General features: G+C 39.4%; 59 protein-coding genes and 3 pseudogenes. 5 read left to right on the top strand and 57 right to left on the bottom strand.

The window, feature by feature from the left end; genetic code table 11:
* The 5 genes from DXC01_RS15670 to DXC01_RS15645 all read right to left on the bottom strand — a co-directional run.
* A partial coding sequence (locus DXC01_RS15670; RefSeq protein ID WP_147399637.1) for an RNA-guided endonuclease TnpB family protein occupies positions 1-872 on the bottom strand: 872 nt, incomplete at its 3' end.
* Complete coding sequence (locus tag DXC01_RS21510; protein ID WP_158583638.1) at positions 844-933, bottom strand: helix-turn-helix domain-containing protein; 90 nt, start codon at positions 931-933, stop codon at positions 844-846. The genes DXC01_RS15670 and DXC01_RS21510, both read right to left, overlap by 29 nt.
* Complete coding sequence (gene tnpA / locus DXC01_RS15660) at positions 930-1,337, bottom strand: IS200/IS605 family transposase (protein ID WP_118699265.1); 408 nt, start codon at positions 1,335-1,337, stop codon at positions 930-932. Before tnpA ends, DXC01_RS21510 begins: the two co-directional genes overlap by 4 nt.
* A 254-nt stretch (positions 1,338-1,591) precedes the next feature.
* On the bottom strand, positions 1,592-1,822 hold the full coding sequence (locus DXC01_RS15655) for a helix-turn-helix domain-containing protein (RefSeq protein WP_008728422.1): 231 nt from the start codon (positions 1,820-1,822) through the stop codon (positions 1,592-1,594).
* Positions 1,823-2,365: 543 nt separating this feature from the next.
* The gene (locus DXC01_RS15645; RefSeq protein WP_118254082.1) at positions 2,366-2,779 is read right to left on the bottom strand and encodes a sigma-70 family RNA polymerase sigma factor; all 414 of its coding nucleotides are present in this window, start codon (positions 2,777-2,779) and stop codon (positions 2,366-2,368) included.
* 218 nt (positions 2,780-2,997) lie between these two features.
* On the opposite strand from DXC01_RS15645, the gene DXC01_RS20370 reads away from it, so the two are divergent.
* Complete coding sequence (locus DXC01_RS20370) at positions 2,998-3,156, top strand: hypothetical protein (RefSeq protein WP_199705026.1); 159 nt, start codon at positions 2,998-3,000, stop codon at positions 3,154-3,156.
* A gap of 73 nt (positions 3,157-3,229) precedes the next feature.
* Here DXC01_RS20370 and DXC01_RS15635 read toward each other — a convergent pair whose 3' ends face one another.
* From DXC01_RS15635 to DXC01_RS15615, 5 genes are all read right to left on the bottom strand, one after another.
* Positions 3,230-5,563: an ABC transporter permease gene (locus DXC01_RS15635; protein WP_118699263.1), complete on the bottom strand. Its 2,334-nt coding sequence runs from the start codon at positions 5,561-5,563 to the stop codon at positions 3,230-3,232.
* Entirely contained in the window at positions 5,560-6,243 is a 684-nt protein-coding gene (locus tag DXC01_RS15630; protein ID WP_118699262.1) for an ABC transporter ATP-binding protein, read from the bottom strand. The genes DXC01_RS15635 and DXC01_RS15630 overlap by 4 nt, the downstream gene beginning before the upstream one ends.
* A 109-nt stretch (positions 6,244-6,352) precedes the next feature.
* On the bottom strand, positions 6,353-7,390 hold the full coding sequence (locus DXC01_RS15625) for a sensor histidine kinase (RefSeq protein WP_118699261.1): 1,038 nt from the start codon (positions 7,388-7,390) through the stop codon (positions 6,353-6,355).
* Positions 7,391-7,398: 8 nt separating this feature from the next.
* Entirely contained in the window at positions 7,399-8,085 is a 687-nt protein-coding gene (locus DXC01_RS15620; protein ID WP_118254091.1) for a response regulator transcription factor, read from the bottom strand.
* Complete coding sequence (locus DXC01_RS15615) at positions 8,078-8,266, bottom strand: helix-turn-helix domain-containing protein (protein ID WP_055066052.1); 189 nt, start codon at positions 8,264-8,266, stop codon at positions 8,078-8,080. The genes DXC01_RS15620 and DXC01_RS15615 overlap by 8 nt, the downstream gene beginning before the upstream one ends.
* 164 nt (positions 8,267-8,430) lie before the next feature.
* On the opposite strand from DXC01_RS15615, the gene DXC01_RS15610 reads away from it, so the two are divergent.
* The gene (locus tag DXC01_RS15610; protein WP_005337966.1) at positions 8,431-8,787 is read left to right on the top strand and encodes a helix-turn-helix domain-containing protein; all 357 of its coding nucleotides are present in this window, start codon (positions 8,431-8,433) and stop codon (positions 8,785-8,787) included.
* A 222-nt stretch (positions 8,788-9,009) separates the two neighbouring features.
* Here DXC01_RS15610 and DXC01_RS15600 read toward each other — a convergent pair.
* Together DXC01_RS15600 and DXC01_RS15595 are read right to left on the bottom strand one after the other, a co-directional pair.
* A pseudogene (locus DXC01_RS15600) lies at positions 9,010-9,393 on the bottom strand (relaxase/mobilization nuclease domain-containing protein); the annotation flags it as partial.
* Positions 9,339-9,545: a hypothetical protein gene (locus tag DXC01_RS15595; protein WP_118699259.1), complete on the bottom strand. Its 207-nt coding sequence runs from the start codon at positions 9,543-9,545 to the stop codon at positions 9,339-9,341. The gene DXC01_RS15595 and the pseudogene DXC01_RS15600, both read right to left, overlap by 55 nt.
* Positions 9,546-9,676: 131 nt before the next feature.
* Here DXC01_RS15595 and DXC01_RS15590 point away from each other — a divergent pair, with 131 nt between their 5' ends.
* Positions 9,677-11,089: an ATP-binding protein gene (locus DXC01_RS15590; protein ID WP_118699258.1), complete on the top strand. Its 1,413-nt coding sequence runs from the start codon at positions 9,677-9,679 to the stop codon at positions 11,087-11,089.
* A gap of 71 nt (positions 11,090-11,160) precedes the next feature.
* Here the strand turns inward: DXC01_RS15590 and DXC01_RS20695 are convergent, their stop codons facing one another.
* From DXC01_RS20695 to DXC01_RS15515, 16 genes and pseudogenes are all read right to left on the bottom strand, one after another.
* Positions 11,161-11,460: a CD1845 family protein gene (locus tag DXC01_RS20695; protein WP_227222901.1), complete on the bottom strand. Its 300-nt coding sequence runs from the start codon at positions 11,458-11,460 to the stop codon at positions 11,161-11,163.
* Positions 11,461-11,602: 142 nt separating this feature from the next.
* Positions 11,603-11,773 (bottom strand): annotated as a pseudogene (locus tag DXC01_RS20690) (helix-turn-helix transcriptional regulator); the annotation flags it as partial.
* 118 nt (positions 11,774-11,891) lie between these two features.
* Positions 11,892-13,268, bottom strand: coding sequence for a sensor histidine kinase (locus DXC01_RS15580; protein WP_118699256.1), 1,377 nt, complete (start codon positions 13,266-13,268; stop codon positions 11,892-11,894).
* Entirely contained in the window at positions 13,256-13,918 is a 663-nt protein-coding gene (locus tag DXC01_RS15575; RefSeq protein WP_072521435.1) for a response regulator transcription factor, read from the bottom strand. Before DXC01_RS15575 ends, DXC01_RS15580 begins: the two co-directional genes overlap by 13 nt.
* Before the next feature lie 14 nt (positions 13,919-13,932).
* A complete protein-coding gene (locus DXC01_RS15570) occupies positions 13,933-14,673 on the bottom strand; it encodes a lantibiotic immunity ABC transporter MutG family permease subunit (protein ID WP_005330844.1) in 741 nt (246 codons plus the stop codon).
* 1 nt (position 14,674) lies between these two features.
* Positions 14,675-15,406 carry a lantibiotic immunity ABC transporter MutE/EpiE family permease subunit gene (locus DXC01_RS15565; RefSeq protein WP_004853398.1) on the bottom strand — a complete coding sequence of 244 codons (732 nt, stop codon included), beginning with the start codon at positions 15,404-15,406 and terminating at the stop codon, positions 14,675-14,677.
* Positions 15,399-16,112: a lantibiotic protection ABC transporter ATP-binding protein gene (locus DXC01_RS15560; protein ID WP_118699269.1), complete on the bottom strand. Its 714-nt coding sequence runs from the start codon at positions 16,110-16,112 to the stop codon at positions 15,399-15,401. Before DXC01_RS15560 ends, DXC01_RS15565 begins: the two co-directional genes overlap by 8 nt.
* 82 nt (positions 16,113-16,194) lie before the next feature.
* The gene (locus DXC01_RS15555; RefSeq protein WP_243111635.1) at positions 16,195-16,953 is read right to left on the bottom strand and encodes a class I SAM-dependent methyltransferase; all 759 of its coding nucleotides are present in this window, start codon (positions 16,951-16,953) and stop codon (positions 16,195-16,197) included.
* A gap of 23 nt (positions 16,954-16,976) precedes the next feature.
* On the bottom strand, positions 16,977-17,534 hold the full coding sequence (locus DXC01_RS15550) for a GNAT family N-acetyltransferase (RefSeq protein WP_227222904.1): 558 nt from the start codon (positions 17,532-17,534) through the stop codon (positions 16,977-16,979).
* Positions 17,467-18,507 carry a ParB N-terminal domain-containing protein gene (locus tag DXC01_RS15545; RefSeq protein WP_227222905.1) on the bottom strand — a complete coding sequence of 347 codons (1,041 nt, stop codon included), beginning with the start codon at positions 18,505-18,507 and terminating at the stop codon, positions 17,467-17,469. The genes DXC01_RS15550 and DXC01_RS15545 overlap by 68 nt, the downstream gene beginning before the upstream one ends.
* Positions 18,497-19,282 (bottom strand): ParA family protein, encoded by a 786-nt coding sequence (locus DXC01_RS15540; RefSeq protein ID WP_118699254.1) that lies wholly within the window; start codon positions 19,280-19,282, stop codon positions 18,497-18,499. The genes DXC01_RS15545 and DXC01_RS15540 overlap by 11 nt, the downstream gene beginning before the upstream one ends.
* Positions 19,283-19,296: 14 nt before the next feature.
* Complete coding sequence (locus DXC01_RS15535) at positions 19,297-19,617, bottom strand: SymE family type I addiction module toxin (protein WP_118688389.1); 321 nt, start codon at positions 19,615-19,617, stop codon at positions 19,297-19,299.
* 159 nt (positions 19,618-19,776) lie between these two features.
* Complete coding sequence (locus DXC01_RS15530; protein ID WP_118699253.1) at positions 19,777-21,582, bottom strand: recombinase family protein; 1,806 nt, start codon at positions 21,580-21,582, stop codon at positions 19,777-19,779.
* 70 nt (positions 21,583-21,652) lie between these two features.
* Positions 21,653-21,802 carry an SHOCT domain-containing protein gene (locus tag DXC01_RS20685; protein WP_004613393.1) on the bottom strand — a complete coding sequence of 50 codons (150 nt, stop codon included), beginning with the start codon at positions 21,800-21,802 and terminating at the stop codon, positions 21,653-21,655.
* A 384-nt stretch (positions 21,803-22,186) separates the two neighbouring features.
* A complete protein-coding gene (locus DXC01_RS15520) occupies positions 22,187-22,423 on the bottom strand; it encodes a helix-turn-helix domain-containing protein (protein ID WP_038292684.1) in 237 nt (78 codons plus the stop codon).
* Positions 22,407-22,847 (bottom strand): sigma factor-like helix-turn-helix DNA-binding protein, encoded by a 441-nt coding sequence (locus DXC01_RS15515; protein WP_002594762.1) that lies wholly within the window; start codon positions 22,845-22,847, stop codon positions 22,407-22,409. Before DXC01_RS15515 ends, DXC01_RS15520 begins: the two co-directional genes overlap by 17 nt.
* Before the next feature lie 525 nt (positions 22,848-23,372).
* Between DXC01_RS15515 and DXC01_RS15510 the strand changes: the two genes are divergently transcribed.
* Positions 23,373-23,723 carry a helix-turn-helix domain-containing protein gene (locus DXC01_RS15510; protein ID WP_002594763.1) on the top strand — a complete coding sequence of 117 codons (351 nt, stop codon included), beginning with the start codon at positions 23,373-23,375 and terminating at the stop codon, positions 23,721-23,723.
* Positions 23,724-23,816: 93 nt separating this feature from the next.
* On the opposite strand, the gene DXC01_RS15505 is transcribed toward DXC01_RS15510, so the two are convergent.
* Complete coding sequence (locus tag DXC01_RS15505) at positions 23,817-24,152, bottom strand: hypothetical protein (protein WP_002594764.1); 336 nt, start codon at positions 24,150-24,152, stop codon at positions 23,817-23,819.
* A gap of 171 nt (positions 24,153-24,323) precedes the next feature.
* Between DXC01_RS15505 and DXC01_RS15500 the strand changes: the two genes are divergently transcribed.
* Complete coding sequence (locus tag DXC01_RS15500) at positions 24,324-24,581, top strand: helix-turn-helix domain-containing protein (protein ID WP_038292687.1); 258 nt, start codon at positions 24,324-24,326, stop codon at positions 24,579-24,581.
* Between the two features lie 19 nt (positions 24,582-24,600).
* On the opposite strand, the gene DXC01_RS15495 is transcribed toward DXC01_RS15500, so the two are convergent.
* From DXC01_RS15495 to DXC01_RS15360, 28 genes and pseudogenes are all read right to left on the bottom strand, one after another.
* Positions 24,601-25,023, bottom strand: a complete 423-nt coding sequence (locus DXC01_RS15495; RefSeq protein ID WP_118699252.1) for a winged helix-turn-helix domain-containing protein — start codon at positions 25,021-25,023, stop codon at positions 24,601-24,603.
* 102 nt (positions 25,024-25,125) lie between these two features.
* The gene (locus tag DXC01_RS15490; protein ID WP_110102444.1) at positions 25,126-25,587 is read right to left on the bottom strand and encodes a hypothetical protein; all 462 of its coding nucleotides are present in this window, start codon (positions 25,585-25,587) and stop codon (positions 25,126-25,128) included.
* 7 nt (positions 25,588-25,594) lie between these two features.
* Positions 25,595-26,374, bottom strand: coding sequence for an ABC transporter permease (locus tag DXC01_RS15485; protein ID WP_117844629.1), 780 nt, complete (start codon positions 26,372-26,374; stop codon positions 25,595-25,597).
* A 2-nt stretch (positions 26,375-26,376) separates the two neighbouring features.
* Positions 26,377-27,162 (bottom strand): ABC transporter permease, encoded by a 786-nt coding sequence (locus tag DXC01_RS15480; RefSeq protein WP_117844631.1) that lies wholly within the window; start codon positions 27,160-27,162, stop codon positions 26,377-26,379.
* On the bottom strand, positions 27,155-28,081 hold the full coding sequence (locus DXC01_RS15475) for an ABC transporter ATP-binding protein (RefSeq protein WP_015524607.1): 927 nt from the start codon (positions 28,079-28,081) through the stop codon (positions 27,155-27,157). Before DXC01_RS15475 ends, DXC01_RS15480 begins: the two co-directional genes overlap by 8 nt.
* A 135-nt stretch (positions 28,082-28,216) precedes the next feature.
* On the bottom strand, positions 28,217-29,134 hold the full coding sequence (locus tag DXC01_RS15470) for a sensor histidine kinase (RefSeq protein WP_002594770.1): 918 nt from the start codon (positions 29,132-29,134) through the stop codon (positions 28,217-28,219).
* A 5-nt stretch (positions 29,135-29,139) separates the two neighbouring features.
* Positions 29,140-29,832, bottom strand: coding sequence for a response regulator transcription factor (locus DXC01_RS15465; protein ID WP_002594771.1), 693 nt, complete (start codon positions 29,830-29,832; stop codon positions 29,140-29,142).
* Positions 29,833-29,875: 43 nt separating this feature from the next.
* Positions 29,876-30,012 (bottom strand): annotated as a pseudogene (locus DXC01_RS15460) (DNA-binding protein).
* 332 nt (positions 30,013-30,344) lie between these two features.
* Complete coding sequence (locus DXC01_RS15455) at positions 30,345-30,683, bottom strand: winged helix-turn-helix domain-containing protein (protein ID WP_080633535.1); 339 nt, start codon at positions 30,681-30,683, stop codon at positions 30,345-30,347.
* 223 nt (positions 30,684-30,906) lie between these two features.
* A complete protein-coding gene (locus tag DXC01_RS15450) occupies positions 30,907-31,611 on the bottom strand; it encodes a M15 family metallopeptidase (RefSeq protein ID WP_118699251.1) in 705 nt (234 codons plus the stop codon).
* Positions 31,612-32,823 carry an ABC transporter permease gene (locus DXC01_RS15445; protein WP_118699250.1) on the bottom strand — a complete coding sequence of 404 codons (1,212 nt, stop codon included), beginning with the start codon at positions 32,821-32,823 and terminating at the stop codon, positions 31,612-31,614. It abuts the gene before it with no gap.
* The gene (locus tag DXC01_RS15440; RefSeq protein WP_002594774.1) at positions 32,810-33,697 is read right to left on the bottom strand and encodes an ABC transporter ATP-binding protein; all 888 of its coding nucleotides are present in this window, start codon (positions 33,695-33,697) and stop codon (positions 32,810-32,812) included. Before DXC01_RS15440 ends, DXC01_RS15445 begins: the two co-directional genes overlap by 14 nt.
* Complete coding sequence (locus DXC01_RS15435; protein WP_118699249.1) at positions 33,681-34,442, bottom strand: hypothetical protein; 762 nt, start codon at positions 34,440-34,442, stop codon at positions 33,681-33,683. The genes DXC01_RS15440 and DXC01_RS15435 overlap by 17 nt, the downstream gene beginning before the upstream one ends.
* Complete coding sequence (locus tag DXC01_RS15430) at positions 34,411-34,956, bottom strand: RNA polymerase sigma factor (protein WP_002594776.1); 546 nt, start codon at positions 34,954-34,956, stop codon at positions 34,411-34,413. The genes DXC01_RS15435 and DXC01_RS15430 overlap by 32 nt, the downstream gene beginning before the upstream one ends.
* Before the next feature lie 283 nt (positions 34,957-35,239).
* Positions 35,240-35,410 (bottom strand): winged helix-turn-helix domain-containing protein, encoded by a 171-nt coding sequence (locus DXC01_RS21085; protein ID WP_330422673.1) that lies wholly within the window; start codon positions 35,408-35,410, stop codon positions 35,240-35,242.
* Positions 35,411-35,653, bottom strand: a complete 243-nt coding sequence (locus DXC01_RS21080; protein ID WP_330422669.1) for a hypothetical protein — start codon at positions 35,651-35,653, stop codon at positions 35,411-35,413. It lies immediately after the preceding gene.
* A gap of 144 nt (positions 35,654-35,797) precedes the next feature.
* The gene (locus tag DXC01_RS15420; RefSeq protein WP_330427686.1) at positions 35,798-38,251 is read right to left on the bottom strand and encodes an ABC transporter permease; all 2,454 of its coding nucleotides are present in this window, start codon (positions 38,249-38,251) and stop codon (positions 35,798-35,800) included.
* Entirely contained in the window at positions 38,226-38,891 is a 666-nt protein-coding gene (locus DXC01_RS15415; RefSeq protein WP_118699247.1) for an ABC transporter ATP-binding protein, read from the bottom strand. Before DXC01_RS15415 ends, DXC01_RS15420 begins: the two co-directional genes overlap by 26 nt.
* 105 nt (positions 38,892-38,996) lie before the next feature.
* Entirely contained in the window at positions 38,997-40,028 is a 1,032-nt protein-coding gene (locus DXC01_RS15410) for a sensor histidine kinase (protein ID WP_118699246.1), read from the bottom strand.
* The gene (locus DXC01_RS15405) at positions 40,025-40,717 is read right to left on the bottom strand and encodes a response regulator transcription factor (RefSeq protein WP_118699245.1); all 693 of its coding nucleotides are present in this window, start codon (positions 40,715-40,717) and stop codon (positions 40,025-40,027) included. Before DXC01_RS15405 ends, DXC01_RS15410 begins: the two co-directional genes overlap by 4 nt.
* 346 nt (positions 40,718-41,063) lie before the next feature.
* On the bottom strand, positions 41,064-41,486 hold the full coding sequence (locus tag DXC01_RS15400; protein WP_118699244.1) for a DUF2000 domain-containing protein: 423 nt from the start codon (positions 41,484-41,486) through the stop codon (positions 41,064-41,066).
* Positions 41,470-42,384 carry a DMT family transporter gene (locus DXC01_RS15395; RefSeq protein ID WP_118699243.1) on the bottom strand — a complete coding sequence of 305 codons (915 nt, stop codon included), beginning with the start codon at positions 42,382-42,384 and terminating at the stop codon, positions 41,470-41,472. The genes DXC01_RS15400 and DXC01_RS15395 overlap by 17 nt, the downstream gene beginning before the upstream one ends.
* Positions 42,374-43,219: a helix-turn-helix domain-containing protein gene (locus tag DXC01_RS15390; RefSeq protein WP_118699242.1), complete on the bottom strand. Its 846-nt coding sequence runs from the start codon at positions 43,217-43,219 to the stop codon at positions 42,374-42,376. Before DXC01_RS15390 ends, DXC01_RS15395 begins: the two co-directional genes overlap by 11 nt.
* Positions 43,220-43,329: 110 nt before the next feature.
* Positions 43,330-43,620, bottom strand: coding sequence for a hypothetical protein (locus DXC01_RS15385; RefSeq protein ID WP_118699241.1), 291 nt, complete (start codon positions 43,618-43,620; stop codon positions 43,330-43,332).
* A gap of 471 nt (positions 43,621-44,091) precedes the next feature.
* Positions 44,092-44,505: a winged helix-turn-helix domain-containing protein gene (locus tag DXC01_RS15375; RefSeq protein ID WP_330427685.1), complete on the bottom strand. Its 414-nt coding sequence runs from the start codon at positions 44,503-44,505 to the stop codon at positions 44,092-44,094.
* Between the two features lie 75 nt (positions 44,506-44,580).
* Positions 44,581-45,480, bottom strand: coding sequence for a sensor histidine kinase (locus DXC01_RS15370; RefSeq protein ID WP_118699240.1), 900 nt, complete (start codon positions 45,478-45,480; stop codon positions 44,581-44,583).
* A gap of 11 nt (positions 45,481-45,491) precedes the next feature.
* The gene (locus DXC01_RS15365; protein WP_118699239.1) at positions 45,492-46,229 is read right to left on the bottom strand and encodes an ABC transporter permease; all 738 of its coding nucleotides are present in this window, start codon (positions 46,227-46,229) and stop codon (positions 45,492-45,494) included.
* 15 nt (positions 46,230-46,244) lie between these two features.
* Positions 46,245-46,940 (bottom strand): ABC transporter permease subunit, encoded by a 696-nt coding sequence (locus DXC01_RS15360; protein ID WP_118699238.1) that lies wholly within the window; start codon positions 46,938-46,940, stop codon positions 46,245-46,247.
* Between the last annotated feature and the right edge of the window lie 65 nt (positions 46,941-47,005).

Raw genomic sequence — 47,005 nt, 5'->3', positions numbered from 1 at the left:
CTTTCGGATAATTTCAGCTCTTTTTTTATCTTTCCGCATTTACTGCATTTTTTGCTTGACGGGAAAAAGCGGTCTACCTTTACTAATTCTTTTCCCTTCCAGGCAAGCTTATAATCCAGCATATTCCGGAACATCCCGTATCCATTATCCTGTATACTTTTCCCAAAATGCAGGCACTGGCTCATCGCTTTCATATCAATATCTTCCACCGCAACTATATCGTACTGGTCTGTGATCCTGCGGCTCAGTTTATGCAGATAATCTCTTCTCTGGCTGCGTATTTTTTCATGGCACCTGGCAACTTTCTTTTTCTGTCGCACATAATTACGGCTTCCTTTTACACATCTCGACAGTTTACGCTGCTCCCTTGCCAGCCTTTTTTCATTTTTTCTGAAGAATCCTGCTTCTTCCATCTCAATCTCTTCTGAAAACACAGCCATCCCCTGCATCGCATAATCAATCCCAAGTATTTTAGCACTACTGTAATCCTTATCTGCTGCTTGGTTTTCGCAGCTGTATCCTTCATACAGCAGACTTGCAAAATACTTTCCGGACGGCTCCATACTGACTGTCACTGATTTCAGACGGCAGTTTTCTGCAGGCTCCCTGTGTTTTTTCATGGAGATCCATTTTAATTTCGGAAGCCGGATCCGGTTATTTTCTACCAGAATATTTCCGTTGACTACATTTGTTGTATAGCTGTTTTTGGAGTGATGTTTTGACTTGAAACGTGGAAATCCAACCTTAGGATCACGAAAAAAATTCTTATATGCTTTTTCCAGATGGAGCTGAACATTTGCCAGCGCCAGCGAATCAACTTCTTTCAGAAATGGATACACCTTTTTATACATGGCTGGTGTATTCTTTAACATCTTCAAGGAGTATCTTCTGTTCTTCTGTTGGATAAATCCGGAAACGATATGCTATGTTCAATTCTTTTTCTCTCCCTGGGTTTCGATGTATTGACGGATCACTTCTACTGGTGCCCCTCCTGCCGTCAAAAGACAGAAACTCTGACTCCAGAACGCTTCTTTCCAAAGTTTTTCCCGGATTTCCGGATACTCTTTTTTCAGCAGCCTGCTGCTGGCACTTTTATAAGCATTGATAAATTTGCTGAGTTCTGTTTTAGGCTGTGCACGAAACATTACATGCACATGGTCAATATCATGATTCCATTCCTCCAAAACAATTCCATACCGTGGGGCAATATATCCCCATATTTCCTTTGCTCTTTCTGAAATCGGATCATTGATAACTTTTCTTCGATATTTCACCACCATAATCAGGTGATAATACATCAAGTACACTGAATGTGCATTATGATCCATATTTTTCATAAAACCAGTCCTTTTTTTGAATAATTATCTTATCGACTGATTCTATTATACCATGGATCTCGCTACCAAACAAGCGTTCTTTTTATTTTTTGCAATTCATCTCCCACCTGTAGAGGAAGGAGAATTCTTGCTATATATTATGTTAAAATTATAAAGGTAGTCAATGAAATCAAAGAAAGCATATCCTGTATTAAACCAGCGCTGTATCTATGTTTTATCAGACCATTATGATTTCGACAAGGATACGGACCGGCTCACACTCCAGCTCTGCGAGGTTTACGATAAGTTGCGTTCTTTTCTGCTGGCTTTGCTCTGTGGGTGCATTTTGCGATATACTCCTGAAGGCCCGCTGAAGTAAAGTACACACAGCCATTCTGCACATATTGCACATAAGAAATAAGACCATTGTTACGGGCCGCGTCCAGCGTTGCAATGCTGATACCTAAAATTTCTGCTGCTTCTTTTCGTGTAATAAGTTTTTCCATAAAGCATATTTCCTCCAATCTGTCAAGTTTGTCATCGTGTTTGTTCAAAGCCACATGAATACGCTGGCAGCCGAAACTGCCAGCGCATGGTATCTGATTTTGAACAGGAAGCTGCAAACGCTTCCTATTCCTATTTATATAACTCAGCTTTCATCACATTTGCCACGCCCCCTGACGATGGGAACACAACAGGTCTCCGCTGGCGCGGCTGTCATAACTCCGCAGCACCGTTCGTATCGTGTGCCGCAGGGTTCCCCCCAAGTCTTTGGCGGGCCGTGAGGAAGTATCTTTAAGCCCCCATGCAGTCATCGCGCCGAATCTGCCACAATCCGTTTTATGAAATCGTAGATCGCTCCGAAGAAGTCTTTTCATCACCTCCCTGACTGCTCCATCTTCGCGGCGTTTCATATTCGCTCGTACATGGGTTATGTACCTGTTATACTGTCTATTCGATTGTCAATGTACTGATGAAGGAGGAAAACTTGTCCTTCTTATTAACACTGACAAAAAAGGCAAAAAACAGGTGCATCAAATGAAATTTTATCAAAAATATTTTACAAGCTGCTTTAATCCACGGCGGATACTGTCTCGGACACGGCTTGGGTCTACACCTTCTACTTCGGCAATTTCATTTACCGTCATTCCCAGATAGTATCGGGCATAAATTCGCTTTGCCTGTTTCTCCGGCAGCTTCATCACAGTAGCATAGACCTGCTCCTGGAACTGTTTTTCCTCAAAGATGTCCTCCGGGGTTGCCGTGCGGAACACAGCGGCTTTCTCAATACCATTTCCGCAGTCCAGGGAATAGTGGGCCTTGTGTCGGTACATACGGCGCTCATAAGCCGCTTCCAGCCGCTGGGCTGTCTGGATAACATCCAACACTTCCTCGGTCACATTTACAAAAAAGTCTGTTGTATAAACATCAGGATAAAGTTCCCGAAGGTTAATTTTCTTCATTATGTACCTCCATTTCGATTCACGGGTGATTGACGGGTGAATAGAATGGAGGCGGAGACCGACACCGGCAGACAACCGGATCATCTCCGAAAAAACGGCAACAAAAAACGCCAGATTTCCGTGATGGAAAACTGGCGCGCCAAAAACAGCCACTATTGTACTGAATTACATGGAACAATAATGCCGATGCAATGTTATACTTGCCCGGAGGAGGAGCAATGCTTTTTTTAACTGATGTAGATCATGTGAACTTTGAAAAAGCAAACGAGACACGGCAAAATAACCTCCAATCGGCTACCGTGTCCCTGCAAGTCGTCATGGGATTGTGTAAACGCAAAGAAACGGCGGCTCTGAAAATCAAAGCCGCCGTTTCATAAGGCGCGTGAAAATATGTCTGCTGTACGACGGCTTTTTTTCTTTTGCCGTCGTCCGGCAGATTAACATATGAAACTATAATTCATTGATGGTTGCAGTAATCGACATATTGCGAATTCTCTTTGCAGGAGCATAAACGGACACAATAGCAGATATGAAGATAAAGGCAACGACAATTCCAAACCACAGGATAGGAAATCTCCACTCAATTCCAAAATAATGTGTAATTAGACGATTATATAAAAATCGACTAAGCGGGAGTCCAATGCCACATCCAACTATCAAACCAGAAATTGCATAGGTGTACGCCTCCGCAGAAATCATTCGTTTAAGCTGCCTATTATCCATACCAACAGCTCGCATTGCACCATACTGCTTAATTCGTGCAGATACACTCATAGAGATACTATTGACGATATTAAACAACGAAATAACTCCGATAATAGCTAAGAAGCCATAACAAACAATTCGTGCAGCCCAATATGTAGCATTATTTTGTTTATTGCCTTCACGCTGATCTGTAATGATAATATCATCGTTTTCAAGACTTCTAATTTCTGCTATTGTTTCTTCAGTAGCGTTTGAATCTAACTGAATTCCAATAAGCCCATACTTTGTACCGCCCATGATACGGTCAAATGTTTCCTGTGAGCAAATAATAATCAAATCATCTCCGAATAACCCTTGTGATAGAGTGCAAGTAATCTCAACTTCTTCGCCTGCAAACTGGATGGTATCACCGATGTGCAAGGAATTGTTTCTATTAAATACGGTTGCCACTTTGTTACTGTTCCCGTAAACTGTATCTAATGATCCCTGAGCAATACTACCTTTTGAGTAATCCAGAAGTGTATCATCATAAGAAACAATATTGATATGGTCTATTCCTGCTCTTGAAGATGTTGCAGGAATGTTTTCTACATAGCTACTTCCATAAGCATTTGCAACCCCATCTATTTTTTTGATTTCATCGACCAGGCTGCGCTCAATATCCATTTTGTTTGCATAACTGGATAATGCTATATCGGCTGATGTGACACTCAACGATGGAACAAGTTGCTTTGCAAAATCTAAAATTACAGAAAAAGAAAAAACCAGCATAATAGTTAGTGCAAATGAAGCCGTCATCAGAAACCAGTTTTTCTTTTTTTCAACCGCATGATGTATGCCAAGTGAATTATCAATTTTTCCTAAGCTAAACTTGATAGCGTGTTTAACAGAAGATTTATTAGCTACATTGCCAGAAACCGCAGATATGGGTGAAACTTTAGCAGCCCGCTTTGCTGGGGATTGTGCTGCTAAAAATACTGTTACCACTCCAACAACTACGCCACTGATAAGTCCAACAGGGCTGATCTGAAAGACTGGCGTTGTAGAAAATTCTCCACCAATTCCATAATGAAGTGTGGCACAAATAATCCAACTAATTATTGTTCCAAAAACCACTCCAATAGGTACCGCGGTTTTACACCAGTTCAATGCCTCCAAACGGACAAAGCGGATAATTTGTTGACGACTTGCACCAATGCAACGCAACATTCCAAAAAATTGAGTTCGTTGCGCAATGATGCTATTCATACTGCCAGAAATCATCAATATTCCTGCCAACAACACTAAAACAAATAGAATTGCTGCCAATCCGTACATACTCTGCATCGCTGTATTGTTGCTTTGCCCAGCCATGCCCATGACGCCGGTATTTTCAGAAATGCTCCCATCGGATAATTGGTACTGTGTCTGTAGTTCTGTTATTGCATTTGCCGCTTTCGCTGCACTTTCAAACTGCACATAATAAGTCAACTCATTGTTTATTACTCCGTTTTGTGCCATAACAGAAGTAAATGCACTTTGTGTCAGATAAGAGCCTATCAAATAAGTCTGATTGTTATAATAGCTTTCATCATCTGTGCCAAAGCCAGAGATTGTAAATGTCCGATCTCCAGCAGGGGTATGTAAGGTTACACTATCCCCAAGCTGTACTCCTAAAGCAGTTACAGAATTAGGTGTAAGCATAACTTCCTCATCATTTGCCGGAAATGTTCCTTCTACAATTCCATTTGAAATCTGAGTAATATAGACTTCATTGGTGCCATACAAAACAGTTCGTTTTTCGTTGACTCGGTACGGTTGTTCTCCTTCAAAATTAAATTGAGAAGCTACACCAACTGCTGTAACATCTGAACGATTACTGATTTCATCCGCATTGTTCTGTGAAATATTTTTTATTGCAATGTGCCAGTTTCCATGGTTACTTATCATAAAATCGCTTTCTGTTCGTATCATCATGTCAGCAACACTGAAAATAGCTGTGACAAGAAACACCGAAATGATAATACACAAGACAGTCATACGATTTTGCCGCTTGCGCACCTTTGCGGAGATGGGAATGAGACTAAGATAGCTTTTCATTCACGGCACCTCCCAAAATCAGTCAAAGTGCCATCCGATACCTGTAATACCCGGTCTGCCGTTTGCGCAATACTGCGGTTGTGGGTAATCATAATGATGGTCTGCTCGTATTTTTTCGATGTTTCTTTGAGCAATGCTATGACCTCACTGCTGTTTTGTGAGTCCAAATTTCCTGTTGGCTCGTCTGCCAGAATCAGAGAAGGACGGGTAATCAATGCGCGGCCAATCGCCACTCTCTGCTGTTGACCGCCGGAAAGCTGACTGGGTAAATGATTACGACGATCTTTCAAATTCAAAACCGTCAGCAGTTCCTCCAAATATCTCTTGTCCGGCCTTTGATAATCCAGCAACAGCGGAAAAATCATATTTTGTTCCACCGTCAACTCCGGGATAAGGTTAAACGCCTGAAAGATAAAGCCGATATTCCTGCGGCGAAATACCGTCAGTTTTCGGTCATTCATGGAAAAAATGTCCTTACCATCAATCAGCACCTTTCCCGAAGTTGGCATATCCAGCGCACCGATCATATTCAGCAGTGTGCTTTTACCCGAACCAGATTCTCCGACGATTGCCACATATTCTCCCTTAGGAACAGAAAAGCTAACATTCCTAAGCGCTTTTACAGCAGTTTCACCGCTGCCATAGGTCTTACAAATATTCTTGACCTCTAATAAATTCATAGTGCAAACACCTCTTTCTTATGTTCTTGCGATGTAGACAGGTAAGCTTCATTTCCTGTCTACGATTGAAAGAATAGCACCCTAATATTACTGTAGCCCTACAACCAGCCTACAATTTTGTAGGAATTGGGAAGTTCATTATAAAACTCGTTCCAATTCCTAATTCACTTTCCACTTCTATTAGGCCCCCATGAGCTTCGATAATCGCTTTTGCCAACGGCAGGCCAAGCCCGATCCCCTGTGTATCCTTTGAAAAACGGCTGCGATAAAACCGCTTGAAGATGTGATGTATATCCTCTGGGTGGATGCCGCATCCATTATCCGTTATCACAATTTGGACACCAGACGGCAACTCCTTCCACGCAACACGAATTGTTGCACCACTTTCTGTATGGTCAAACGCATTTTTCACAATATTGTCGATTGCCTCATTCAACCAATCACGATCACAAAAAAGAGAAAGATGATCCGAGCCAGACAGAATGATTTCTTTCTTTTCCTGTCTGGCTCTATATGCAAAATGCAGTTCAATATCCCGCATCATATCTGCAACATTTTCTGCGTTCTTTTCCAAGACAATGGCTCCGGCATCCAATCTTGTAATCTTGAGCAAGTTTTGCACCAGCGTTTCAATGCGGTCAAGTTCCTGTTCGGATAAATCAGCAAATTCTTTTACAGCACTTAATTCCATATCCCCGTCTTGAAGCAGACCATTATAAATATTCAAAGCAGCCAGCGGTGTTTTCAGTTGATGGGAAATATCAGAGATTGTATTTTTCAAAAATTCCTTTTCCCGGAGTTCGTTATCTGCGTGAGCATTTACGACAGCCGCCAGAGAATTGACGGTATGAAACAACCGATATAGTTCGCCCTCATCATCACATTCAATACGGGCATTGTGATTGCCGTCAAGATACGCATTGATCTGTGATACCGCCTGTTCCATGACTTGATTTTGCTTTTTGAAATAAGAACAACCCACCGCCAATATCGCTCCTCCTGACAATACGAAAACAAGCAATAGGAACAAAGAAAACCGCTGATAGCACAACCATAAGAACCCTTGTGTCAACAGAAGGGAGGCTACCCAAATAACGGATACTGCAAGAAACAATTTTTTGATTTCTTTGTTTGCAAATATTTTCATAGACCACCTCACCCAATCACATTCCATTTGTATCCCATTCCCCGAACTGTCAGGAGCATTTGCGGTTCACTCGGATTATCCTCAATCTTTATACGCAGCCGCCTCATATATACGGTAAGGGTACTGCTGTCAATATAATTCCCATCGCAGTCCCATAGCTTATCTAAAATCTGTTCTTTGGTAAGTACCATGTTCGGGTTTTTCATAAATAGACACAGCAACTTATATTCTGCGGCAGTCAAATCCAATAGCTTTCCATTCTTAAACGCCTGCCCTTGCAGCAAAAGCACTTTCATTCCGTTGGATTCCAGTTGTGTATCTGCGGAGCTGAAATCTTTTGCCCGACGAAGCAGTGCATTTACTCTGGATACTAACACTCCCAGCTTAAACGGTTTTGTAATATAATCATCTCCACCAATGTCCAAACCCATGATAATGTTCATTTCTTCATCTGCCGCCGTCAAAAAAATGATGGGGACTTTGGAAACTTGCCGCACCTTTTTGCAAAATTCAAATCCGGTGCCATCCGGCAGGGATACATCAAGCACCAGCAAATCATATTTTCCATCCACCCACAAACTATCTGCTTCTTTGAGGGTTCTGGCAACAACTAATTCAAATCCTTGTTTTTTGAACGCAAAAGAAAGCCCGTTAATCAGGCTCAAATCATCTTCAAGAAGTAATATATTACTCATGCTTTTGCTCCTTTCCTTGTTTTGTCCGGCCATCAATCGGCTTTTCCGCAGTTTTAGGGATCAGCCAAACACCGGCCATTTTCACAGCGCCGGGGATACGCCCACCAGCACAATAATAATTTACCCTACGAGGTGTCACGCCCCACTTTTCGGCGGCCTCTTTCAATGTCATATAGTCCATTTCGCACCTCCACAGAGTACATTATAGTTCTTTGCCTCGAACAATACAAGCTTATCACCAATCGCAGCTTTATAAAATCGGCATAATCGTACAGTTTTCCAGGCATAATAAGGTCATTCCATCATATAAACCGGAACGATACAATATTATTGAGGTGAACGATTATGCCGATTGATGATTTAACTGCTTTAGGGCAAAAAATGCGGGAAGCCCGAAAGAATAAAGAACTGACACAACAGGAACTTTCTGATCTGAGCCATGTTTCTGTAAAGCAAATCGCCAATATCGAAAAAGGGAAAATGAATCCTTCCTATTTGATTTTGAGAGCATTGGCAAAGGTCCTGCACATCTCTTTAGATACACTTATAAATCCAGATGTTTCTCTGGAGGATGAGGGTGTCAATCAGATGAAAATGCTTTATTCCAGCTGTCCGCCAGAAATGCGTGACACCCTGCTGCATCACACCCAGGAAACGGTGAAAGAACTGACAGAGTTGTCCGAAAAATTTGAAACGAATTGAGCCAGTGAGTGAAATTTAACGATTCTCTCACTGGTTCTTTTCAATTTCGGAGAAAAGAGGCAAGCAATGCCTGTGTTAATACACACAGGCCCGCAGGGAAGAAAATCCCTTTGTGATTTTCCTCTCCGCTTGCTTGTTGAGGGCAGCGCCCCCAAGCCCCTTTGAACACAGAATATCATTCTGTGGCTGCGCGTTCTGCGAACGCTTTTGACCAGGACCAGCTTACCGCTGGCCGTGGTCTTTTTCTTTTTCAACATCCTGTTCTACCTCCATTTTCAGCACCCGATCTACATTGGCCTTTGCCGTTAAAAGTTCTCGCATTTCCTCACGGGAATGCCGATACTCGGCATAGGTCTTTTTCTTTTCTTCCAGCAATTTCGCGTACTCCGTCTGCAACTCTTTGACCTTGGGCAGCTTCTTGACGCCCATCTCATCAAAGGCATTCTTAGCAGCCTGGTGGAGCAGAATTTCTTCCTCGTGTTCCTCCCGGAATTTCTTAGAGTAGCCCGCCTTGCGGTATGCCACATAGACCTCACGGGTCTTGGCATAATTTACGATGTGAGTACGCAGAACAGCGATCTCTGCCATGCGCTTTTCAGCCGCTTTGCCAGAAGGAACTCTGCATCCGCAGTCCGGCTGTCACACGCATAACTGGTAATGAGTTTGCCGTTATCTGTTTTCTGTGGATTTGCTACATAGTCGATGATGTCACTGATCGCCCGACTTTCTGTGCGGCCTTTGCCGACATGAAGCGGCATGATTCTTTAGTTGCCATAAAAAGCCCTCCTCTCAAAATATTTTCTCTGAACTCTTTGTGCCTATCGTTGAAATAAACTCTCCTTATGGGTATAATATAAAGAAACTACCAATACCTCAAAGGAGGGATTTTATGATAGAACAGCTCATTGCTGAAGCAACCGAATGTGATTTCAAAGTTGCACTTGAAATAAAGAAACCCAAAAGCTGGTTAAAAAGTGTCAGTTCCTTTTCTAATGGAATCGGCGGAACTCTGTTTTTCGGAATCTCTGATGACCGGAAACCTATTGGCTTGTCCGATGTTCAAAAGGATGCTGAGGCGATCAGCCGCTTAATCAAAGAACGAATCACACCATTACCTCAGTTTATCTTAAAACCATTACAGGAAGATGGTAAAAATCTATTAGCTCTGGAGGTTTCTCCCGGCCGCAGCACCCCATATTATTACAAGGCAGACGGCGTGATGGAAGCATATATCCGTGTTGGAAATGAAAGCGTAATTGCCCCTGATTACATTGTGAATGAACTAATCTTAAAGGGAACCAATCAGTCCTTTGATACCCTAACAACAGACGCGGTAAAAAAGGATTACAGCTTTACACTTTTGGAAGCAACCTATCTGGAACGGACCGGTCTCCGCTTTGAGCCATCCGATTATGTTTCCTTTGGTTTGACTGATAAAAATGGACTCCTGACCAATGCCGGAAAACTCATGACCGATCAGTACACGGTTTATAACTCCCGTATGTTCTGTACCCGGTGGAATGGCTTGGAAAAAGGCTCTATCTTTGATGATGCGCTGGACGATAAAGAATACGAGGGAAATTTGATTTATTTACTGAACAGCGGCAGTGAATTTATTCGCAATAATTCCAAAGTCCGTTTTGTCAAAAAGGCACAGTATCGTGTAGACAAACCGGATTATGCTGAACGAGCTGTGACAGAGGCTCTTGTTAATGCGCTTATCCATCGTGATTATATTGTGCTTGGCAGCGAAATCCATATTGATATGTTTGATGATCGGGTGGAAATCACATCTCCGGGCGGTATGTTTGGCGGCGGCTCAATTCAGGAATACGATATTTACAGTATCCGTTCCATGCGACGAAACCCTGTGATTGCTGACCTGTTCCACCGCATGAAGTACATGGAACGCCGTGGAAGTGGCCTACGCAAAATCGTCAGTGAAACTGAAAAGCTGCCTGGATACACAGCGGCATATAAGCCTGAATTTTCCTCAACAGCGACAGATTTCAGAGTCATCTTGAAAAATGTAAACTACATCATGTGCGGTGCTTCCGCACATGATACAGCACATGATGCCGCACATGATACATCTGTGATCAGCAAACAAAACTTGCTATTGAAATTTTGTGCAGACCCTAAAAGTCGAGATGAAATGCAAGCATATATTAATGTTTCCAGCCGTTCTCACTTCAGCAAATATTACCTCAAGCCTTTATTATCTTCTGGTAAACTTGAAATGATGTTTCCAGACAAACCCAAAAGCAAAAACCAGAAATACACTACCGTTCATTCCAAATAACCAAGAAGCAGGGCACTGGGTCTCATCTCCCATTGTCCTGCTTCTTTTCATTCCAAATTTATTCACATCATTTACCCATACATCCAATCCTGGATCGCAAATTTCAAATCCTGCACCTTACCCAACAGCCAGATCGCCGCAAGCGGCAATCCCATCGGGCTAATCAAAAAAGCTATAACCAACAAAATCACACCATTCTGCGGGGAATAGGTAATAATCACAGCCGCGCCAAGCAGAGCAATTACCGTGCTTAGTAGACCAAGCACCAGACTGGATATGTAGATCAGCCCCGTGCAGAGCCAAACAAAAAGCGTCAACACCAAAATGACTGGTGCAGTTATGACCAAAATGACTGGTGCAGTTATGATCATCAGCAGACATTTCAAAAGGTATACTAATCAGCCCTAAAATACCAATAGTTAAAAATACAATACTATAATTTCTATCTTTTTTGAAAGGAGTTTTATTGTTATCAATTTTTTCAACAACGTCTCCTGACTTTAACATTTCATCAACTGGAATATCAAATTTCTCACTTATTAGAATAAGTGTATTAATATTTGGAACAGAGACTCCCATTTCCCAGTTAGAAATAGTCTGCCTGGAAACATTGAGGTCTTCAGCAACCTGTTCCTGTGTAAGTTTCTTTATAGTACGAGCATTTTTAATTTTATCAGCTATCATAATTCTGTATACCTCCTTTCTTCCATGAGATTACAGCAAACGTAGTAGTAACGTCTATCAAAAGGCTTTTAGATAAAAGCATGTAAAATTTCTTTTACATAGCTTAATTGCAGTCTATTTAGCTTGTTTCTTGACTACTCAGGAAAAATATTTCTACCCTCGCCCCACCTGTATTTTCAGAATTTGAAAGTTTAATACCTCCACCATATTTTTCAGCCACAGTTTTTGCAAAAAATAGTCCCATCCCATAATGGGCTTCGCCATTTCTACTTGTGTCATCCATAAAAAACTGCTCTGTGCCATGCAATAATGCTTCTTTTGTAAATCCTGATCCACTATCTTCCACAATGAATGTCAGCTGACCATCCTGCTCCTTTGCACCAATATAGATGATTTCCTTTTCTTTCGTATGCTCCACTGCATTCTGAATCACATTCATTACAGCCCGAAACATTGGATCATAAGCAATCGTTACCTTTTTATCACTTTGCTGTGCCTTCCAGTTTATTTTCTGATGGCAGATTTCTGCCAGCCCGAGTGCCTGTTCCTTTATATCTGCGAAAAAATCTTCTAACCTCACCGTTGTATAGGTAACATCACTGCAATTCCATGATTTTGTGACATCTATCAACTGTTTTACATAACTTTGTATCTGTGTTGTGCCGTTCAAAACATAAGTGATATTATTCTTCTGTTCTGTGGTCAGTTCAGTCTCTGAAAGTAGTTCTGCATTTCCCCGTACAATCGTAAGAGGTGTTTTAATATCATGCGCCAAAGCAGACATCTGTTGTTTCTTTTCCTGCTCTGTTTTCCACTGCTTTTCTAAAGATTCTCGCAATGCATCTCGCATATCATCGATTGCCGATAAACAGTCATCAAACTCTTTGATACCGGAACAGGATGTCTCATATTCCAGATTTTGATCCTTTATTTGTCTGATTGCGTCTAATACAGGCTGCATCTGCTTTTTGATTCTTTTTCCAAAACGTATGGACGGAATGATGATAATCGCTACCGCTCCAATCACTGACATAATACTCATCACATTCTGTGGTCCTATAAAATGCTCCCTCAAAAAAGCTGAATGATATTGAGGTGTCAGGCGATATTGCAATACAACATATTCATTTTCCCTTACAATTACTTTATAAAAATATTTCCCGGATGCGTTTCCGTACTTTGCAACATTCCATGCTATCTGTTCGTATTGTTCTGACAGATCTCCACCTATTTTCTCTCCATTCTCTGAAAAGATTACATAATCACAAAGTGCAGGAATCATCTCAGCAGTTACTTTATCCGCACGTAAAATCGTATCATATGCTTCATTAATCTTTTGCTCTGCATAATTCGCCGGATAGATACAGCCCACACTAATCAAAAGGTACAGCAGCAGCCAAGCAACAATCACCAAACCTACTAATGATCCAAGCATGACCAGTACATATCTCATAAAAATCCAGCTGAGTGCATTGCTTCTCTTTACTCTTCCCATTTATATCCAATCCCCCAGACTGTTTTTATCGGTGTATAATCATAATCCGCAAATTTTGCTCTTATATTTTTGATATGCGTGATAATGGTACTGTCATTACTCTCACTGTCAAAACCAAAGACCTCTTCTAAAATCTGTTCTTTCGAGAAAACCTGTCCCCTGTTTTTAGCCAGGAATTCACAAATTTCGTACTCCGCTTTCGTAAGAGGAAGTTCTTTATCATCAACCAATAGTTTCTTTTGAGATATTTGAATACAGACCCTCCCCAAAACCATCCGGACAGAATGTTCCCTGTGCTCTCTTCTAAGATGTGCATGAATCCTTGCCCGAAGTTCCATCACTCCAAATGGCTTTGAAATATAATCATCTGCTCCCAACGAAAGTCCGTTCACCAGACTTTTTTCCTCCGTTTTTGCGGTAAGAAACAAAATCGGACAATCCACAAGTGCCCTGATTCTTTTGCATAATTCAAAGCCGTCCATTCCAGGCATCATAATGTCAAGTAAAATCAGGTCATAACGATGTAATTCTTCCATATTAAGTTTCAGCGGATTACTTACTTTGGTAACCAGATGTCCATCCTTATTCAAAATGCTTTCTATCATTTCCAAAATTGCCGGTTCATCATCAACTGCCAGTATTTTTGCCATAGTTTCCCTCGATTCTATTCCGATATTCTGTTTCCTTCCCAGTGGTTTACCCACCAAAAATAGTATACCATACTAATCCCTGTAAATATTAAGCAACCTGGTATGAATGACAACCATTCACCTACACTAGTTTCTCCCAATACAGATTGCAGATAAGTATATGGTACTCTACCCGTCCAGCAGACAAATACATATTTCCACACATAATCTCCAAGTCCGGTAAGCATCAATGCACTAATTAGTCCTGATATAATCCCTGCTCCAATGGATACCCCTTTTCCAAACTGAAAAGCCAGAATCAGCTGCCACAGATAAAGTGGAACACTGCTTCCCCACAGCAGCAATGCTGCAAATATGCATCCTTTCATGATTTCGATATCGCTTGATGCGATTCTTCCAAATCCAATTCCGAATATGATTGCTGTCAATAGGATAGAGCACAGACACAAAACCAGTAGCATCAACAGTTTCGATAAAAATGCTGCAGGTTTATCCGGTAAAGACAACAGATTTTGAAAATCACCTGCATTTTGTTCCTGTTCCATCACACTTGCTGTAAAAATTCCAATAAGTACCGGAAGTCCTGCTCCTATTGCCTGATAAAATGCAATCACTTTCATATTTTCATTCCATGGTGAAAAAAAGTAATATATTAAAAATATAACGCTGGTTATAATCGGAATCAGTAAGTGTGCCAGAATCACAGATGTTCCTTTCATCTTTCGCAAGTCTGCATTAAGAGATCTTCCAATCATCTTATTTCACCTCTCTTCTCTCAAACCATTTCAAAAACAGAACCGTTACAAAAACAAACCAGATGATTGAGAGACACATTCCCGGAACAATGACTCCCGTATCCAAAAGAGGATTCCCTGCTTCTGCGGCAAGTCCATTTGGTAAAACATGAAGCAACGGACACATCATTCGCATAGGGATTGCAGAAACAAGTACATACCAGATTCTGGTTTGTGATATTACCACACCGCTAACGGTAATAAATAGGCAGACGAACAGGTTTACAATCATTCCAAATCGTTCACTTAAAAATAAAGCTACCGGAATCTCCCATAACTCAGAAACCGTCAGAAACAATACTGCAATCAACGCTCCTCCAACTGGAACATGTGTCGTTAGAAGAAAGCCTCCAAGCGTTGCTCCTGCAAACACAATCACATTAGAAAACAAAATCATGTACCCAATATAAATAATTTTCCCCAGCAACAATTTTCTTCTGTCTGTGGGAATAGTCATTAAATGATAGTATTTTATCTTTTTCTCCTGCGCCACAGAAAGATAACAAAATAGAGCAATCATCCCCGGCAGCAAAAGTGTATACCACCAGTTCCAAACACTTTCTGCATAAGCATTTGTCATCCCAAGAGTAAATATAAATGCCATGACAAATGTAAGAAGAGGAAATCCCCAGATAAACTTTTTTCGCATGGTTCTTTTGGCTTTTTGATGTTCTGCTTTTATAATATTAACCATGGATTTCACCTGCTTTCTGGTTTTTTCTCACCACATTCATAAACAAATCTTCAAGATTATCTCCCTGCTTTAATGCTCCTTCGTATCCTAAGATTCCACCTGAAATAATCCCGACTTTATCTGCAAGTAACTGTACCTCTGAGAGAATATGACTGGAGAGAATTACAGTGATTCCCTGTTCCGGAAAAGACCGGATCAGCTCTCGTAATTCCTCGATTCCTATTGGATCTAATCCATTCGTAGGTTCATCCAATATCAAAAGTTCCGGTTCTCCAAGCAATGCCATTGCAATGCCTAGTCTTTGCTTCATTCCCAAAGAAAACTGTCCTGCTTTCTTCTTTCCGGTGTTTGTAAGTGATACAATCTGCAAGACCTCATCAATTCTGTTTTCATCTGTACCAAGCAATAATTGTCTTACCTTCAAATTCTCTCTGGCGGAAAGATTTTCATAAATAGGCGGATTTTCAATTAACGCTCCTATTTTTGATAAATCTTTCCTATCCAAAAGTTTTCCATCAAAGTAAATCTTGCCTGCAGTTGGTTTCATCATACCGGTCAGCATTTTCAATATGGTAGATTTACCAGCACCATTCGGTCCAAGCAGTCCATAAATCTGTCCCTTTTCTATATTAAGTGAAACATTATTTACCGCTTTCTGTTTTCTAAAATATTTACATAGATTTTGTGTCTGCAACATCATTTTCATCTTTACCATTCATCCTTCCTTCTATATTTCATTTCTTACTGAAATATAATCTATCAGGAAAAAATAAAGATTTGATGAAGATTTATTCTCGTATGGAATAAACCATCAATTGAATATCATTATCAGAACTCGGCTTTCCACTGAAATCAGCAAAACTGTTACAAATACGAAGTCCCAGTTTACCGAATATCTCCGTGATTTCATGCAAACTATATAACCTTATAGGATTTCCTTCTTTTATTTCAGGCTTATAAAATGCTTCTCCATACATATAGTCTACCTGCCCATATATCAGTGTTTTTCTTTCCTTCTCCCATTCAAAAGCAGATAATGTAAGTCCCTTTTCTCCTGCATCCCATAACTTACACGGGAAATGTGTTTCTGCATAGCTTCCATTCATGATATCCATAAAGTGCTTTCCACCTTTTTTTAATGCTTTCGCAATGACAGAAAAAATCTTATGATTTTCCCCATCGTCTTCAAGATATCCTATTGCTCCATCCGCCATATTCAGCACAACATCAAATTCCTTATCAAATGTGATCGTGCGAATGTCCTGACAAATGAACTTTGCATTCAAATTTTCTTTTTTTGCCTGCTCGTTTGCATAATCTATGTACGCCGGTGTAATATCAATACCGGTAACATCATACCCACGTCTGGCAAACTCCAGTGAGTGCCGACCAAATCCACATGCAAGATCAAGTATTTTTTCCGTTCCTTTTAAATGTAACTGCTTGATTAGAAAATCTACTTGTCTGTTGGTGTCTCCTACCCATGACATATTCTGAATATCCAGCGTCCAATTTTTCTGATACCAGTCTTTTTCCATTGCTTTCATCTAAATTTACCTCCTGCTTTTCATCATTCAAAAATCTGTCCCGGAAGTTTTTTCTTCTCCATATACGGGAGCTCTCTATCAAATGCCTCTGCTTCCTTTTCATTTACCAGATAACCTGCTGGTGTTGCATATTCACCTGTTATGCCATCCAGATAACCCGAAATCAGTTCTTTACATAAAAAGAATGAAGCATTATCCCTTTCTTCCAGACCATGGTAACGAATACCAAATTCACTTGCCTGTTTAAATCCGCTTTTCCCATAAAAATCAATATTTCCTTCAAAGCATACTGCTCCGCATCCAAGCTCTTTTGCTTTTTCTAAAGAATAATCCAGTAAAATCTTTCCATACCCTTTCCTTTTAAGCTCCGGTGCAATACAGATCGGTCCCATAGTCATAATGGGAATACTTCTGCCATCATCGGCTACAATCACAGCCTTCATAAACATATTCTGTCCAATCAGATGTCCATCTAATGTCATAACAAAATCCAACTCTGAAACAAATGCCGGATCATTGCGAAGCTGATGGAGTACATAATGTTCCAGGCAGTCTGGTCGATACCCCTGCCTCCTTCCCAAAATACCCTTCCAATGCCTTCTCCATAATCTCCTGCACTGCTCCGGCATCCATCTGCCCAAAATACCTCTCATACAATTCCACCGGCAGCTTCACAGACACACTCTGCGGCTTCTTCTGTTCTTTACCCGCCAGCACACTCTCAATTCCTTCTTTTGTAATCTCCTTTCCCATCTTTCGCAGTTCCACTGCCTGCTTCGGTTTCAGTTTCTTTCCCTCAGCCTCTGCTACCTGCTGGATCAGCTTCTGCATCTTCACATTCAGATAAGACAGATCCACAGCAGCTACCATTGCCAGCGTCCCCTTATCCACAGCATCTTTAAACTCCGGAATCAGCCGGTCCAGCCGCATGTATCTGGCAATATTCCTTCCAGTCATTCCATATTCCTCACCAAGCCCATCACGGCTTTTCTGTGACTTGTGGACATCATGTCCACAGGTTCTCTTTCTGGACTTGTGGACATCGTGTCCACAGGTTTCTTCCAGAGCCTCAATCTCCTGCCGGATATCATTCCGTTTCCCCTGACTGCTTATCTTCTCGTAACGTGCCACCAGCACTGCTGCCTTCTCTGACGGAAGCAGTTCCGCAAAAGATCTCTGCAACAGGTTTGTCTCGATTACATATACGTAGGCATCCTCATCAGACAGATCTGTCTTCACTATCGCCGGCACTTCTGTCAATCCTGCTATCTTTGCCGCATTGGTTCTGTTATGCCCTGCAAGCATTTCATAACCCCTTGCAGCCTTCCTCACGATCACCGGATTCAGCACACCATGATCCTTGATGCTCTGTACCATATCTTCCAGGCGGTCTCCCTCATACAGCCGGAATGGATGATCATGAAACGGATGGATTTCCTCAACAGGAATAGAAACAATCCCGTTCACAGGCACTGGCGTATCCTTCACCGGATCCTCAGCAAGAAGATCCAGTGCGTCCTGAAATACTTTTCTTTTTGGCGCATTAGCTTTCATCCCCAGTCACCTCCTCTGCCAGATTCCGATATGCTTTACAAGCCTTATTCTCCGGTGCATACTCCAGAAGCGGCTCACTGTAATAAATTGATTCTCCCACCTTTACTGTATTCGGTATGATGCTCTTGAAAATCCGGATCTGTCCATCAAAAGTTTCCGTCAGCTGTTCTGTGATTACCTTACAGAGATTTGTTCTGGCATCACACATAGTCAGCAGGATCCCTGCAATCTGCAGGCGGTCATTCAGTCTGCTTCTGACTTTCTTCACTGTCCGGATAAAATCCTGCAATCCCATCATTGCCAGAAGCTGCGGATTGACGGCAATAATCACCTCATCAGCCGCCGTCAGTGCGTTAATCGTCAATGTTCCGAGTGATGGACAGGTATCTACAATAATATAGTCATACAGCCCTCTCAGCGGCTCCAGAATGCCGGCCAGCATCTTCTCTGAACCCATTTCCATCCGCAGCTTACTGTCCACTGCTGAAAGCATCATGGATGATGGAATAAAGTCCACACCATTTCTGCTCTGAATAAACTCTGACGGATCCGGCATTTCCTCATCTTCCAGCCGATTCATCATCAGATGTCCAATCGTCACCGGCACAGCCGCAGAATCTTCTATTCCGAAGCAGGTTGTCAGATTTGCCTGGCTGTCAAAATCAACAGCCAGAACCCTTTTTCCCATCTCAGCCAGTGAATAAGCCAGGTTCCAGGAGCTGGCAGTCTTGCCAACTCCCCCTTTAAATGATCCGCACATAATAATCCTTTCCATACATACTCCCCCTCTCATGCTTTCTTTCCATAACAGCCGGCACTCTGCTCCGCCACATATTTTGCAGTAATTTCTTCTTTTTCATTCTGGTATCTGATTTTCAGTTTCTTAATCTCTTCATCCATAAATGCTGTTTTTGCTTCCTGCTCCTGTGCTTTATTCACATCCGGTGTGATAATCAGCTGACCATTTTCACATTTCACCTGCACATAATCCCCAAGATGAAATCCCAGTTCCTCCAGCCACTTTCCTTTTAATGTAATTGCCGGAACCGTCTCATATTTATAACCGCTCTGTCCACAAACCTTCATGTTTCTTACATTTTTCTTTGCCATAGAATTGACTCCTTTCAGACTTGACTAATAGATTTTTAGATAAAAAGAAAAAGCCGCTGACACGTTATCTTCTAACGCATCAACAGCTTCTGTCTTGCTTTGTTTCAGTGTATTATTCGGTTTTATTTAGGCTCTTTACCATCTTTAATACGGTAATAATCATCCATATCCACGCTGAGTTTTACCGTGGTATCTGGTTTTCGGTTGCTCAAGAGGCACACAGTCTCGACGTGTGTTGTCACTAACATAGGAACACACATCCTTTACCTCGTCTACGATATGGGAACACATTTCTTTCGCTTTTTCTACTGCTTTTGATTTCTTCCCAAATCGTTCTTTTGCGTTTCCAATTTCATTTTTGAATCCTGTTTTATATACGAAAATGATTTTATAGGGATCTTTCTCTCCATTTTCATCGTAACCACCGACAATAACTTTTTCGATGATACTTTCAAATATTCCTCTGTCAAATTCTTCTAAAATCTGATTTTTTGACAATGCTTTTCTAAAATCTGCCAGTCTTCTTTGCAAGCTGCCTTCATTGTCATATTGTTGTTCCAACATACTTAACTGTGTTTTTGCTTCAGACAATTTCTTTTCATACCCCACATCTGTTTCCTCATAAATGTCTTTAGCCACAACACCCTCTAAATAGTTTTCCAGCAACTTTTTTCTCTTATATTGAATATTATAAACACTTCTATTGAGTTTTTCAATTTTATCTTCTATCGAGTCCTCTGATAAAGTTTTCTCGACTCTCTTAATAAATTCTTCCAACACATCTTTATGATCTGTACATAACATACGGTAAGATTCAATAAAAGCATCTTCTATAACCTGCTCTGGAATTCCTTTACTATCTGGACAAAACCTTTTACCATGTTTTGTTGATTCTACACATTGCCAAATAGTTTTTGTATATTTCGAACTGCTATGCCACCTTCTCCTTGATAAATTCGCACCGCAAAATCCACATTCAAGCATACAACTAAAAGCATATTGTCTACTGAATTTTTCTCGTTTTCCAGGTGCTACTCCCTTTTTGCGTCCTCCATTACGGCGTTCCCGTATCTCCTGAGCTCTTGCAAATTTTTCTTCTGATATAATCGGTTCATGATGATTTTTGATATAAAACCGATCTTCTTCTCCAAGATTTTCCAGCCTTCTTTTTGATATCGGATCTACGGTAAAGGTTTTTCCTAATAAAATATCACCTTTGTATTTTTCATTATTAATAATTCCCATTACACTGGAAGAAGTCCACGGATTCCCTTTAATAGTTGGAATCCCCTGTTCATTCAGTTCCCTTGCAATCATCGTACTTCCAGCACCTGCAACATATCTGTCAAATATGTATCTGACCGTTTCCGCACCTTCTTCGTTAATAGACAGCGACTTTGTTACTACATCGTAATCATATCCAAGGCATCCCTGAAAACCAACAAGTTCTCCACGTTTCATCTTCATTTTCAAACCTTTTTTTACATATGCAGATGTATTTTCCACTTCCTGCTGTGCAACAGAACTTAAAATAGTCAGTAAAAATTCTCCATCTTTTAAGGTATTAATTTTTTCGACTTCAAAATATACCGCTATATTTCTCTCTCTTAACATTCTTACATATTTTAATGTATCTAATGTATTTCGTGCAAATCTAGGAATACTTTTGGCAATCACTAAATCAATATTACCAGAAAGGCATTCCTGAATCAGTAATTGGAATTCTTCTCTTTTATCTGTTTTCGTGCCTGTAATTGCTTTATCAGCAAAAACTCCTGCAAAAACCCATTGCTTATTACTCTTTATCAAGTCCGTGTAATATCTGACCATTGAATTATAACTTTTAATCTGATCTTCATCATCAGTACTAACACGACAATATGCGGCAACTCTTAATCTATCAATCTTTCTTCCCGTAGAAGTATCCTCACCAGCACCCTTCGCCTTAATGATTTCAACTTCCATTTCACCGCCCCTTTCTTTTTGTGTTCCTACCGTAGTGTTGATATAATCTTACAACGCAACACTCCGATAGTCAAGCGGTAATATTAGAAATAACACCATAATCTTTTTTTAACTTTTTCTCTACCAGCTGATACTCTGCTTCACTTATAAGTTTTAACGAGCGTAATTGTTTCAACATTGACAGCTGCATACTGTATCTCAACAATTTTGCACTATTCATTTTCCCTCTCTATTCTTTCTCATCTACTTTTATTCAAAAATCCTGCAGTAGCTGTCGGGTAACAGCCTCATTGGTATTTCACCATCTTCTCAGACCGGGCAGCTTTCCCGGAAGTATCATTAACAAAAACAGTATCTTCGCTACAAAAATCCCACTTTCTGATCACAGTCAAATATTTATCGCTCATGCCTTTGCTTCCATATCATTTTGATACCATTTCCACTTTGCGTCACGATGTCGCAAAGCAATAATGCAGACAGTCCTGGCGTATCTACTGTATAGCTCCTCTGTTTCATTCGTCCTGCAGGATAAATATGAAATTTTCAAGGTACAATGATTGCTCTTTTTATATCAATTTACGAAAGGGAGTCGTTCAGATAAAAATTATGCAATCTTAAATTTCAGTATTTTAGTAATCAATTTTGTTTCAAGTCTGCGTCTCAATGTTTCATCCACACAATAATGTAAATTTCCGTATTCATCATATAATTTTCTGGTTGATAACACTGCAATATAACCTTCATAATGTTTCAAAATCCTGTTAATTGCTTCCACATCTCCGGACGCTGCCGACACAATAATATGATACGGTAGTAACTTTGTATTATTTCTTTTTTCCAGTCCTGATCTCCTCCATAATCTTTTTTAAAGCTATAAGGGAACTTGTACGATGATGATGAATGGTACTTCTTACAAGATTCATATATTTTGCAATTTCTGTATCTGTCATATCCAGAAAAAAAGATAATAAAATTACATTTCGCTTCTTTTCCGGCAAAGACTTTAATGCTTCACCAATCAACTCATCTTTTACTTCTATGTCATAATCAAAGACATGGAACATTTCTGATTCAACTATGTAATCATCCATGATTTCCAGTTGTCGTAGTTCCTTCTGCGTTAATTCCGAAAAAGAAATTTCATATTTTAAACGATAATTTCTTTCTCTCTCATAATCTATCATTTCATTCTTCAACAGGGTTTTGCAGAAACTGTCAAACTGTTTCCTTATTCTTGACTGCTGTTCGGAAGAAGATTTCTTCATAAGAGATCACCTCCTTCCGTAACCACCTGAAGCAGAGTGAAATATCTCCCTTTCACTCCATAGCACGAATGGATATATATCCAGCGTCGAACACCCGACACTGTTTTTAAAAAATATTTTTTTATATAAAAAACGCCCTTACAGGCCGATACCCATAGGACGTTGTTTATATCTGATATTAAATTTTCCCCACATGTCTCGAGTGGGTATAATGCACTCTCAACTGCATAACTATTTACATTACTTAAAATGCAACTTATTTATCTGCCTTTCCACGCATTACGCAGGATTGGCTTTGATTAGCACCAAAAAATCCTTTCAACAGTTCAGAATACATAGCTCTCCCAAACATGTTCAAAGGATAAAAACACGAAAAAAAGCCTTTGAACATTGCGTTTTTTTATATGCAATATCCAAAGTTTCTTACCTTTTCTAAAAGTGCATGATACCCCTCTAATATAGTGATTTATTAGTGCATTTTCTTTCTCTAAAGTGAAATATACACTATACATGGAGGTGTATGATATGGCTAAATCTAAGAAAATTGATAAAGACATGGGTTTTCGCCTGAAGAAAGCCAGATTAGACCAAAAGCTGACTTATGATGAGCTATCCGAAAAATCCGGTGTTTCATCAAGATATATTAAAGAGATTGAAAATCATGGCAATGTTCCAAGTCTTGAAAAACTCGGACAGCTCATTCGTGCTTTACACATCTCTGCCGATCCATTTTTTTATCCAGCGGCTCTGAACGATAATCTGGATTACCAAAGGCTGTTGATCTATCTTTCAGAATGTACTCCCGATCAGATAACCACCATCCTTGCACTTGTGGAAGCCTATCTTCGTACATATAAAACCCATGAAACAGAATAGCAGAAAGATTTCTATTTTTTCTGGATTATTTCTGAATAATTCTGGATAAAACAGGGTGGTCAGCTTGTCTGTAAGCCTTCCACCCCGTTTGAACTATTTTTCAGTATGCATAAGCAGTTCTTTTACTTTATTTCTTTTTTTCAAAATTCCCAATCCTTCAAATATCTGTATCGTATCTATCATTCCCTGATAATACGCTCTTTGTTCTTCTTGAAAATGGGCATGATCCACAATATCCATATATTTTTCCAAAAGCTCCCTCTGTTCTCCTGAAATCTCTGCCAGCAACTTCTCATATTCCTGATTTGCCTTTTTTAATTCTTTAGCTGCATTTTTCGCTTCTTTCGTACAAACGGAATACTCACGCTCTCCTGCTTCGCTACGAAGCTCCTCCAATACCTCTGCCACCATTTCAAATACTTCGTTCATTTTTGTATCCACCTTTCCATATAAGTATTGCATTTTGCAGGCAGTATTATCAGTCCTTGCATTATTTTCAACAACTTTATTCTCTTATACTTCATCTTTAGAAGTATATTATCAATAATATTCCGTAAAATCAATCATGTAACACTTCATCTTTAGAAAGTTGGTGTTTGAATGAAGATTTACTGGAATCAGGAAAGTAATTCCAAGAACCTTATCGGACAACGTGTAAAAGCCCTACGAATCGAAAAACATATGTCGCAAAAAGCATTAGCCGAACAACTACAACTGGCCGGATATGAATTCAGTGACCTTACCGTACTTCGTATCGAACAAGGAACACGTTTTGTACCGGATTATGAAGTCGTTGCTCTTGCAGAATTTTTTCATGTATCTTGTGAATATCTCTTGGGTGTTAAAAAGGAAAAATAAGCAGTGATCTGGAATATTTTCACAGACCACTGCTTAAATTTTTGTTAAAGCGATACCCAACTCCCCATACTGTTTGTATGTAAATCGGTTTACTTGGGTTATCTTCTATTTTCTCACGTAGATTACGGATATGGCTCATGACGATGTTATAATCGCCGGAATAGGATTCCTTCCAGACAATATCATAAATCTGCTCCTTGCTAAACACTCTACCTAGATTGTTGGCTAACAGATAGAGGATTTCAAATTCTGTAAATGTCAAATCTATTTCCTGTTTCTGCTTTCTTGCCAAACGATTTATATTATCTATTTCTAATCCATTAAAACTCAAATTTGTTTTTGCATTTTCAATTACTTGAAATGCTCTTGCTCCCGTATTGACACAGGATATTATATGATTCAGGATTTCTTCCTCACTATCTTCAAATGTCAGTATTAACATTTTCCCATGTAATCACCTACTTTATTTTTTATGCATAAACTTTTAACTAAAACAAATCTGCCGTACTGTGACATTTTTCTTTTACCATCACACAGCTAAAGATTATTCAATATTCAATTCAATGTTTCCAGTAAATTCCTCACACTCAATGCCGACATAATTTCCACCATCAGGAAGCGTAATTGTGTCACTATAAGTTCCGGTTGTTTCAAGCAAAGTGACTACTTCATCAGCTCCAGAAATCCAAAATACTTTTGCAGTTCCCTCCGCAACCTCCAAAGTGCAATCAATAGACAAATCCTTACCAGCTTCTCGCTTTATAGAAGTTCCTCCAAACAAATACTCTGAATCTGAAAAATTCTCATAATCAGCCGTATAAGTTCCCGTATAATCATCAATCCCTTTTTCTTTTGTTCCTTCCAAAGATAACTTTCCTGTAAGCTCTATGACTCCAGCCGACTGAACGATATTATTATAATGATTGAGAATTTCATCTTTTGAACAGCCAGAAATCATAAAACTTCCCAAAAGGACAAATGCCAATGCTAAAACTATTTTCTTAATAAAATCATCACCAGCCTTTCTTTGGTGCTACCTTTTTGGCCTTTTTCTTTGTTTGGGTTGCTTCTCGCTCTTTCATGCACAAAATCAAGATGGCAGAAATAACGACAGCAAGCACAAGACTGCAAGAACAGCTTCCGATATTCCAGTTGACTGCAGTATCATAGCTGCGGTAGCCTACCATTCCAAGACTTGCGGTAATCGGATAAAGGTTTGCTAATGTCATATTTCCTGCGGCAAACATCCCTCCATATCCATAGACAAAAGCAATGATTACACCGACTAAAAAGCTACCTGTCCTCCGACAAGTAAGAGCGATAATCGGCAGAACCGCAAGATATAAAAAGAAATTAACCGCAGTAATCTGCAAGGCTGCTTTTAGAGCTAAGGAAATCTCAAAGCCTGGAAATCCCACAATCATTTCCGCTATGATTGTAAACAAGCTGCATATCAGCCCGAAAGTAATAGACAATACGCCGCACACAATCAATTTTCCGGTCAGCAGCTTCTTAAAAGAAATCGGCACAGTCAGAATATTTTTCAGTGTGTCATCCGTCTGCTCACGAGAAATCATATATCCAGCAATTAGGCTGATACACATCGGAAAAATCATGGACATATTGTTTTTGATGACCTGTTCTGTAAGATAGGCGAAATCCCAAACGGAACCATCATTCGCCATAGAGGTAAACAAGGTCAGCAGGACGGATAGGAGCATGAGTGCAACGCCCGCCCAAAGGATATGATACCTTTTCAATTTATAAAATTCTGTTTTTACAATGCGAACCATGTTTATTCCCCCCTCTGCTTATATAATCTGTCAATCAGTAAGAACGAAACGAATGCCATGATTCCAAGAATGAATACAACTTGAAATGTTGAAGGAATTAGCCCTGTCATTTGCTCCAAGTCCATTTTTATTCCATGAGCCGCCATATCTCCCGCACTCCAAAATGTAGTCAGTGGCGTGGGCAGAAGCCATAACATGGTTTTAGGCAGTGTGTCAAACAATGCCGTAGCACTCATGTTCAGAACGCTGTAAAAGACACACAGCAAAATGGAAAAAACATAGGTCTTACTGAAAAAGACAACAAGGACAATCAACGGGAGTGTTCCTGCTGTAATGAAGATCCCCGTTTCAACCGCCAAAAACAGCTTATAACCAATTCCATAAACTTCTAATGTTCCAATTCCGCAAAGAATTGTTGCAATAGTAGAAGCCACGCAAAAAACAATTCCAAAGATAAAAAGGACAATGATCTTTGCAAGTACCATTTGCGTGCTGGTTACTGGAATTGTACGCAAATTTTTGAATGTATCGTTGTCGCGTTCCATAAAAAACAGGATGGCGGCAATCACTCCGATAATGCAGGGCAGTAAAAACTGGATACCATATCCCAACACCATGTTAAATAGTCCATCGAAAGCATCTGCCCGATCCGTATATCGCTCCATCATAGAGGGCGTTATCATCAGATAAGTCAGCGGGATTGGAAACAGGAACGCAGCCAGAATAATCAGCGGAATAAATTTCTTCCGTTTCAATTTCAAAAATTCGCATTTGATTAGTTTAAGCAATTCCTTCGCCCCCTGTCACACGCTTGAAGTAATCTTCAAGACTTTCTTCACAGGTATGTGCTTCTGATACCTCCAATCCGTTTTCTACAAAAGCAGTTACAATTTTCCCCACAGGCAGCTCCATATTGTGTAGACGCAGATTGTGGTCGTCTTGTATGGAAAAATGGGTTTCATGGAAATTGCGTTCCAAAATTCTTGCCGCCTGTGCAGTATCAGAGATCGTAAACCGGATATGTTTACTGCTTTTTTGCTCCAACTCAGCAAGGCTTTCTTCTTCCAGCAGTGCACCGTGGTCAATAATTCCAATATCGTCAGCCAGCAAGGAAATCTCCGAAAGAATGTGACTGGAGATTAAAATGGTTTTTCCTCTTGCGTCACAAAGCTCACGGATAAAAGAGCGTACTTCTGCAATACCGATAGGGTCAAGCCCGTTGATAGGCTCGTCCAAAATTAAAAGTTCCGGATCGTGCATGACTGCAAGGGCAATCGCCAACCGCTGCTTCATACCAAGAGAGTATTGCGAAAACAGCTTTTTATCCTTGTAAGGAAGTCCGACTAAATCCAGAGCGTCTTTGATGGCATGGTTGTTTGGTACTCCACGCAGGGTAGCAAAGATACGCAGATTCTCCGTACCGGTCAGATTGGGATAAAAACCAGGGGACTCAATCAAACTTCCAATGCGGGGCAGCAATTTCTTTTCATTTCCCTGCAAAGACTTTCCCCAGATTTTGACCTCACCGGAAGTCGGCTTCGTTAGCCCCAACAGCATTTTCATGGTTGTGGTTTTTCCGGCTCCGTTTCTACCCAACAGACCATAAATTCTCCCACGCTTGACATGGATATTTAAGTCCGCCACACTCTTTTGTGAGCCGTATTGCTTTGTCAGATTTTTTGTTTCAATAATATAATTTGAATCCATATTCAAAACCTCCTGTTCTGTAAGGTATTCTATCACGCCAACCTTGCATTAACCTTGCCACAACCTTGCATTAACCTTGCAATTTGAAATCCGACAAAATAAACAAAAGTTCCCGTCACAAGGACGGGAACCCGCTTAAATCTCCAAGGGAAAACGCAAAGAAAATTCAGTTCCTTTTCCCGGTATACTTTCAACAGCTATGCTTCCGCCCATTTTTTCTACAAGTTGATGGACAATGGAAAGACCAAGACCGCTACCTTTCTCAGACCGACCTTTATCGCACTTATAAAGCCGTTCAAAAATGTGTTTCAAATCTTCTTTCTCAATTCCAACTCCATTATCTGCCAGCAGCAACTCCATGCTGTTTTCCTTCTTCGATAGGGAGATTTTAATTTTGTCCGCATGGCTATGAGCGATGACATTTTGAATGAGATTATTGATGATTCTCATATAGCTGTCTATATCCAATCTTACCCGGACAGGCTGTTCGGAAATATCAATGTCATAATCAACCTGTTTATCCTCAAAAATCGGTATCCAGTCAATCAGGATATTCCTTGTAAACTCTGCGGCCTCAATGCTCTGGATTTCCAAAGCAAACTCGTTGGAATTTAACTTGAACCAGTCAAAAAGCACATCAATATATTCTTTCAGATCGTGGGCTTTCCGGCGAGCAGTTTCAATATAATCATCCCGGTCTTTTCCCGTGACAATACCTTTGTGTGCAGCATCAAGATACCCGATCAGAGTGGTAAGAGGCGTCCGAACATCGTGAGAAAGGCTCGTCATAAGCTGGCGGTTGGTTTCTTCCGTCTGTCGCACAGCAGAAAGCCTGCTTTCATAAGCCACAACGATCTCATTGATTTCATAGGCAAGAGGGGCTGTTAGTTCATTTGTTGCAGACAAAATACGCCGATTGCCATTTCCATTTTTCACATCAACCAATGCATCGGTCATTTCTGCTATTTGTTTTTTTATACGCCGAACGAGAACGATGGAAGTCAATACAGCCACAACAGCAATCACAATGGACAAGAATACGATGATTTCCATGCTGACTACACCTCCTTGTTAAAGCGATAACCGATCCCTTTGACAGTTTGGATGTACTTTGGATTGGAGGGGTTGACTTCTAATTTTTTACGAAGCCGACTGATAATCGCCATAATGTTACTGTCATCATAGAAATATTCTTCACCCCATACTTCTTCATAAATCTGCTGCTTTGTTAAAATCCTTCCTTGATTTTTTACACAATAGAGCAGCAAATCAAATTCCTTTGGTGGAAGTTCAAAAGTGCCGTTTCCCGTAGTAACGGAACGATTTTCAAGGTCAATTTGTAATCCATCAAAATTCAGCTTTTGCACCGTTCCGGCTTGCTGATTAAAGCGAGTGTAACGGCGAATGAGGGACACAATACGGGCAATCAGCTCATCCATATCAAACGGCTTTGTCAGATAATCGTCCGCTCCGGCCCGTAACCCCCGCACCTTAGAAATGCTGTCATTTTTGGATGTGAACATTAAAATTGGCAAACTATGCTCTTTACGGATTTCTTCCAGTGTTTCAAACCCATCCATACCGGGCATCATCACATCCAGTATTACAAGCTGATATTCCTGCTCTTTTAATTTCTGCAAGCCCTCTTTTCCGGTATTACAAAAATCGGCTGCTATATTTTCCGTTTGTACGCTGCGCTTAATTAAGGCACACAGTTCTCTGTCATCATCTATAATCAAAATTCTATTCATGGTACAATTCTCTCCCTTGTTTTGTCCGACCATCCACAGGTTTTTATGCTGATTTTGGTATCAGCCAAACCATTCCCATCTTTACAGGTCCTGGAATACGTCCACCAGAGCAAAATAATTTATCCAACGAGGTGTTACTCCCCATTTTGCACTAGCTTCTTTTAATATCATATAATCCATATCAATTCCTCCGAATATTATTATAATTCGTTCTTTCGAATAATACAATCATATGCCTTCTACATTGGCACATCCTTCGGGAGTGCATGAAAGGATACTTAGCAAACACTTCCTATGTCATGACACAGACGAAATTTCCCACACTTTCCTAACATCTGTACGATTAAATTTCCATAGGAAAGTCTTCCTGCATTCTTCTGATTTTCTTCAATTTTCCGCTAGAATATCTTGACTTTTCACGCCGTCTGTATCATTAGTTAAATTTTTTCATGTATCTTGTGAATATCTCTTGGGTGTTAAAAAGGAAAAATAAGCAGTGATCTGGAATATTTTCACAGATCACTGCTTAAATTTTTATTAAAGCGATACCCAACTCCCCACACTGTCTGTATGTACATTGGTTTACTTGGATCATCTTCAATCTTTTTTCTAATATTTCTAATGTGGCTCATAACAATATTGTGATCGCCGGAATAAGGCTCTTTCCACACAATGTCATATATCTGTTCCTTACTAAATACTCTGCCCGGATTTCTTGCTAATAAATGCAGAATTTGAAACTCTACACTCGTAACTTTAACTTCTTTTTTTCCTCGATATAGTATTCGTCTTGAAACATCTATTTCCATTCCTTCAAAAACTAATTTTGTGCAAAAATTTTCTTTTATCATCTGCGTTTTATTTTCAAAACCATCTAAAACTGAAATAACTGCATTTAATAGTTCGTCCTCATTTTCCTCAAGAGAAAGTAATAATAACTTAGCTATAATCTGCCCTCCTTCGTCAATTACTTATAATATTCTTCTATGTATATTCCCCCGTCCATCTTTTCGTTTTTTAGTTTGGATTTTATTTTTGGAAATAGGTCAATATACCCATTCCATATAAGAAATTCTATTCCAGCGTTTCTATATATTCTTCCAAACAAATTCCTTGAGAGTATATTGCCGACGCAGCTTCTTTCCCGACGTATCTGTAATGCCAAGGTTCATTTATAACACCTGTTATATCCGTCTTATTTGAAGGATAACGCTTTATAAAACCATATGTATGAGCATTTTCCTCAAGCCAGTTATAAACATCATCTCTTGAACTTTTTGTAGTATCTGCGTTTATATCGACTGCAATACCAAGCTGATGTTCACTTGTTCCAGGAATTGCCACCCATTGCTCTGCAAGTTTTTTCGCTTCGGACTTCGATTTTCCCTCATTTTCATGTGCTTCTATTTTTTCGTTCATTAGTTGCTGCTGTTCTTCCTGTGTCCTATATCCCTCTCTAACAAACAAACCATATCCCTGCGCCCTTGCAGCATTAAACATTTCCTGCAACTCCGGGTAAATTCTGGAATCAACCTTTTTTCCATTTGATAATTCTGTAAGCTGTACTTCATAATCAGCAGGAATATAATTCTCACGATTTACAAGAATCAGATTCCAGCCATGATCTTCACTGGCCATATGGTGTGTTATATTTCCAAGAAAAGGCGTTGTTAAAGATGAATGAAGAACCTTTCCTGCCATCACACATAACATTACTGTAAATAACAGGATAAAAAGTTTTTTTACTTTAAATTTTTTTCGTCTTGCATATCGTTTCAATTATTTTATCTCCACCTTTTGGTATACCCTGTACAGTATCGGCTGAAAAATCAAGCATACCACTGCATATACAGGAACAATAACAGTTGCTATTGTGGTTACTTTACTTCCCAATGTTATAAGTCCAGCTTCTTTGATATCCAAATAAATTTCTAATAACTGGTCTGGAAAGAAAGAGCATAATCCAGGCAATGTAATAATTCTGCTTAAAAATGGAAATGCACATAGCACAATGAATGGTACAATAACGGCAGTTGGCGTAGAGTGTGTAAACGCTGATGCCAACATTCCGAGTGTAGCTGCAAATATCGTTCCTATATATCCACCCAGAACAATAAACAGATATGCCTGTAAAAAAGTAATATTATAAACACTTCTCCACAAATCCAACTGGATTGGACAGTTTGCACCGTCTGCACCTAATATAAAAAGTACAATAAACGTATATAGAAATACAAACATCAGATAAAATCCCGTAGCAATACAAAAACCTGCTCCTACCTTTGCGGAAATCCCCTTGCTTCTTCCAAATCGTGCAGAGAAAAAAATGGAATCTGCTTTTGTCTGAAATTCATCTGAAAATATCCCGGATACAAGAAAACCGATCACTAATGCCAGCATCAGAATAAAGGTTGATATATTTTGTAGTAATGCAGCCCAACCGTCCATATATTCATAGTAAAATGGAGTTTTCAGTTCTTTATATTTCTGAATCATAAAATCTTTTTCTGCCTGTGTAAATCTTTCTTCTCCAGATTCAAGCCAATTTTTTAAAGTAGAAATTCTTCTTTCATAGATTGTTCCAACTTCATCATCAGAAATCTGATCCGTTACATAATAATTATAATCTCTGTAATCGCTGAAAGCATAAATAATGACATCCATAATACCTGCTACGCCTTGCTTTTTTGCATATGCCTTATTTTGTTCTGTAATGTCATCCGACAATGCCTCTTTCGAACTGTTAATTGTCCTGTTCTCTTCCAATACCTTGCTTAATGTATCTGCTGTTAAATAACCTGCCCATTGGTTTTTGGCTTCTCTTAAATCTCTTGCAGCCGAAATTCCAACAGAAGAATTTCCATTTTCATCAACATACTCCACTCTGTTAATCGTTAATATACTGGTTATCGCAAGTATTACGAATAACACTATGACAGCAATTCTATTTTTTGATTTAGAAAACACTTTTTTAATTTCATAACGCAGCATTTTCATCACCTGCTTTCTCTCCAAAATAATATAAAAATACATCTTCCAGTGACGCTTCTACACGCATTGCATTCTCAACCGGTTTTTCGTGAGAAATAATTCGCAGCATAACCTGATTTATTTCTGATTTCATATTGGAAATTTTATATTTTTCCATAAAATCAGATACCCTGTTTTTCGGCACAAGACATTCCCATACTGTTTCTGTCATAGAATTTATCAGTTCGTCAATACTTCCTTTATGCAGAATTTCCCCGTCTTTCATCAACCAAATTTCATTCGCAATATACTCGATATCTGAAACGATATGTGTCGATAATAATACCAGTCTGTCTTCTGAAAGTTCGCTAATCAGATTGCGAAATCGGATTCTTTCATTTGGATCAAGTCCTGCTGTTGGTTCATCAAGTATTAAAATCTTAGGATTATTCAACATAGCCTGTGCAATTCCGGCTCTACGCTTCATACCACCAGATAATTTTTTCATTTTTTTATGAGCTACTTTTGAAAGACCAACCTTAGCAATCAACTCTTTCACACGTTTTTTTACGACAACAGGACGGATTCCTTTCAATGCAGCAATATAAAGTAAATAATCCTCTACCGTAAATTCAGGATAAAATCCAAAATCCTGTGGTAAATACCCCAACAGCTTGCGATATTCACTGTCCATGCTGAAAATATCTTTTCCATTACAGCATATCGTTCCGCTTGTTGGCTTTAAAAGGGTACACAACATTCTCATTAGAGTTGTTTTACCTGCTCCATTTACACCTAAAAGACCATATACCCCATTTGTCATAGTAAGATTTATATGATTGACTGCTGTAAAATCTCCAAATTCTTTTGTTAAACCATCAAGCTCTAATTTCATCAAATGACACCTCCAAATATTGATTACAATTCTTTAAAATACGATATATCGCAAAAGCAATAAAAAGTATTGTTACACCCAGCAGTGCTGACCAGATGGGAACAGTAACCATGATATATACATTTTCATTTAAAACAATAAAAAGCCATACTGCACTCCATATCACACACAGAACAATCGCAACTGTTTCACTGAAAGCGTGTTTACTGCATAAAATTCCAAAACAGATACAGGCCGTTACACAAAGCGGAAAAAGAAATTGGACAACTAATTCTGATAATTCATAATGCAAACCTGCTGAAGCGACTTCTAAAAATACAGTTATGAAAAAAATATCTGTAATACCAAATAACAGCATACGTGTAGCATATACCTGTTTTAATGAATAATAGGAAGCAGCTTCTATTTCCATACATTCACATGACCTGTTTTTCCACAGTTCCGGAATAATAAGGATTACAAATAGCGTGGCTACAACACCCATACTTCTTTTTAGATATATTTCATCATGAATAGAACTTAAAGCAATCCATAATGCCACTAAAATCATAAATTGAAGAACCCACCACCTTTTTTGTATCACACGAAGCTGTGTCCACAAAAAGTCATGATAAGAAAGCATTCGTTCTTGCTCTGCCATAAAAAAGGCATTTTTAGATTTACAAATTGTTTCCTGTATTTTTTCTTCGCTAGCTTCCACTTGTATGCTTTCCCTATATTTTTTTATCTTTTCTTTTTGATTCATCGAATTCCTCCTTCCCGAGAAGTTCCCTCAACTGTTTCCTTGCTTTTTGCAAACGATACTTTACCAGTGGAAGTCCAATTTGCAATGTATCAGAAATTTCTGTTAATTTTAGTTCTTGAAAATAATAAAGAGTAAGTACTTCTCTTGATTCATCTGGAAGTTGTTCTAAAACCTGTTCGATCAAAACTCTATTCAAAATTTGTTCTGTTTGATTTTCTTCCACAAGCTCAATTTCTTCCAGAAGCATTTCCTTTGTTTTCTTCAAATAATCTTTGCATAGGTTACCTGCTATCGTATATAAATAATTCAGTGTTTTCCCTTTATAATGATAGTCGGGTAATTTTGAAAAAAAACGTATAAAGGTTTCCTGCGTGAAATCCTCCGCATATGTTTGATCAAAACAATGATGATAACAGTAGCTTAAAATTTCTTGATAATACTTGTGGACAAACAAATCAAAAGCATTATCATCACCTTGCTTCATTTTTCTAATTAGTAGAAAATCATTATACACAAAATCCTCCTTTCTCATTATTAGAAGTTCAAAATATTTATTCCGTTCTATAAGGCATAACGATTGAGATATGCAAAAAGATAGTCCAAATAAAAATTTTATAAATTATGCACTCAACCTCAAGCATATTTTATTATTATAACTGTCTGAGTCACCAGCCTCAACTATACCACTACTTCTCAATACCTTTTTCCTCTGATTTTCTATGAAGTTAAATTTTTCATGTATCTTGAGAATATCTCCTGCGGAAAAAGCAAAAAATAAACAGTAATCTGGATTATTTTCACAGACCACTGCTTAAATTTTTATTAAAGCGATACCCAACTCCCCACACTGTCTGTATGTACATTGGTTTACTTGGATCATCTTCTATTTTCTCACGTAGGTTACGAATATGGCTCATGACAATGTTATGATTGCCAAAATAAGGTTCTTTCCAAACACGATTGTATATCTACTCCTTACTGAATACTATTCCGGCATTTTGTGCTAACAACAATAAGATTTCAAACTCTGTGTAAGTCAACTCAATCTCATTATCTTCCCGAACCACAATCCGCTTATATTCATCAATGCGAAGTCCATCAAATATCAGTTTTCGTTTATTGACAATCTGCTGTCGTAAGACTTCTGTTTCCTCATTCAAACATGATAAAATATTGTTGATAATATGTTCTTCGTTATCTTCAAAGGACAAAATCAGCAACTTCCCAAAAGCACCACCTTCCTTTATGCTTTCCTTTCTATGATTGTAAACACACTACACCACTTAATTCAAAGAAATCGGATAAAGTTGAAAATCAGCGAAGCAGCATTTATTAATTACTCCGCTGATTTACTGCTATTCTTCCCGTATGGCAGGCAAAATTTCCGCTTTCTTTAATTCAACTTTGGCATATGCTACAAAAATCAGATAAATACCTCCCATAACAGCAACAAGCGCTATGAGGAACAGCCACGGCAATTTCAACGAAATACAATGGTTTACTGCATCCAAGCGTTGACATGCTGCGATGCTGATAAGTCCTCCAAATGCAAGAGAAACCAACAGGGAGCCACCAAGGTAACTACCAATCTCTCGGTCTAACATTGATTTTAGCTGCTTCTGCGTTGCTCCAACGGCCTTCAGCAGGCCAAACTCTCGTTTCCTGTTCTGAAAATCAACCATAAGCATATTCATAAGACTGATACTTCCAAAGACAAACAGAATAGCAGAGGCCATATACAGAGCATTTATAGAGGCTCTATATTGATGCTGAATATTTTTTATCGTTTGATCAATCGTATTTACTTCTATTTTTCCATTTTCATCCGCAATCTCCTGAACTGCAGTCAAAACTTCGTCAAAATGTCCGTCTGAATTTTTGACTGCCAGAATACCCGTCTGCTCTGTTATTCCTGTCAGTTTCTCTGCTGTATCATAAGTCATCATGAAGTAGGGACTTCCGGGAACGACCGGGCTATTCTCCATCAAATCAGACCTGTTGTATGTGCCTACAACAACGGCTTCCACATTAAAGATACTGCCATCAAAAGATCTGCCCTCAATCTTCAAAGTATCGCCAACCTGTGCTATACCTTCTTCAACCAATATTCCATTTTTCTCAACCATATCGTCGTAATCTGCCGTTCCAGAGGATAGCACTGCCTGCTTTTCTTCCGTCTGCTCCCGGTTTAAGGTTGGAAAGAAATCTGAAATGCTCGTGATAGAACCACTTCCGCCCGAAAAAGTAACCGTCATATAAACGCTGTCGAATGCAGTGATTTTTTCTACCCCGTCTATCTTTTCTAATTCCTGCATCAGTGTCTGATCCTCAAGCGGATTTTCTTCCAGCTGCAATTTTGCACTTCCGTATGGCTCCGCTTCGTTATCAAAGGAACTACCCACTGTATTTTTTATTTGTATAAGAATGTTACCAGCTGGATAATATTTAAAGCTCGCCTGTTTTTCCGGATCAATAGAACCAGCAACCGTAGAAGTAACCAGTAAAAGAGCACCGCTCACTCCAAGCATTAGCAGTGTCAAAGCTGCCTTTTGCCTATTTCTTTGTATATTTAATTTTGCCAGATGAGACGGCGTAAGTTTCCGATGCAATTTCGGACTGTTTTTTGCCTTTCCGGCATACGTGAGATATTTCGCACCCTCTACCGGGGAAGTGTTCATTGCTACCCGGACAGGCTTAAAAATGGCAATATTCACTGTCATAAAGGCTACTGCGGCGATCAGTACAGCATAAATAACTGTTGTTTTCAGCTGAAATCCGTCAGGACAACCAATAAATCCAATCAGTGCGCCAATGACAAGACCTAGAGGAATACCCGTCAAGGCATATAACCGTCCCTCTTTTCCTGCCATCCGCTTAATCTGCCTTTTTGTCATGCCAAGTGTCCGCAGTTGCCCAAACATCTGAACATTTTTTACAATCTTTGTGTAAAAGACACCATAGACAATCGTTGCCGCCAGAATAGCCGTCAATGCCGCCAGTAATGGCACTGGAATCGGAATACCCGATGTGATCACCCCCGACATAACAGCAATATATTCTGTAAGCATTACCTGTTCCTCGACGATGCCTGTATTTTGTATTGCTTTGCTGGCAAAATCAAGAATCGCCGTGGAGCTTATGGCATCTGTATTCAGCCTTGTATATGCTGTAACCTGAAAAGAATCTTTTGCCAAATCTCGGGCAAGCTCTTTACTGACATAAATAAAATATCCGTTGCTTTCCTTTGTGTCGTCCAGAATACCAGAAAGCGTATATTCCGCTTTCTGCCCTGTGCCGGTCACGTCAAGGGAAATAACATCGCCAGGTTTATACGCTTTTCCTAAAAAGTCAATATAATTCTGCGGAAGCATAATCTCATTTTCTTTCTGCGGCACACTTCCCTGTAAAGTCTTTTCTTCCTGATGCAACAAGTAATCTTCATCTCCATAAGCAACCGTAATTGTTTTATCATCCACATAAAAAAAGCCAATAGCGGAATATTCTCCGATCCATGAAATATCTTTGTTTTGGCGCAGCAAAGCTGTCTGTTCATCCGTAACTCCCAAAATGCCAATCTGTGCTTTATTCCTCTGTGTGTTCTTAAATTCCTCTTGTGTTCCTGTTGATATTAGGATAATCGAAAAAACCATACAGACAGAGAGGGCGATTGTCAAAAGCAAAAAAGTCTTGCTTCTCTTATCCGCTTTCATACTCCTATCTGCCAATTTCTTTACAATGGCGCTTGTATCATTTTCAAAAGGCCAAGTCATAGCCGTCACCTCCTTACTCCATGATTTTTCCGTCCTCAATGCGGACAATTCGATCCGCAAGACGGGCAATGTCATTATTGTGGGTAATCATCACGACGGTTTGCCGGAACTTGGCACTGGTACGCTTGATAAGTCCAAGCACCTCAGCGCTGGTCTTGCTGTCAAGGTTGCCAGTCGGCTCGTCAGCCAGCACAATGGCCGGTTTGGTAATTAGGGCACGGGCAATCGCCACACGCTGTTGCTGACCGCCTGAAAGATTATTTGGCATATTTTTTAATTTATTTTCCAACCCCAGCAGGTGAATAATTTCATCCAAAAACTTCTGATCCACCGTGTCCCCGTCCAGCTCCACCGGCAGGACAATGTTCTCATATACATTCAGAATGGGAACAAGGTTATAATTCTGGAAGATAAAACCGATGTTGCGGCGTCTAAAAATGGTAAGCTGCTCGTCGTTCTTTTTGGCCAGTTCCTCGCCACGGACAACCACGGTTCCGCTGGTGGGAGTGTCCAGTCCTCCCATCATGTGAAGCAGAGTGGATTTTCCGCTGCCGGATGTTCCCACAACGGCCACAAACTCGCCGTCTTCTACGGAGAAGTTTACACCGTCCAATGCGCGGGTAATGTTTGGCTCTGTGCCGTAATACTTTTTCAGGTCAATGGTTTGTAAAACGCTCATATTCAAAACTCCTTTCAAGGCCTTCTGCCTGTTGATAAGGGTATTGTAAAGTCCAAATGTCCGCAAAATGTTACAGCTGTCAAAAAATTTCATTGAAACTGCATTCTATTTTATCGGCAGCATAATGGAAAATTCTGAACCCTTGCCCGGCTCTGAAACCACTTTGATATAGCCGCCCTGCTGCGTTACAATCTCCCGGGTCAGATACAAACCAATGCCCACGCCCTGCTGTTCATGTACTTCTTCTTCACGATAGAAGCGCCGGAAAATAGCCGCCTGATTGCTTTCGGAAATACCCTTTCCCGTGTCGGCTACTTTGATTTCCACATACATTTCCCACAGTACCACCGACACCGTAATTTTCCCACCTGCCAGAGTGTACTTCACCGCATTGTCCAGCAAATTAAAAAGAGCTTCGGACGTCCACTTGCTGTCATGGGAAATCGTCAAATTCTCCGGGCAGTCCACTGACACGGCAATTTTCTTTTTCTCTGCCGCATACACGATTCCACTCATAGCCTGTGCCACGGTGTCAAAAAGTCGGCCCGGTTTCTTGTCCAACTGAATTACACCTGTTTCCAGCCGTGAAGTTTTCACCAAAGCCTGAAAGAGAAAGTCCAGCTTATCCGTCTGGTTGCGAATTCCCCAGATAAAGTCCATACGCTCTGACTCAGGCATGGGTCTCTCCAGCAATGTATCCGTCGCCATTTTCAGATTGCTTACCGGTGTTTTCACCTGATGGGAAATATCTGATACAAGAGCCTGTAACTCCTGCCGTTCCTCGTCCACAAGACGGCGGTTTTTCTGCATAATCTGATAAAGCCTTGCAAGCCGGTGTCCAATCCTTGCAAGCTGGGTTTCGCTGTCCTCTGGGCGTTTTGGTGCTTCATTCCCAGCAATCATGTGGTCTAAGGTCTGGCACAGCTCAGCGGTAAACTGTGATAGCCGCTTTCCAAACGCCTGCGTCAATACGAACATTCCTACAAATGCACACAGCAGCAATGCCCCACCTGTCAGCAGAACTATCGTCTGTTTTGTCACAAGGAACATGGCTATGGTGATTCCGGACATGGAGAGGATAAGCCCCAGTGCCACCCACCCAAACATTTTCTTTACCGAGAGGTTCTTATACTTCATTTTATCTCACCTCCCGTCCATTGATATCCCATACCATACACGGTCTTGATATAGGGTGCTCCGCAATCGGATTCGATTTTGTTGCGAAGTCGGCTAATGGCGGTTGTCAAAGTATGTTCATCCACATATTTCTCATCTATATCCCACAGTTTTTCCAAAAGCTGTCCACGAGTCAGTACCTGCCGGGGATTTTTACGGAACAGGTTCAGCATTTTGTACTCCATTGGAGATAAAATCAGGGGATTTCCATTCAAAGAAGCCGTCTGCTCCGAAAAGTCCAGAAACAGCCGTCCATCGTTGTAAATATCTTTTGCCGGTCTATGGTGTTCCAGCATGGCGAACATGGCTTTAATTTTCCGCTGCAATGCCCCGATCACAAAGGGCTTTGTGATGTAGTCCACTGCGCCCATCTCATAGCCCCGTATCTGGTCGCTCTCCTGATCGTTGGCGGTCAGAAAAATCACAATGGTGTCCGGGTACTGAGGCTTGATTAACTTACACAGTTCAAACCCGTTACCGTCCGGCAGATTGATGTCCAGCAGCACTAAATCAAATTCCCGCTGGCGGATGGCATCGGCTGCGTTTCTGGTGTTTAGAACAGAAGTCACATCGTAGCCGTCTGCGGTCAGGTTATAGGTCAACATCTTATTTAAAAAACTGTCGTCCTCGACAATTAAAATCTGCTTCATATCCTCACTTCCTTCGCTTTTTTACAAATAGTATAACAGGAAAATGTCCGCAGAATGTTACATCTCCGTAGATTTAATGATTTTTTGCTGCCCTGCACATAATCCCTGCCGTACTCGGTGCTTCATACGCCCCGTCTGCTCTCAGACAGAGAAAGAAATCCTTTAACAGAGACAGCCGATAAAGGAAACACCGCCAGCTCGTAATTACTGACGGTGTTTTGTTTTAATAATTACATTCTTTTTTGATTTCATTCTCTATACGATGAAACGAAATGTATACTTTTATTCTCTGACTTCATCTATAATTCTTGACTGTTGACTGGCTCGGCTGGCTTTGCTATCCAAACTATCGCAGTAGTGGCATACTACCTGTTAATTTGTTTACTTTCTTTTTTGAACCGCAAATTGCGATTCCTAAATAGTTCAAATCAATTTCAGATACTTCTTTCATTTTCTCTATAAATTCATCATAGGTCTTACAGCCTTGTGCCAAATCGGAAAAATCAACTACTGTTAAATCGGAAAAATCTGGTTCATAAAGTCTTTCACGGATTGCCTTTATGCTTTCGGCATTACCTTTCAAAATAGGAACAGGAAATTCAATAATGCCTAAATGATCATTTCCTGTTTTGTCGGTAACATCTGCACCAACTACTTCCGGCATTTTCTTTCCTAATGTAATTCCCATAATTGCTGCCGTATTTGCTATAATCCCCAATGGCAAGTGTTCATCAATTACCATAACGCATTTTTCATTCTGTAAATCCATTACTTTCAACCTCTTTTCTTATATGCTTTTTTTCGGAAATAAGCAGCCCTGCTAATGTCAAAATAGTTCCAATCCCTGTTATCCATGTAAAGGGTTCGTGAATAATCAGAACCGAAGCTGCTACGGTTATAACAGGAACTAGATAAATGCAAATGCTCGTCTTAACTGCTCCTAATATTTTTACAGCAAAATTCCATGTGACAAAACAAAGTGCAGACGCTCCTAATCCCAAAAACAGAATGTTCAGCAGATAGGTCATGTTTGCGAACCGGCTCAAATCCAATTCGAAGTCAAACAGAAACAACGCCGGTATCATAAACAGGATGCCATAAAAGAACACTCGCCGGGTTGTCAAAATCGTATTGTAGCCAAAGCTGCTGATCTTCCTTGTGAGAATAGAATAGCACGCCCATAGAAACGCAGCCAGCAACGCTAATAAGTCACCGATAGGATTAAGCTGCAAGGAGGCACCATTAAAGCTGATTAACCCAATCCCCAGCATTGCAACAATAAATCCAATGAAGAAATTTGCCCGCAGCTTTTCGTCTTGCTTCAAAAATAAGTGAGACAGAATAGCTGTAAAAAAGGGGGCAACTGAAATAATCACGCCTACATTTGAAGCTATTGTATATGTAAGGGCGATATTTTCCAGCAAATAGTATAGGCACACTCCACATAACCCCGCTGCAACAAAAACACTCTCTTGCTTAATTGTCGTTCCTTTCAATCGGTGGGGATAGACAATCATCAAAGCCAACAATCCCATCAAAAATCGGAAAAACAGTATTTCTATCGGTTGAAAATCTACTAATAGTACTTTTGTGGAGATAAATGTTGTTCCCCAAATCAGAATAGTAACCAAAGCCGCCAAATGACCTTTCGCTGTACTATTCGCCATGTTGTTCACCTCCCGTCCCATCGCCTTTCAGAAATATTTCCCTGTAAACACCGGGAGCTAAACCAATAAAACGATTAAAGTAATTGGTGAAGTGGCTTTGGTCGGAAAATCCCGTCTGCAAAGCTGCTTCAATAGGAGCCACTCCTTGCTCTAACAATTTTTTTGCTGCTCCAATACGGATATTTTCCAAATAGCAATAAGGAGTGACTCCTTTTGATTTGGTGAAAGCCCGTAACAAGGTAGATTTGCTTAATCCAGCATGGCAACATATCTGGTCTAAATAAATGCGTTCTGTAAAGTGTTCCTCCATAAAAGCGCAGGCTTGTTCGATTTCTTCCCGACATTCGGGAATACACTCTTCAAAAGGCTGTCCGTATCGTTGAATAAGCAACGACAACATGAAAAGCAGACTTTCTTCTTTTCCAAATTCAAGCGAACCGTTCATTACAAGTTCATGGAGTGGTCGCAAATAGCAAGTGATTTCTTCATCACAAATTACATTTTGCGAAAATCCCGGCAGTTCCCGTTTCCCTGTGACTTCTTCTGCCAAATCCAGCATGACTTCTTTTGTGATATTAAATCCCCGGTAATCCAATGTACCGTCATCTGTCTGAATGCACGCATGGCTATCGCCCGGATTGAACAGAATGACATTGCCTTTGCCGATTGTGTATTCTTGGTTTCTGCACGATAAACAGCGTTCTCCTCCTTCTACAAAACCTATCACATAATATTCGTGGAAATGGTTGGGAAACGGCTGCACAACACCTTCAAAACAGTAGGCTTCCAAACGGAGTTCATCATCATAGACTACCGTCTTTATTTCTTTTCTCATGTGCTATTCCTCCTTGCCAACGCTCATTGTATCACTTGGATTTTCATAAGGCTTGTAAAATATCTTCAAAATTCGGAATTGTGGGGCTGCTATCTATCAAATTCTTGTTGTTACTTTATGGCATATGAGCATTCCTGTAAGGGATGTAGCAGTTCTTCCTGTTTGTTTAGCGGAACAGGGATCTCAGTAAACGTGATTTCTGAAGATGAGGCGGCTGGCGGCATCCGCATTTGCCCATACGCTTCTTTGCGGGACTTTTGGAGCCAGTAATAATAAGATTTTTCTTTGATACCATTGTCAGCGAGCCATTGCTTCACCGTCATATTTGCCGGCATTTGCTGACATTCATTTACGATATTCAACCAGTTGCTGCGTCTTACATCATGAATTGATTGATCCATGTTTCAGTCCTCCTCTAAAAAATTAGCTAGTTTTTTCGTGTTTTTTAGAGTACCTCATAAATGCACAATTCAGACTAGGCGAGTGGTTTGACATTTACATTAGTTCTTACAGTTTTGTAAGAACACAGAAAATTTTGTAAGAACACAGAAAAGCAACTGTCTTTTCCATATTCGGAAGCTACTGTGATGGCTGTACGATTTATGCATCAGTTTCCATGAATAATAACAACTGTATCGTCTGCGTTGAAGATAACGGTATAGGCGTTTCTGATGAACAAATAGAAAAACTCAATCTCACACCACATTATATGGTCTGCGATACAAACACTACCGAACAATGACATGGTTTAGGACTGCTGATTGTAAAGCAGATTATGGACGATCACAGTGAATATGATGGTTTCAAATCAGAACTTATCATCCCACGATAAAGTATATTTTGAAAATAATAAACAGCGATCTGGATTATTTTCACAGACCGCTGCTTAAATTTTTATTAAAGCGATACCCAACTCCCCATACTGTTTGTATGTAAATCGGTTTACTTGGGTTATCTTCTATTTTCCCACGCAAATTGCGGATATGACTCATGACAATGTTATGATCACCGAAGTAAGGCTCTTTCCAAACATGATTGTATATCTGCTCCTTACTGAATACTATTCCAGCATTTTGTGCTAATAACAATAAGATTTCAAATTCTGTATAGGTTAATTCAATCTCTTTATCTTCACGAACCACAATCCGCTTCGGTTCATCTATACAAAGTCCATTAAAGCAAATGTTTCCATTATAAGTCGCCCCATACTGTACAATTTTAGTTTCGCCATCTACATATGATAAAATGCGTTCTAACATATCTTCTTCATTATCGTTAACTGTCAAAATTAAAACTCTCCCAAATAACCACCTCTTTTCAGCATCTGTAATTAATATTTATATTGATGCACCTTCACCACTTCATAATTCAAGAATGATACTAAGTCTATTAGATTGAATTTTTGCAGCAATACTTCCTCCAAGAATTTCAACAAGTCCCTTAACTACCGCAAGTCCCAAGCCTGTACTTCCATCATGTCGTGATTTATCGCCAGTATAAAAACGGTCAAACAATCGATTACAATCAATTTCAAAATTATCATGTATTGGATTTTCAATAGTAAATATAATGCCACTATCTTCTTTCTGTAAAAGTGTTATTTTTATTATTCCAGCCGAATACTTAATTGCATTTGTCAATAAATTTTGTAAAATTCGTTCTAACATATTTCTATCAGAATATACGTATATCGAATAATCAGGGAGATTTATTTCTGGTAAAATATTCTTTTTTTCTAATGCCACCGCATTTTCTGTAATCAAATTTATCAGTAAATTTGATATATTAAACGTTTCCTTTTCGGGAACAGTTTGTTGTTCCTCTAAAATTGAAAGGTCATAGAATGTTTCTACTAATTCTTTCATTTTTTCAGCTTTACCTAAAATGGTTTTTATACGCTGTGCTTGACTGGATTCTAAATTTTCTTTTTGTAATAATTGTAAGTGTCCCAGAATGACTGTGAGTGGAGTGCGTAAATCATGTGATATATTGGCAACTGATTCTTTTAAATATTCTTCATTGCGTAATACGCTCGCAATAGCATGTCTCTGTCTAATATTATATTGATTAAGTATACCAGCCAACCTCTCTAAATCTTTATCAATTAGAGAAATGTCTAACATCTGTTCCGAATTTCCACAATTCAATTCTTTCACTTGATCCGCAAGGTTGCGGATTTGTTTTTTTAATTGAATATATCGAAATAGCAGTATTAAGAAAAATCCAGTTATGATAAGTAAAATCCATTCTATGTTAGACATTTTTCCTCCATCTATTTAAAATCACATTTACAAAATTTTATCCAAGAAAGTAATACTAGTATGCCAATCCATATAATTCCTACCAAAATAGCAATCGGCTGAAACAGCGGTGTCATGCTAACTGCAATTCTGATTTGATAAGTAGGCAAGAAACTAACTGGTAGTTTTAACATCATTCCATATCCAAGATACAGGCTAAGACCAAAAATAATAATTGCTGTAACTGAAGTTGCTTTTATAGAATCCTGTAAATAACAACAAACAAGTATAGCAATTAAGAATATCGCACTGTTTAACAGGCAAGAATAAAGAATTGCTTTTATTATATTGTAAAAAAACATTCCTCCATCTTCAATACCAAAACGTCCAAATTCTTTTATGCACCCTCCGACTGGATATACAAGTGCCATAACATTAAAAGCAATCAAATACGATATTATTTTACTTGTAAAAATCCGTTTTCTGGAATGTCCTGCACTGATCTCTAAATTTATTGTTCTCTTAGAAAATTCCTGTCCTAAAATCAAAGCAAGTATGCCCGATATGATAATAAGAAGAAATGTAGAATCATATACCATTCCATTAAAAATATCTGCTAGAGAAGACGCAATTTCTTCTGTCGATCCCATGACTTCTGTAACATAAGTATCCGCTGTAAAAAATCCCATAACAAAGATTCCAATCATGCTACACCAGTAGAGAGAATTATGTAATAACTGATATTTTTCCATTTTTAATAATTTATCCATTAAAATCGCCCCCAGCTATTTCAAATCTATATGTAAAAAAACATTACCTGCAACCATGTACAAAATGACATTCCATAAAAAATCCACAAGCAAGAAAAAATCTATCGAATAGAACTTTTGCAATGAAATCAATCGAAGTTGTCCCATTGGCAATATTTTTATAATAGTCTGTGCATATTCACTGTTCATGAAAAAAATCATAACAAAAAATAAAACCATTGAAATCGCCAGTGTTCTTCCCATATCCCGAAAAATGAAAGCAAGAAATATCGGTAATGTACACATTGTTATCATGGCAAGTAGCGTTACTAAAAGTATAGTATATCCGTTATCTCCCCAAATAAATTTTTCTTTCATGCAAAATTGACTAATAACTCCATGCATAAGCAATGGAAATATAAGAATGATAATACAACCTATTTGAGATACAATCACTTTTGCCCACAATATACAACTTCTTTTATGTCCGGCAGTAATATATGTATTTAAAGTTCTTCTACCTAAATCGCTTCCAATAAATAATGCTATAAATACAATAATTAGAAAATAGAGTAATGGAACATTGTATAAGGACGCCATAATTAAATTGGAAGATTTCCCCTTACTATCCAATAGTAATATAGTGCTTAAAAAGAGATTGAATATTCCAATTCCCCAAAAATACCAACTATGAAACAATTTATATAATTCAGTTTTTAGGAGATTTGACATCTTTCATTCCTCCCTATATAGTCAAGTCTTTTTTCCTTGAAAATCAAGGATTTTTTAGTGTTTCA

It is taken from the genome of Blautia sp. OM07-19 (assembly GCF_003481595.1).
In the GTDB taxonomy this organism is placed as follows: domain Bacteria; phylum Bacillota; class Clostridia; order Lachnospirales; family Lachnospiraceae; genus Blautia_A; species Blautia_A intestinihominis.
This window is presented reverse-complemented; position numbering and strand designations above follow the sequence as displayed.

Coding starts and splice junctions, on each gene's coding strand:
- DXC01_RS15390 (WP_118699242.1), bottom strand. CDS start 43,219: ATGAGAAAAGAAATAAAGACGGTAGTCTATGATGATGAACTCCGTTTG.
- DXC01_RS15655 (WP_008728422.1), bottom strand. CDS start 1,822: ATGGAAAAACTTATTACACGAAAAGAAGCAGCAGAAATTTTAGGTATC.
- DXC01_RS15580 (WP_118699256.1), bottom strand. CDS start 13,268: ATGGGAAGAGTAAAGAGAAGCAATGCACTCAGCTGGATTTTTATGAGA.
- DXC01_RS15360 (WP_118699238.1), bottom strand. CDS start 46,940: ATGTCAAATCTCCTAAAAACTGAATTATATAAATTGTTTCATAGTTGG.
- DXC01_RS15645 (WP_118254082.1), bottom strand. CDS start 2,779: ATGAAGAAAATTAACCTTCGGGAACTTTATCCTGATGTTTATACAACA.
- DXC01_RS15570 (WP_005330844.1), bottom strand. CDS start 14,673: ATGATTGGAAGATCTCTTAATGCAGACTTGCGAAAGATGAAAGGAACA.
- DXC01_RS15560 (WP_118699269.1), bottom strand. CDS start 16,112: ATGAAAATGATGTTGCAGACACAAAATCTATGTAAATATTTTAGAAAA.
- DXC01_RS15545 (WP_227222905.1), bottom strand. CDS start 18,507: ATGAAAGCTAATGCGCCAAAAAGAAAAGTATTTCAGGACGCACTGGAT.
- DXC01_RS15630 (WP_118699262.1), bottom strand. CDS start 6,243: ATGAATTTATTAGAGGTCAAGAATATTTGTAAGACCTATGGCAGCGGT.
- DXC01_RS15410 (WP_118699246.1), bottom strand. CDS start 40,028: ATGAAGTATAAGAACCTCTCGGTAAAGAAAATGTTTGGGTGGGTGGCA.
- DXC01_RS15385 (WP_118699241.1), bottom strand. CDS start 43,620: ATGGATCAATCAATTCATGATGTAAGACGCAGCAACTGGTTGAATATC.
- DXC01_RS15395 (WP_118699243.1), bottom strand. CDS start 42,384: ATGGCGAATAGTACAGCGAAAGGTCATTTGGCGGCTTTGGTTACTATT.
- DXC01_RS15540 (WP_118699254.1), bottom strand. CDS start 19,282: ATGGAAAGGATTATTATGTGCGGATCATTTAAAGGGGGAGTTGGCAAG.
- DXC01_RS15405 (WP_118699245.1), bottom strand. CDS start 40,717: ATGAAGCAGATTTTAATTGTCGAGGACGACAGTTTTTTAAATAAGATG.
- DXC01_RS15595 (WP_118699259.1), bottom strand. CDS start 9,545: ATGCCGCTTCATGTCGGCAAAGGCCGCACAGAAAGTCGGGCGATCAGT.
- DXC01_RS15510 (WP_002594763.1), top strand. CDS start 23,373: ATGGCTAAATCTAAGAAAATTGATAAAGACATGGGTTTTCGCCTGAAG.
- DXC01_RS15515 (WP_002594762.1), bottom strand. CDS start 22,847: ATGAAGAAATCTTCTTCCGAACAGCAGTCAAGAATAAGGAAACAGTTT.
- DXC01_RS15370 (WP_118699240.1), bottom strand. CDS start 45,480: ATGTCTAACATAGAATGGATTTTACTTATCATAACTGGATTTTTCTTA.
- DXC01_RS15495 (WP_118699252.1), bottom strand. CDS start 25,023: ATGTTAATACTGACATTTGAAGATAGTGAGGAAGAAATCCTGAATCAT.
- DXC01_RS15435 (WP_118699249.1), bottom strand. CDS start 34,442: ATGAATCAAAAAGAAAAGATAAAAAAATATAGGGAAAGCATACAAGTG.
- DXC01_RS15485 (WP_117844629.1), bottom strand. CDS start 26,374: ATGGTTCGCATTGTAAAAACAGAATTTTATAAATTGAAAAGGTATCAT.
- DXC01_RS15530 (WP_118699253.1), bottom strand. CDS start 21,582: ATGGAAGTTGAAATCATTAAGGCGAAGGGTGCTGGTGAGGATACTTCT.
- DXC01_RS15620 (WP_118254091.1), bottom strand. CDS start 8,085: ATGAGTAATATATTACTTCTTGAAGATGATTTGAGCCTGATTAACGGG.
- DXC01_RS15565 (WP_004853398.1), bottom strand. CDS start 15,406: ATGGTTAATATTATAAAAGCAGAACATCAAAAAGCCAAAAGAACCATG.
- DXC01_RS15615 (WP_055066052.1), bottom strand. CDS start 8,266: ATGGACTATATGACATTGAAAGAGGCCGCCGAAAAGTGGGGCGTGACA.
- DXC01_RS20685 (WP_004613393.1), bottom strand. CDS start 21,802: ATGAATAGTGCAAAATTGTTGAGATACAGTATGCAGCTGTCAATGTTG.
- DXC01_RS20370 (WP_199705026.1), top strand. CDS start 2,998: ATGCTTTTTTTAACTGATGTAGATCATGTGAACTTTGAAAAAGCAAAC.
- DXC01_RS15455 (WP_080633535.1), bottom strand. CDS start 30,683: ATGATAAAAGAAAATTTTTGCACAAAATTAGTTTTTGAAGGAATGGAA.
- DXC01_RS15625 (WP_118699261.1), bottom strand. CDS start 7,390: ATGAAAATATTTGCAAACAAAGAAATCAAAAAATTGTTTCTTGCAGTA.
- tnpA (WP_118699265.1), bottom strand. CDS start 1,337: ATGAAAAATATGGATCATAATGCACATTCAGTGTACTTGATGTATTAT.
- DXC01_RS15500 (WP_038292687.1), top strand. CDS start 24,324: ATGAAGATTTACTGGAATCAGGAAAGTAATTCCAAGAACCTTATCGGA.
- DXC01_RS15575 (WP_072521435.1), bottom strand. CDS start 13,918: ATGGCAAAAATACTGGCAGTTGATGATGAACCGGCAATTTTGGAAATG.
- DXC01_RS15590 (WP_118699258.1), top strand. CDS start 9,677: ATGATAGAACAGCTCATTGCTGAAGCAACCGAATGTGATTTCAAAGTT.
- DXC01_RS15465 (WP_002594771.1), bottom strand. CDS start 29,832: ATGAATAGAATTTTGATTATAGATGATGACAGAGAACTGTGTGCCTTA.
- DXC01_RS15470 (WP_002594770.1), bottom strand. CDS start 29,134: ATGGAAATCATCGTATTCTTGTCCATTGTGATTGCTGTTGTGGCTGTA.
- DXC01_RS15610 (WP_005337966.1), top strand. CDS start 8,431: ATGCCGATTGATGATTTAACTGCTTTAGGGCAAAAAATGCGGGAAGCC.
- DXC01_RS15445 (WP_118699250.1), bottom strand. CDS start 32,823: ATGCTGCGTTATGAAATTAAAAAAGTGTTTTCTAAATCAAAAAATAGA.
- DXC01_RS15365 (WP_118699239.1), bottom strand. CDS start 46,229: ATGGATAAATTATTAAAAATGGAAAAATATCAGTTATTACATAATTCT.
- DXC01_RS15505 (WP_002594764.1), bottom strand. CDS start 24,152: ATGAACGAAGTATTTGAAATGGTGGCAGAGGTATTGGAGGAGCTTCGT.
- DXC01_RS15440 (WP_002594774.1), bottom strand. CDS start 33,697: ATGAAATTAGAGCTTGATGGTTTAACAAAAGAATTTGGAGATTTTACA.
- DXC01_RS15635 (WP_118699263.1), bottom strand. CDS start 5,563: ATGAAAAGCTATCTTAGTCTCATTCCCATCTCCGCAAAGGTGCGCAAG.
- DXC01_RS15400 (WP_118699244.1), bottom strand. CDS start 41,486: ATGGATTTACAGAATGAAAAATGCGTTATGGTAATTGATGAACACTTG.
- DXC01_RS15535 (WP_118688389.1), bottom strand. CDS start 19,617: ATGGCAAAGAAAAATGTAAGAAACATGAAGGTTTGTGGACAGAGCGGT.
- DXC01_RS20695 (WP_227222901.1), bottom strand. CDS start 11,460: ATGATCATAACTGCACCAGTCATTTTGGTCATAACTGCACCAGTCATT.
- DXC01_RS15555 (WP_243111635.1), bottom strand. CDS start 16,953: ATGAAAGCAATGGAAAAAGACTGGTATCAGAAAAATTGGACGCTGGAT.
- DXC01_RS15415 (WP_118699247.1), bottom strand. CDS start 38,891: ATGAGCGTTTTACAAACCATTGACCTGAAAAAGTATTACGGCACAGAG.
- DXC01_RS15475 (WP_015524607.1), bottom strand. CDS start 28,081: ATGGATTCAAATTATATTATTGAAACAAAAAATCTGACAAAGCAATAC.